The organism is Prosthecobacter sp. (genome assembly GCF_044232965.1).
Taxonomy (GTDB): domain Bacteria; phylum Verrucomicrobiota; class Verrucomicrobiia; order Verrucomicrobiales; family Verrucomicrobiaceae; genus Prosthecobacter.
On the sequence record NZ_JBIIKX010000049.1, the window covers coordinates 1 to 46789 of the forward strand.

Annotated in this window: 56 protein-coding genes and 3 tRNA genes; 37 read left to right on the top strand and 22 right to left on the bottom strand. The window is 56.6% G+C overall.

From position 1 onward, the window contains the following. A partial coding sequence (locus ACILSI_RS18175) for a pyridoxal-phosphate dependent enzyme (protein ID WP_395723327.1) occupies nucleotides 1-628 on the bottom strand: 628 nt, incomplete at its 3' end. Between the two features lie 161 nt (nucleotides 629-789). Here ACILSI_RS18175 and ACILSI_RS18180 point away from each other — a divergent pair. Continuing rightward, nucleotides 790-981, top strand: coding sequence for a hypothetical protein (locus ACILSI_RS18180; RefSeq protein WP_395723328.1), 192 nt, complete (start codon nucleotides 790-792; stop codon nucleotides 979-981). A gap of 508 nt (nucleotides 982-1489) precedes the next feature. Here the strand turns inward: ACILSI_RS18180 and ACILSI_RS18185 are convergent. The 3 genes from ACILSI_RS18185 to ACILSI_RS18195 form a co-directional block, all read right to left on the bottom strand. Beyond that, on the bottom strand, nucleotides 1490-2146 hold the full coding sequence (locus ACILSI_RS18185) for a hypothetical protein (protein WP_395723329.1): 657 nt from the start codon (nucleotides 2144-2146) through the stop codon (nucleotides 1490-1492). 62 nt (nucleotides 2147-2208) lie between these two features. After that, nucleotides 2209-3150: a hypothetical protein gene (locus ACILSI_RS18190; protein ID WP_395723382.1), complete on the bottom strand. Its 942-nt coding sequence runs from the start codon at nucleotides 3148-3150 to the stop codon at nucleotides 2209-2211. Then, nucleotides 3065-3406 carry a tyrosine-type recombinase/integrase gene (locus ACILSI_RS18195; protein ID WP_395723330.1) on the bottom strand — a complete coding sequence of 114 codons (342 nt, stop codon included), beginning with the start codon at nucleotides 3404-3406 and terminating at the stop codon, nucleotides 3065-3067. The genes ACILSI_RS18190 and ACILSI_RS18195 overlap by 86 nt, the downstream gene beginning before the upstream one ends. Nucleotides 3407-3507: 101 nt before the next feature. Between ACILSI_RS18195 and ACILSI_RS18200 the strand changes: the two genes are divergently transcribed. Further along, nucleotides 3508-4569: a transposase gene (locus ACILSI_RS18200; RefSeq protein ID WP_395723331.1), complete on the top strand. Its 1062-nt coding sequence runs from the start codon at nucleotides 3508-3510 to the stop codon at nucleotides 4567-4569. A 285-nt stretch (nucleotides 4570-4854) separates the two neighbouring features. Continuing rightward, on the top strand, nucleotides 4855-5076 hold the full coding sequence (locus ACILSI_RS18205; RefSeq protein ID WP_395723332.1) for a hypothetical protein: 222 nt from the start codon (nucleotides 4855-4857) through the stop codon (nucleotides 5074-5076). A gap of 52 nt (nucleotides 5077-5128) precedes the next feature. On the opposite strand, the gene ACILSI_RS18210 is transcribed toward ACILSI_RS18205, so the two are convergent. From ACILSI_RS18210 to ACILSI_RS18225, 4 genes are all read right to left on the bottom strand, one after another. Beyond that, complete coding sequence (locus ACILSI_RS18210; protein ID WP_395723333.1) at nucleotides 5129-5452, bottom strand: hypothetical protein; 324 nt, start codon at nucleotides 5450-5452, stop codon at nucleotides 5129-5131. Between the two features lie 291 nt (nucleotides 5453-5743). Next, nucleotides 5744-6247, bottom strand: a complete 504-nt coding sequence (locus ACILSI_RS18215) for a hypothetical protein (RefSeq protein WP_395723334.1) — start codon at nucleotides 6245-6247, stop codon at nucleotides 5744-5746. A gap of 97 nt (nucleotides 6248-6344) precedes the next feature. Continuing rightward, nucleotides 6345-7076 (bottom strand): zinc-ribbon domain-containing protein, encoded by a 732-nt coding sequence (locus tag ACILSI_RS18220; protein ID WP_395723335.1) that lies wholly within the window; start codon nucleotides 7074-7076, stop codon nucleotides 6345-6347. Between the two features lie 137 nt (nucleotides 7077-7213). Then, on the bottom strand, nucleotides 7214-8164 hold the full coding sequence (locus ACILSI_RS18225) for an efflux RND transporter periplasmic adaptor subunit (protein WP_395723336.1): 951 nt from the start codon (nucleotides 8162-8164) through the stop codon (nucleotides 7214-7216). A 115-nt stretch (nucleotides 8165-8279) separates the two neighbouring features. Here ACILSI_RS18225 and ACILSI_RS18230 point away from each other — a divergent pair, with 115 nt between their 5' ends. Genes ACILSI_RS18230 through ACILSI_RS18240 form a run of 3 tightly spaced genes read left to right on the top strand, consistent with a single transcriptional unit; the run spans nucleotide 8280 to nucleotide 11195 of the window. Further along, nucleotides 8280-8492, top strand: a complete 213-nt coding sequence (locus ACILSI_RS18230) for a hypothetical protein (RefSeq protein WP_395723337.1) — start codon at nucleotides 8280-8282, stop codon at nucleotides 8490-8492. Between the two features lie 45 nt (nucleotides 8493-8537). Beyond that, complete coding sequence (locus ACILSI_RS18235; protein WP_395723338.1) at nucleotides 8538-10160, top strand: sialate O-acetylesterase; 1623 nt, start codon at nucleotides 8538-8540, stop codon at nucleotides 10158-10160. 15 nt (nucleotides 10161-10175) lie between these two features. Beyond that, nucleotides 10176-11195, top strand: a complete 1020-nt coding sequence (locus ACILSI_RS18240; protein WP_395723339.1) for an SAM-dependent methyltransferase — start codon at nucleotides 10176-10178, stop codon at nucleotides 11193-11195. Between the two features lie 11 nt (nucleotides 11196-11206). On the opposite strand, the gene ACILSI_RS18245 is transcribed toward ACILSI_RS18240, so the two are convergent. Then, nucleotides 11207-12250: a zinc-binding dehydrogenase gene (locus ACILSI_RS18245; protein WP_395723340.1), complete on the bottom strand. Its 1044-nt coding sequence runs from the start codon at nucleotides 12248-12250 to the stop codon at nucleotides 11207-11209. Between the two features lie 106 nt (nucleotides 12251-12356). On the opposite strand from ACILSI_RS18245, the gene ACILSI_RS18250 reads away from it, so the two are divergent. From ACILSI_RS18250 to ACILSI_RS18260, 3 genes are all read left to right on the top strand, one after another. Beyond that, nucleotides 12357-13256, top strand: coding sequence for a sterol desaturase family protein (locus tag ACILSI_RS18250; protein WP_395723341.1), 900 nt, complete (start codon nucleotides 12357-12359; stop codon nucleotides 13254-13256). Nucleotides 13257-13359: 103 nt separating this feature from the next. Then, nucleotides 13360-14850 carry a TIGR04222 domain-containing membrane protein gene (locus ACILSI_RS18255; protein WP_395723342.1) on the top strand — a complete coding sequence of 497 codons (1491 nt, stop codon included), beginning with the start codon at nucleotides 13360-13362 and terminating at the stop codon, nucleotides 14848-14850. A gap of 75 nt (nucleotides 14851-14925) precedes the next feature. Continuing rightward, nucleotides 14926-15000 (top strand) — tRNA-Arg (locus tag ACILSI_RS18260). A 544-nt stretch (nucleotides 15001-15544) separates the two neighbouring features. Here the strand turns inward: ACILSI_RS18260 and ACILSI_RS18265 are convergent. From ACILSI_RS18265 to ACILSI_RS18300, 8 genes are all read right to left on the bottom strand, one after another. Further along, entirely contained in the window at nucleotides 15545-16132 is a 588-nt protein-coding gene (locus ACILSI_RS18265; RefSeq protein WP_395723343.1) for a hypothetical protein, read from the bottom strand. A 133-nt stretch (nucleotides 16133-16265) separates the two neighbouring features. Next, complete coding sequence (locus ACILSI_RS18270; RefSeq protein ID WP_395723344.1) at nucleotides 16266-16628, bottom strand: hypothetical protein; 363 nt, start codon at nucleotides 16626-16628, stop codon at nucleotides 16266-16268. Nucleotides 16629-16729: 101 nt separating this feature from the next. Next, nucleotides 16730-17026 carry a HigA family addiction module antitoxin gene (locus ACILSI_RS18275; protein WP_395723345.1) on the bottom strand — a complete coding sequence of 99 codons (297 nt, stop codon included), beginning with the start codon at nucleotides 17024-17026 and terminating at the stop codon, nucleotides 16730-16732. Between the two features lie 12 nt (nucleotides 17027-17038). After that, nucleotides 17039-17320, bottom strand: a complete 282-nt coding sequence (locus ACILSI_RS18280; protein WP_395723346.1) for a type II toxin-antitoxin system RelE/ParE family toxin — start codon at nucleotides 17318-17320, stop codon at nucleotides 17039-17041. A gap of 207 nt (nucleotides 17321-17527) precedes the next feature. Continuing rightward, nucleotides 17528-18481 carry an AAA family ATPase gene (locus tag ACILSI_RS18285; RefSeq protein ID WP_395723347.1) on the bottom strand — a complete coding sequence of 318 codons (954 nt, stop codon included), beginning with the start codon at nucleotides 18479-18481 and terminating at the stop codon, nucleotides 17528-17530. 176 nt (nucleotides 18482-18657) lie between these two features. After that, a complete protein-coding gene (locus ACILSI_RS18290; RefSeq protein ID WP_395723348.1) occupies nucleotides 18658-19647 on the bottom strand; it encodes a hypothetical protein in 990 nt (329 codons plus the stop codon). 92 nt (nucleotides 19648-19739) lie between these two features. Further along, complete coding sequence (locus tag ACILSI_RS18295; RefSeq protein ID WP_395723349.1) at nucleotides 19740-20000, bottom strand: helix-turn-helix domain-containing protein; 261 nt, start codon at nucleotides 19998-20000, stop codon at nucleotides 19740-19742. 115 nt (nucleotides 20001-20115) lie between these two features. After that, on the bottom strand, nucleotides 20116-21288 hold the full coding sequence (locus ACILSI_RS18300) for a tyrosine-type recombinase/integrase (protein ID WP_395723350.1): 1173 nt from the start codon (nucleotides 21286-21288) through the stop codon (nucleotides 20116-20118). 73 nt (nucleotides 21289-21361) lie between these two features. Between ACILSI_RS18300 and ACILSI_RS18305 the strand changes: the two genes are divergently transcribed. Together ACILSI_RS18305 and ACILSI_RS18310 are read left to right on the top strand one after the other, a co-directional pair. Next, nucleotides 21362-21435: transfer RNA gene (locus ACILSI_RS18305), tRNA-OTHER, on the top strand. A gap of 341 nt (nucleotides 21436-21776) precedes the next feature. Further along, a tRNA-Gly gene (locus ACILSI_RS18310) sits at nucleotides 21777-21847 on the top strand. Nucleotides 21848-22167: 320 nt separating this feature from the next. Here ACILSI_RS18310 and ACILSI_RS18315 read toward each other — a convergent pair. Further along, nucleotides 22168-22323, bottom strand: coding sequence for a hypothetical protein (locus tag ACILSI_RS18315; RefSeq protein ID WP_395723351.1), 156 nt, complete (start codon nucleotides 22321-22323; stop codon nucleotides 22168-22170). Nucleotides 22324-22842: 519 nt separating this feature from the next. Between ACILSI_RS18315 and ACILSI_RS18320 the strand changes: the two genes are divergently transcribed. The 12 genes from ACILSI_RS18320 to ACILSI_RS18375 all read left to right on the top strand — a co-directional run bounded on the left by ACILSI_RS18320 (nucleotide 22843) and on the right by ACILSI_RS18375 (nucleotide 32960). Next, nucleotides 22843-23220, top strand: a complete 378-nt coding sequence (locus tag ACILSI_RS18320) for a hypothetical protein (RefSeq protein WP_395723352.1) — start codon at nucleotides 22843-22845, stop codon at nucleotides 23218-23220. Nucleotides 23221-23268: 48 nt separating this feature from the next. Next, on the top strand, nucleotides 23269-24600 hold the full coding sequence (locus tag ACILSI_RS18325) for a hypothetical protein (RefSeq protein WP_395723353.1): 1332 nt from the start codon (nucleotides 23269-23271) through the stop codon (nucleotides 24598-24600). 21 nt (nucleotides 24601-24621) lie between these two features. Next, nucleotides 24622-25122 carry a hypothetical protein gene (locus tag ACILSI_RS18330; protein ID WP_395723354.1) on the top strand — a complete coding sequence of 167 codons (501 nt, stop codon included), beginning with the start codon at nucleotides 24622-24624 and terminating at the stop codon, nucleotides 25120-25122. A gap of 4 nt (nucleotides 25123-25126) precedes the next feature. Then, entirely contained in the window at nucleotides 25127-25558 is a 432-nt protein-coding gene (locus tag ACILSI_RS18335; protein ID WP_395723355.1) for a hypothetical protein, read from the top strand. Between the two features lie 128 nt (nucleotides 25559-25686). Next, nucleotides 25687-26286: a hypothetical protein gene (locus tag ACILSI_RS18340; protein WP_395723356.1), complete on the top strand. Its 600-nt coding sequence runs from the start codon at nucleotides 25687-25689 to the stop codon at nucleotides 26284-26286. A gap of 213 nt (nucleotides 26287-26499) precedes the next feature. Further along, nucleotides 26500-26826, top strand: coding sequence for a hypothetical protein (locus ACILSI_RS18345; protein ID WP_395723357.1), 327 nt, complete (start codon nucleotides 26500-26502; stop codon nucleotides 26824-26826). A gap of 256 nt (nucleotides 26827-27082) precedes the next feature. After that, nucleotides 27083-28072, top strand: a complete 990-nt coding sequence (locus ACILSI_RS18350; protein ID WP_395723358.1) for a type II secretion system protein GspD — start codon at nucleotides 27083-27085, stop codon at nucleotides 28070-28072. A gap of 36 nt (nucleotides 28073-28108) precedes the next feature. Then, a complete protein-coding gene (locus ACILSI_RS18355) occupies nucleotides 28109-28705 on the top strand; it encodes a hypothetical protein (RefSeq protein ID WP_395723359.1) in 597 nt (198 codons plus the stop codon). Continuing rightward, nucleotides 28702-30393 (top strand): GspE/PulE family protein, encoded by a 1692-nt coding sequence (locus ACILSI_RS18360; protein WP_395723360.1) that lies wholly within the window; start codon nucleotides 28702-28704, stop codon nucleotides 30391-30393. Before ACILSI_RS18355 ends, ACILSI_RS18360 begins: the two co-directional genes overlap by 4 nt. Nucleotides 30394-30396: 3 nt before the next feature. Then, the gene (locus tag ACILSI_RS18365) at nucleotides 30397-31614 is read left to right on the top strand and encodes a type II secretion system F family protein (protein ID WP_395723361.1); all 1218 of its coding nucleotides are present in this window, start codon (nucleotides 30397-30399) and stop codon (nucleotides 31612-31614) included. A 3-nt stretch (nucleotides 31615-31617) separates the two neighbouring features. Then, on the top strand, nucleotides 31618-32244 hold the full coding sequence (locus tag ACILSI_RS18370; protein WP_395723362.1) for a type II secretion system protein: 627 nt from the start codon (nucleotides 31618-31620) through the stop codon (nucleotides 32242-32244). Beyond that, entirely contained in the window at nucleotides 32193-32960 is a 768-nt protein-coding gene (locus ACILSI_RS18375) for a transposase (protein ID WP_395723363.1), read from the top strand. The genes ACILSI_RS18370 and ACILSI_RS18375 overlap by 52 nt, the downstream gene beginning before the upstream one ends. Here the strand turns inward: ACILSI_RS18375 and ispH are convergent. The 3 genes from ispH to ACILSI_RS18390 form a co-directional block, all read right to left on the bottom strand. Beyond that, nucleotides 32947-33843, bottom strand: coding sequence for a 4-hydroxy-3-methylbut-2-enyl diphosphate reductase (ispH, locus tag ACILSI_RS18380; protein ID WP_395723364.1), 897 nt, complete (start codon nucleotides 33841-33843; stop codon nucleotides 32947-32949). The genes ACILSI_RS18375 and ispH overlap by 14 nt on opposite strands. A 79-nt stretch (nucleotides 33844-33922) precedes the next feature. Further along, nucleotides 33923-34225, bottom strand: a complete 303-nt coding sequence (locus ACILSI_RS18385; RefSeq protein WP_395723365.1) for a transcriptional regulator — start codon at nucleotides 34223-34225, stop codon at nucleotides 33923-33925. Then, complete coding sequence (locus tag ACILSI_RS18390; protein WP_395723366.1) at nucleotides 34222-34878, bottom strand: hypothetical protein; 657 nt, start codon at nucleotides 34876-34878, stop codon at nucleotides 34222-34224. The genes ACILSI_RS18385 and ACILSI_RS18390 overlap by 4 nt, the downstream gene beginning before the upstream one ends. A 129-nt stretch (nucleotides 34879-35007) precedes the next feature. Here ACILSI_RS18390 and ACILSI_RS18395 point away from each other — a divergent pair, with 129 nt between their 5' ends. From ACILSI_RS18395 to ACILSI_RS18460, 14 genes are all read left to right on the top strand, one after another. Continuing rightward, nucleotides 35008-36165, top strand: coding sequence for a CAP domain-containing protein (locus ACILSI_RS18395; protein WP_395723367.1), 1158 nt, complete (start codon nucleotides 35008-35010; stop codon nucleotides 36163-36165). 6 nt (nucleotides 36166-36171) lie between these two features. Beyond that, nucleotides 36172-37224 carry a peroxiredoxin family protein gene (locus ACILSI_RS18400; protein WP_395723368.1) on the top strand — a complete coding sequence of 351 codons (1053 nt, stop codon included), beginning with the start codon at nucleotides 36172-36174 and terminating at the stop codon, nucleotides 37222-37224. A 155-nt stretch (nucleotides 37225-37379) separates the two neighbouring features. Continuing rightward, a complete protein-coding gene (locus ACILSI_RS18405; protein WP_395723369.1) occupies nucleotides 37380-39164 on the top strand; it encodes a GspE/PulE family protein in 1785 nt (594 codons plus the stop codon). A gap of 4 nt (nucleotides 39165-39168) precedes the next feature. Beyond that, nucleotides 39169-40410 (top strand): type II secretion system F family protein, encoded by a 1242-nt coding sequence (locus ACILSI_RS18410; protein ID WP_395723370.1) that lies wholly within the window; start codon nucleotides 39169-39171, stop codon nucleotides 40408-40410. Nucleotides 40411-40419: 9 nt separating this feature from the next. Beyond that, complete coding sequence (gspG, locus tag ACILSI_RS18415; protein WP_395723371.1) at nucleotides 40420-40857, top strand: type II secretion system major pseudopilin GspG; 438 nt, start codon at nucleotides 40420-40422, stop codon at nucleotides 40855-40857. 36 nt (nucleotides 40858-40893) lie between these two features. Further along, nucleotides 40894-41394, top strand: a complete 501-nt coding sequence (locus ACILSI_RS18420) for a Tfp pilus assembly protein FimT/FimU (protein WP_395723372.1) — start codon at nucleotides 40894-40896, stop codon at nucleotides 41392-41394. Further along, nucleotides 41391-41804, top strand: a complete 414-nt coding sequence (locus ACILSI_RS18425) for a hypothetical protein (RefSeq protein WP_395723373.1) — start codon at nucleotides 41391-41393, stop codon at nucleotides 41802-41804. Before ACILSI_RS18420 ends, ACILSI_RS18425 begins: the two co-directional genes overlap by 4 nt. Next, nucleotides 41776-42447, top strand: coding sequence for a type II secretion system protein (locus ACILSI_RS18430; protein ID WP_395723374.1), 672 nt, complete (start codon nucleotides 41776-41778; stop codon nucleotides 42445-42447). The genes ACILSI_RS18425 and ACILSI_RS18430 overlap by 29 nt, the downstream gene beginning before the upstream one ends. Continuing rightward, nucleotides 42444-43451, top strand: a complete 1008-nt coding sequence (locus tag ACILSI_RS18435; protein ID WP_395723375.1) for a general secretion pathway protein GspK — start codon at nucleotides 42444-42446, stop codon at nucleotides 43449-43451. The genes ACILSI_RS18430 and ACILSI_RS18435 overlap by 4 nt, the downstream gene beginning before the upstream one ends. Continuing rightward, the gene (locus tag ACILSI_RS18440; protein ID WP_395723376.1) at nucleotides 43435-44649 is read left to right on the top strand and encodes a hypothetical protein; all 1215 of its coding nucleotides are present in this window, start codon (nucleotides 43435-43437) and stop codon (nucleotides 44647-44649) included. Before ACILSI_RS18435 ends, ACILSI_RS18440 begins: the two co-directional genes overlap by 17 nt. After that, nucleotides 44636-45223, top strand: coding sequence for a hypothetical protein (locus ACILSI_RS18445; protein WP_395723377.1), 588 nt, complete (start codon nucleotides 44636-44638; stop codon nucleotides 45221-45223). The genes ACILSI_RS18440 and ACILSI_RS18445 overlap by 14 nt, the downstream gene beginning before the upstream one ends. Next, nucleotides 45220-45810, top strand: coding sequence for a hypothetical protein (locus ACILSI_RS18450; RefSeq protein ID WP_395723378.1), 591 nt, complete (start codon nucleotides 45220-45222; stop codon nucleotides 45808-45810). Before ACILSI_RS18445 ends, ACILSI_RS18450 begins: the two co-directional genes overlap by 4 nt. Before the next feature lie 350 nt (nucleotides 45811-46160). Beyond that, nucleotides 46161-46361 (top strand): hypothetical protein, encoded by a 201-nt coding sequence (locus ACILSI_RS18455; RefSeq protein ID WP_395723379.1) that lies wholly within the window; start codon nucleotides 46161-46163, stop codon nucleotides 46359-46361. A 48-nt stretch (nucleotides 46362-46409) separates the two neighbouring features. Then, the gene (locus ACILSI_RS18460) at nucleotides 46410-46550 is read left to right on the top strand and encodes a PEP-CTERM sorting domain-containing protein (RefSeq protein ID WP_395723380.1); all 141 of its coding nucleotides are present in this window, start codon (nucleotides 46410-46412) and stop codon (nucleotides 46548-46550) included. 28 nt (nucleotides 46551-46578) lie between these two features. Here the strand turns inward: ACILSI_RS18460 and ACILSI_RS18465 are convergent, their stop codons facing one another. Further along, nucleotides 46579-46662, bottom strand: a complete 84-nt coding sequence (locus tag ACILSI_RS18465; RefSeq protein WP_395723381.1) for a PEP-CTERM sorting domain-containing protein — start codon at nucleotides 46660-46662, stop codon at nucleotides 46579-46581. Nucleotides 46663-46789: the final 127 nt, after the last annotated feature.

Below are 46789 nucleotides of genomic sequence, written 5' to 3' on the forward strand. Positions count from 1 at the left end.
TGGCGAAGGCGGTGTCACCAAACGTGTCCTTCACCACGCGCTGCGCGTCGTCAAAGGTGCCGGGAACGGGAATGGCGAAGACGTTGTCCGCACCGGTGCAGGCCATCTGGCGCTCTTGCAGCGGTGCCACGCGGCCGTTTGGGTAGAGAATGAAAATCGTGATGCCATCGCGTCCCAGGCAGCCGTGAATCGCCGCCGAACCGGTGTCGCCCGAGGTCGCGCCGAGCACGGCAAGGCGTTTGCCGGACTTTTCGACCTGACGTTTGTAAAGCAGGCCCAGAAGTTGCAGCGCGAAGTCCTTGAAGGCCAGCGTCGGGCCGTGAAACAGCTCCAGCACATAGGTTTTCTCCGTGATCTTGCGCAGCGGGGCCACGTCCGGCGAATCAAAGCGGCGATACGCCTCCGCCGTGAGCTGATGCCACTCCGCGTGGCTGATCTCCGGCGCAAACAGCGTGAAAAACTCCGCCGCCAACTGCGGATACGTCAACTTCGACCAGGCAGGCAGCTTGTCGGCGATGCTCGGCAGCGTTTCCGGCAAAAACAGGCCGCCATCCGGTGCCAGCCCGGCTTCAACGGCTTCAGAAAACGTGTGCGGCTTCGTTTGTCCGCGGGTGGAGAGGTAATGCATGATCGAATCAGTCAGGGCCCACTCATGCGTGGGATTTGGCATTGCTCAAGTAGTCCAGTTGCGCCGCAACTGGATTGTGGCCTGGAACGCCCTGTTGCAGCATGCCAGGCATGCGTTAGTTTCAACTCAACATGAGCCGGACCGTTCAACTCACAGTGCCTATGCCCGCCGGGCTGGCCCGCTTGCGTTTTCCCAAGGCGCTGGACGCCCGTTTGCAGTTTTTGCTCGATGAACAAGGCCGCAGGGGCAAACTCTCCGCCGAGGAGAAGAAAGAGGCCGAGGGGCTGGTCCAGATGGCCGCCACTTTGTCGATCCTGAAGCTGGGTACCCAGGTCAAAATGTTGAAACCCTGATCGAATGGCCGTCCCAAAGGTCCACGATCGGAGCGTTGAACCTGAATAGCGCCGAGCATCTGATTATCCGTGTTTTCGAAAAGAGATTGGGACGGCACCCGCCTCCGGGGCAGTTGTGAGCTTGCCGTATGAGTATCGCTCACGATGGGGCTCCTCCTGCTGCGGCGGAACAGGACTACTTTCCTATCCGCGCGATAAACACATCCACCTGCTGCACTATACACCGCATTGTGTCGTGGTTACCGCATGGTTGGTGCGGAGCTGGTGAGCTTTGCGAACCACACTGGAAGGGCTGTTCATCGGCGGGTGCGAATCGGAGGCGAGGCACGAGCCGAGATAGACAACGAGGCACGAGTTGCCCGAAGGGCGAGATGAGCGCAGCGAACGAGTCAACCGGAGACGATCAGGAGCACACTCCTTTGCGGCAGGGGCGGGAGCGGGCGGAGCTTCTTCACGGCTGGCAACGGTGCGGAGCTGGCCCGCTGCGCGGGCCACTCGGGAAGCGTATTCACAGCCATTCGCCGTGCTGCAAACTACGAAACGCATCAAGCGCCAAGAAAGAAGAAACATTTTTATTCGCTCGTTGTGGATCTAACTTCTGCAGCGCCAATATTGCCGACTCTTCAAGGGTCGAAAGAGGGATGTCTTTTGCAGACTCGACGCGCAATTGCGTTCGTGCAAATTCAACAGTTTCTCGGAGGAGTGCCATATGATTTTTGATCGCTGCCGCATTCAGAACTGCCTCGGCTAATCCTGGTTGCTGAAGGAATCTGTCCTCTGCTACAGCCAATGCCTGGCAGAATCGAAGCGCATTGTCTTCCGAGTATGGGGTCCACCAAGCATCTACAATGTCAGGCTTGGCAAATTCGGGGGGCAGCCATTGGCATCTTTCTCCCGAATCAAGGAAGCTGCCAATACGTGCATATGCAACATGTGGGAAGCCAGGAGGCATGTAACCCCAGGTGAACGTTGGAGACAGATAAAAGGCACCTGTGAAAGACTGATCAAAATATTTTGATGATTGTATTCCAAGATTCAAAACCAGCCCACTCGTCGTGCGCTTGTACAGATGAAGAAAGGCTCCATAAGTTTTGCCTGCAACAGGCCGGTATCCCTGTTTGTCGGCACCAACTTCCAATAAATCAGACAGTTTTTTCTTGGTCATTGTAGAAGGATTCGGTCAGCCAATTGTGAGATCTCAGCGCGGCGTATTGCCTGCTTAAAAGCCTATTTCGTTTTCTCCTTCGGTTTGGGGCCGATAAAGGTCGACGAACCTGGCTGAAACTTGGGATCTTTGGGGTCGTAGAGAATGGTCCTTGGCTCTAAATTACTCTGCTCCTTCATTAATTTTTCCCGTTTATCGGCCGATGCTCTTCCACTCTCAGTGTCAGGCTTGATGATGACAGCTTCATTATCTTTAACGGCATCTTTCCGAACATTTTGACCATTGTTTAGCGTCATTGGGACTTCTGTTTGATAACCTTTGGCTTGTAGTTCTTTTTGAACTTGGCGGTGCGCCTCTTGGCCTGTCTTCGAGGCAGAGGCAGTTGTTGGGTTGTTGCTGCCCTTCTTCTTTCCACCCATTGCCTTGTCCAGTGCCTTATCGGCAACAATGTCCAGCAGTACAGTTGGATCGCCCGTGGCAACTGCGGTTCCAACATCGACAACCGTCTCAGCAGTATCAATGGCCTTCTCGACTTTGCCTTTAGCCGCAGCCAAGCGGGCTGCTTTCGTTGCGAGTCCGACACCGCCCGGAACGCCAGGAGTAGCAATGGCCGCTGCATCCAACACAATGCCAACTCCATCCCAAATCGCGGAACCCACATGCCCCTTTTTGACATTGCTCCAAAGGCTGGCTGCTCCAACACCAATGGAAGGCACACCCAAGACGAGATCTTCTGCCCACAGCCCGTGTGCATCGAAGCTCGTCCAAGGGTTCTGCTTCACATAGGCATAGACATTTGGGCCATCCTCAATGCCTTCCGAGACATGGCCGAGCCACTCGCCTGAGCTGACCCCCATGGGGGATGCGTCCGGGTCTGTCTCACTCACCCGAATGAAAGCCTGGCTCGTCGTGGCAGGCTCATGGCAGACCATCCTGCCCCAACAACTGGTCCGCGCACCCAGGAGCACAAGGATGCAGAGGCAAAGCTGGAGGATCAGGCGCATGGGACACCTGTCTCTTACCCGTTGCCGGTCCGTCAGGGAAGGATTTTTCACGGCAGGACGGATGCGTGCGCCGATGCACCTGCTGCAGCAGCTTGATGGAGACCTCGGTGTAAATCTGGGTTGTCTCCAGTTTGGCGTGGCCGAGCAGTTTCTGAATGACCCGCACATCGGCCCCATGCTCCAACATGTGGGTGGCACAGGCATGACGCAGGAGATGGCAGCCGCCCGCGCGGCGGGGATGTGCCTGATGAATCATCTGCTTGATCAGGCCGCCCAGCGAGCCGGTACTGAACCCGGGGGAAATGGGGTCAGTGTGCAAAACCTTGACAGAACGGCTTCGTGCGTTGAAATCGGCGCATGGCACGCAGCATCCGCATCCAGTCCGCCGGGGCGTATTATCACGTCATGGCCCGTGGCAACCGTCGCGAAGACATTTTCCATGATGACGATGACCGGCGCTTCTTTCTACACACGCTGAGCCAGGCATGTGAGATGACGGGTTGGCGCGTGCATGCCTGGGTGCTGATGAGCAATCATTACCATCTCTTCATCCAGACGCCGGAGCCAAATCTCGTGGCAGGGATGTCATGGCTGCAAAACACGCTGACGCGTCGTTACAACGTGCGGCACCGCAAGTGGGGGCGGCTGTTTGGCGACCGTTACAAGGCGGTGGTCGTGGAGGGCGAGGATCGTTACCACTACCAGACGCTGATGGACTACATCCACCTCAACCCGGTGAGGGCGCGGATCATCCGGCCCAAGGCTGGCCGGAGCGTGATGGACTACCCCTGGAGCAGTGTCGCGGGCGGTTACGCGCTGCCACCCAAGAAGCGTGCGAAGTGGCTGGACGCGGCGGCGGGCCTGAAAGCCTTCAACCTGGCAGACACGGCGGCAGGTCGGCGTGAAATGGTGGAGCGGCTGGACAAGCGGGCGGTGAGCGAGGAGATCAAGAGCTGCGGAGTGCCGCCACAGACGGAGGGGTTGGATGCACGGGCGAGTCACCTGAGGCGCGGATGGTACTGGGGCACGCAGGCATTTGGCGAGGCGCTGCGCAAGCTGGGGCAGAAGCTCTTGAAGAAGGCCGCGCCGGTATCGCGAGCCTATCAGAGGCATGAACTGGTGCGGGAGCACGGCGAGCGGCAGGCGGAGGCGTGGCTGGCGCGGGGGCTGAAGGCGGGAGGTCTGACGACGGCCGGGCTTGCCAAAGTGAAAGGATCGGACCTGCGGAAAGTGCTGCTGGCGGATCTGCTGTGGCGGCGGACGGTGGTGTCACAGGAATGGCTGGCCGAGAAGCTGGCGATGAAATCGGCCGCGAATGTGAGCCAGCAGCTCAGGCGTCTTGACCGCAAGCTGGCGATGAGGGAAGCTCCCGAGGAATTGAAACACTTTCTGGAGGAGGCCGATGCCGCGAATTCATGAATACGATCATTTTGTCAAGCAGTTGCACCCTGACCCCGTTTTCCCTGCGAGGGCGGACGGGTCAGGTACGATGTACCTCCCAGCGAATCCAACAGCTATGCAAGTAAAGCATGAGCTAAGCCATTTCCTGGACTTTAAGGCAAAGGGTTTTGACGCCTATAGGGCAATGGGTGAGGCAGGTCGTGAGGCATCCGTGCTACAGAGACTTCAAGGCAACCGCGTTTGGGGAAATCTCAACGCAACTGAAAAGGCTTGGTCAACTCAATATCCAACCACTTTTGTGAAATGAATAACAAAGAAACGAAGCAGATTGCTGCGCAGTATTTGATCTCAAGGCGCATTGATTTTGTACCTGATGGTGACGTGACAAATATTTCCTCCTCCCTCTCTGAAGTGAGGTTTCTAATTCCAGAGGCACTAGATCCCAACTTGGTTGTCGATCCACAGGATGTTCGTGTGATTGTCCATCATGAGTCGCGCACATGCGAACTTGTACTCCAAATGTGAATGAACAAATGAACCCACGGGAGCCGGGGTCAGGCAAAAATTGACAAAATGCTCACGCAGCTTGTGAGCGTGAGAACGTCAGAAAACTCCCCTCCGGTTGGTGCAGGCGAGCGAGGGCGGCGATGAACTTGGAGGCGTCGCAGAGCAGGCGGAGGCGGTCATTGTGGCGGAGCCGCCAGCGGCGCGGCAGCGGGTGGGCGGTCATGATTTGCTGGAAGTGCTCGCGGTCATACTTGACGCGCAGCTCGTGGGCGGGAGCGGTGAACGTCATGCCGTCCTCCTTGTGCCGCATGGCAGGCAGGGTGCTCCAGACGGGAATGGTGGCCGCGCCGCTGTGGAGCCTGCTTTGGGCCGTCTCCCATTGCAGGCGCGACACGTGCCAGCCGTCGCGGTACAGATGTTCGAGGTGGCGCTTCCAGCAGCTTGAGCGTAAGCGTCACGTCGAGCACCTCTGGTCTGAGGTTGCGTTTTGATTGGGACCGTTACGCGGCTTGGCGTTGATCTATTGACTGCTGAGCCTTGGCCCAGGCGGCCGGCGTCACGTCCTTGATCTGTCGGTTGGTCAGCGTGGGCAGGCGGGTGAGCACGTCGCGCAGGTAGGTCTGCGTGACGCTTACGACTCAATGGTTCTCTTTCCGTCTGAGCGACGAACAGCTTGAACAAGGCTTCACCTGGCTTTCTCTGCTTTGAGCGCTGCCTCGTAACCTGGGTTCTTCCACTTCATCGGCAGGGCGCCGTATTCTTTGAATTGAGGGTTCGTCTTTTCATAAATGATGTCCTTGAGCAGGTATTTGCCCGAGACGGCCTTTTCATTGGAACTCATGATCTGGAGTTCGATTTTGGCTCCAGGGGCGATGGGGGAGAGGTCGGTGTAACCGGCATCCTGGATGGTGTCGGCCAGCGCCTTGCCCTGTTCGTCGAAGAAAATGACCGTGCCGTTGATGAGTGAGACCGGCATGTCGGACACATTCGCCACTGACATGGTGAACGTGGGCATGACAGGGCTGATGCCGCGTGTCAGGGGGGCTGTTTCGACGGGTGGCTTGCCAGCCTGGATAAGCTGGTCGATCGGGGTGGTGGCGACGGCGGGCCGGGCCGCTTCTTTGTTGCAGGCGGCGATGAAGGTGACGGCTGTCCAAACCGCGATCAGGGCGTGAGTGGTGTGTTTCATGAGGCAAGCATGAGCCTTCGGGGCTCTCAAAGCCACTGGATCCGTGAGGCCGATTTTGTGGTTTCGGAGGCTGCTTTTGCCTTCGCTGGCAGGTCTTTTACCTCACCGTGGCATTCACGGTGGCTGGCATGCGGCTGCGTATCAGACGCTCCACGCTCGGATAGTTCTGAGGGGTGCAATAGACACGGATGCGGGAGAAAATGCCGCCCTTGAGGAAGATGACCTGCTGAACAGGATGGAAGCAGACCTTGCGCAGGTCCTGCCAGGCAATCGTGGTGTTCTCCTGCGAGGCGCCGATGGCCCCGGCTCCGACCATCCCCGGTTTGCCTGCCAGGACGCCGAGGACCATGGCGGTCCGGTTGATGTTGGTCACCCGTTTGGAGGCGGATTGCATGTTGACGCCGAGTGCATCGACCCTGAAGGCCAGGGGCAGCCGGTTGCCCATGATGATGACAAAGATGAAGGTGCTAAGGAAGATCAAGACCACCGGCAAGGCCAAAAACAGGAGCGCCGCAAACAGCCCGTCCTTGCCGCCGGAAATGCCCAACAAGGGGATGAAGATGGCCGCGCAGACCAGCGTGGTCACGAGGGTCCACTTCACCAGGTCACCGAGGAAGAAGCGGTTGTTGATGAGTTTCATCTCCGACTGCCATTCGAGCTCATCCGCAGGCTGCGGCGAGGCATCAGCCGCAGAGGGCATCGCCACAGCGTCTGACAACTGGCCTGGCACGTCAGTGGCGGATTGCGGCACGGCGGCGCCGCATTGCTCGCAGAATTTCGCATTTGCCGTGAGTGCGGCACCGCATTGGGAGCAATAGTGGCTTTTCATGGTGTCAGCGGCGGCAGGACGATGGTTCGAATGGAACCTCTCGAAAGCTACCGATACGCCTGCCGCCTGCCGGGCTGTGCTTGCGATTGTGCCACCACTTTTTGTGGCTGCCTCAGGTGATGGCGTGCCCGGTTCGTTTACTTCTTCCGCGCAATGAACACATCCACCTGCTGGCCGACGTAGAGGTTCTCGCCCTTGGGTTTTTCGAGTTCGTAGATGATCTGGAGTACGCGGGTGTCCACGCGCTCGGTGCTGGCGCCGGTGAGGGAGACCTTGGGGATGACGTAGGGTTCGATGCGGACGAATTTCACGGTGAACTTCCGCGTGGAGTCGCTTTTGAGCGACATCGTGGCGGGGCGGCCGGGGGCGACGCCCATGGCATTTTGCTCATCGACGTCAGCACGAACGTGGAGTGTGGAGATGTCGCCGAGGACGAGGGCGGGCAGGCGATTCTGCGGGGAGGCGTATTCACCGGCGCGGATGTTCACCTGGAGGATGGTGCCGTCGCGCGGAGCTTTGACGGTGAGGCGGTCGATGAGCAGCGCGGTCTGCTGCACGTCGGCCTTGGCGGCGGAAAGCTGGGCCTCGGCGGCCTGCTGCTGCGCTTTGGCGACAAGTACGTCGTTGCTGCGGTTGCGCAAATCGTCCTGGCTGATGGCACGCTGGTCGGTCACGGATTTGAGGCGGTCGAGCATGTCCTGCACCTTGGCGAGTTCGGCGCGGCTGACTTCCAAGTTCGCCTGTGCGACGGCGATGGCGGCCTCCTGCCTGAGCTGGGAGGCGCGCAGCTCGCGGTCGTCGAGAATGAGCAGCGGGTCGCCTGCTTTGACGACTTGATTGACCTCAACCTTGACCTCCTGGACCAGTCCGGCCATCGGCACGCCGATGGCGACGTTCTCTCCCTTCGCTTCCAGAATGCCGGTGGCGGCGATGTCATCGGGCGCGTTTTTTTGCGGCGGTGCCACGGGCGGCGGCGGAATGGCGGACTCCTGGCTGCGGAGCTGTTGCAGCACCGAACCCATGGCCAGCACTCCAGCGATGGCGAGGATGAAGGTGGAGTAGCGGATCGCGGTGGAGACGAGGTTCATGCGGGAGAGTAAATGACGAATGCGGAATGCGGAATGACGAATGTGCGGAGGTTTACGTCTGGCATGCGTGGGCGGAGCAACTTGCGCGATGAACAGGACGCTCTAGGCTGCGTCCATGGACCGACCCGCCGCCATCGCCCAGATCCGCGAATCCTGCAAAAACATCGCCCTTCAATTCATGAAGATTCATCCCGCCGTGCCCGGTCTGGCGGATGAGGAGACGCAGAAGGAGTGCTTCCGCTGCGTGCATGAGATGACCGTGCTGCTGGAGACGATCAAAAAGAAGATCGGCCGCCTGGAGCGTGCGGACGACAGCACACTTCTCTGACATTTGGCTTACTTGCCCCGACCGCGGCCCCCACGACATTTTTCCATGAGACGGATTCTTTTTCCCACCCTGCTGCTTCTCGCCTGCGGCCTGCAGGCCGAGGTCAAACTGCCCGCCATTTTCTCCGATGGCATGGTGCTGCAACAGCAGCAGCTCGTGCGCGTGTGGGGCACCGGCGAAGCCGGTGAAGATGTGAAGGTGACCTTCGGCGACCAGACGCACAGCATCGTGACCGATCCGACCGGCAAGTGGTCCATCACACTGAACCCGATGAACGCGAACGCCACGCCCGCTGATCTCGTGGTGGCTGGCAAGAACACGATCACGCTCAAAAACGTGCTCGTGGGCGAGGTGTGGATCTGCTCCGGCCAGACGAACATGCAGTGGACGGTCAAGCAGGCCGGCAACGCCGAGGCCGAGATCGCCGCCGCGAAGCATCCGCAGATTCGCATGTTCAATGTGGAGCGAGTGCCGAGCCTGACGCCGCAGTCTGACTGCAAGGGCGCGTGGAAAGAGGCCACGAGCGCGAATGTGGGCGATTTTTCCGCCGTCGGTTACTTCTTTGGCCGCCACCTGCATCAGGTGCTCAAAGTGCCCGTGGGCCTGATCAACACCTCCTGGGGCGGCACACGTGTCGAGGCCTGGACGAGCCGCGAGGCTCTCGAAGAACGTCCCTGCGCCAGCGAGATGCTCGCCGACTGGAAAGATCTTGCCAGCAAGTGGGATGCCGCGAAGGAGCAGGCCGCCTTTGAGAAGCGCAAAGCGGAGTGGCAGGCGCTGGTGAAGCAGATCGACGCAGAAAACGCCAAGCTGCCTGCAGACAAGAAGAAAACCAAGCCGCAGGCCCCACGCCCGCCTGATGACCCGAACACAACGCCTCATCGTCCGAGTGTGTTGTTCAATGGCATGGTCGCCCCGCTCGTGCCTTACGGCATCAAGGGGGCCATTTGGTATCAGGGCGAGTCGAACCAGAAGCGGGCCTTCCAGTATCAGGAACTGCTGCCAACCATGATCAATGACTGGCGCAAGCAATGGGTGGACGCCTTTTCCTTCTACATCGTGCAACTGGCGAACTACGGCAACCGCCTGCCGGTGGCGAAGGACGCTGGCGTGCCAGACACCTGGGCCGAGCTCCAGGAAGCGCAGACGCTCACCGCCCAGACGCTCGACAAATGCGGCATCGCCATCATCAACGACATCGGCGAGCAGAACGACATTCATCCCAAGAACAAGCAGGAGGTCGGCCGCCGCCTCGCGCTCTGGGCGCTGGCGAAGGACTACGGCAAGAACGGTGCCGAATACTGCGGCCCGCTGTATCTTTCCTCCGTCATTCAAGGCGACAAGGTGCGCGTCCAGTTCACGCACACGGGCACCGGATTGAAAACGCGGGATGGTGGCGAGCCGAAGCATTTCCAGATCGCGGGCGCGGACCAAAAGTGGGTGTGGGCCAAGGCGAAGATCGAGGGCAGTGAGGTCGTGGTGTGGAGCGAGTCCGTGCCGCAACCCGCCGGCGTGCGCTATGCCTGGGCCGCGTGGCCGGAAGGTGCGAACCTCATGAATGCCGGGGGCTTGCCCGCTTCCTGTTTCCGCACGGATGATTTCATTCCGTCCACGATTGGCGTCGTCTCGCCCTTCAAGGAGAACACACCCGCTCCGGTGAAACCTTGATCGTCTGACCTGCTCGTGTCTCTTTTCCTCGCCGACTCCGATTCTCTCACGTTCCTCGCGGATGAATTGCGCCGCAGCGCCCCGGAAGCGGCTCAAACGCAGATCTCGGGCCTCGGCATCGCCGCCGATGTGAAACTCGACGGCCTCTGGCTCGCCTTTGCCCGGCAGACGCTGCCAGACGCGGTCGAAGTCAGCGCTGCGTCGATCAATGCCTGGGCGGATCGTATCATCGACACCGTGGCCGGACATTTCCCGGATGACCAGCCCTGGCGTCTCCATCTCTGGCCGCACTACGGCGAGGGCCGGGCAGGGCTGAACCGCTGTGAGCTAATCCGCGCGAGCGTGATTGAGCGCCTGAAGAAAAAGCGCCGACATCTGCTGCGGTCCATGATCGACTCCGATGCCGTGTTTGATACGCAAACCTCCCTCGTTCAATGCATCCTCACATCGCCTGAGACAGGCTGGCTCTCCACCAGCCTCGCGCCTTTGCCACACACGCGCCGCCATCTGATTTCGAGCTTCCCACGCGGCGAGGTGCCGCTGGCAGATGACAAAAGCGCCCCCTCACGCGCCTTCACGAAGCTGGTCGAGTCTGAGCAGCGCCTAGGCCGTCGCATCGAGCGCGGCCAGACCTGCGTCGATCTCGGCGCGTCGCCAGGAAGCTGGAGCTACGTAGCGATTCAACGTGGCGCGCACGTCATCGCCGTGGATCGCTCCGAATTACGTGAGGATCTGATGCTTAGCCCGCGCCTGCGCTTTGAAGCCGCCGACGCCTTCAAATACCAGCCGCCGCAGACCGTGGACTGGCTCGTGTGTGATGTCATTGCCGCCCCGCAGCGCAGCATCGACCTCCTGCTCGAATGGCTGCGCGGCAAACGCATGCGGAACTTCGTCGTCACCCTCAAATTCAAAGGTCACGACGAGTACGCGCTGCTCGAAAGCCTCAAGCGCGCCGCCCCGCCGCTCTGCGCTGAATTCCATCTGACCCGCCTCTGCGCGAACAAAAACGAAGTCTGCGCCTTTGGGGTGGTGTGAGCGTGTGAGGCTCAAGAATACTCCAGCAATGCCTTGATCACCTTCCGCTCGCTCACGGCTTTGAACGCGTCGGTGATGCGTTCCAGCGGGAAACGGTGGGTGATGAATTCGGCGGAGGTGAGTTTGCCCTCGCGAATCCACTGGCAGAGCGCGGTTTGGGATTCCTTCTCGTAGCGGCGCGTCGGCCACTGGTGGACGAAGAGGTTGAAGTTGAAGTCGGCTTTGGATTTGTCGATGTGCAGGACGCCGTGGGTCAGCACGCCGTAGATGCAGTGCGATCCGCCGCGACGCAGCATCGGCAGGCCCTGCTGCACGATGTCGGGATGACCAACGGCGTCGATGACGGCATCGAGCTTCTTGCCGCGAATCTTCGCCAGTTCTCCGATCTCCAGATCACCGGGCTTGAAAGCCGCATCGGCTCCGAAAGCGAGCGCCTTGGCCTGTTTGTCGGCATGGCGGTCCACGATGCCGATCCAGCCGAGTCCAAACAGCCTGCCGAGCTTCACGAAGCTCAAACCGACCGGCCCGGCACCGTAGATGAGCACGTCATCGCCGGGTTGAAGATGGAAATCGCGAAACGCTCCCAAGACCTCGCGCCAGGTGCAGAGCAGCACGGCCTGCTCGGGTGGAATGTCGGCATCGACGCGGGTTTGAATCTCAAACACCTCGACCCAGCCATGCGCTTCATCGGCTACGCCGTCGGCGACCATCGCCTCGTGGTCATTCGCCAGCGTGAACTCGCCAAAGCCACCCCAGCCGGAATCCACGCCCTCTTTTTGCAGATCAAACACGAGTCCGCCCACGGCGCGATCCCCGACACCGAAGTTCTTCACCTTCTCACCGACCTCGACCACGATGCCGACGCTTTCATGACCGAGGGCGAAGGGAAACTTGTCCTCCATGCCGGGAAACTTGCCGCCGAGCAGCTCGGAGTCGGTGCGGTTGCACAGGCAGGCGCATTCTGTGCGCACCAGTGCCTGATACGGCCCCGGTTTAGGCTGCGGCGTGTCGAGGATGGCGAGTTCTCCGGGTGAGATGGCGATGACAGACTTCATGGGCGGTGCATCGAACACTTGGGCTGTGGGAGTGCAAGCAATGAGATATGTTTCGCCATATCTGCGCTGGAATCCCGCACGTTTCTTGCTTTGAAAAAGCCTGCCCATGCTCCGCACTCTGCTCGACTACCTGCTCTGGCCCTTGATTCTCATGGCCGCATTGATTCCGACCGGAATTGGCATCGCCAACGGCCAGGGGCCACTGGCCTTCAACATCACTTACTTCAGCCTCGCGGCGTTGCTCTTTGTGCTGGAAAAGGTTTACCCGCATGAGAAGCAGTGGCTGCATTCGGATGGTCAGGAGATTCCCGATCTGGCGCACACGGCCTTCACCAAATCGTTCGTGCAGTTGCTCATCATCTCGATGACCTGGCTCGGGCTGGCCAGCGTGGTCGGTGGTGATCAAGGCACCGGCTTCTGGCCGAATCACTGGCCGATGTTCTTCCAGGTCGTGCTCGGCCTCGTCATCGCCGAGTTCGGCCTCTACTGGGCGCACCGCATCGCGCATGAGTGGATGCCGCTGTGGTGGTTCCACGCGGTGCATCACAGCTCGAAGAAGCTGTGGTTCTTCAACACTGGGCGCTTCCACATCATTGACACGCTCAAAAGCGCGGCCTTCTCCGCCCCGCTGCTGGCGCTGGCCGGCGCGCCAAAGGATGTGGTGCTCTGGTTCGGTGCCATCACGGCCTACATCGGCTTCCTGACGCACGCGAACATCCAGATGCGCTTCGGCTGGCTGAATTACCTCTTCAACACGCCCGCGCTGCATCGCTGGCACCACTCCATGGACCTGCGCGAGGGAAACAAAAACTACGGCGAGAACCTCATGATCTGGGATTTGATCTTCGGCACCTTCTACGACGACGTGAACCGCCGCCCGCCTGTTGAGATCGGCATCAACGCCGCGATGCCGAAGTCCTTCTGGGGCCAGATCGTGGAGCCCTTCCGCTGGAACAAATTCCAAGCCGCCGCGAAGGCCGGCGAGGTGAAGCGTGAGCTGCTTTGAGGCTGACGCATTGGCATCTTGCGTCATTGTGACGAATTCGTCACAATAGGTTTCGTGCGCCTCCCCTGGGGCATGAGCGAGCAGTTCATGCGTTAAACAAACTATGAGCCATACACAATGGACGTCTGAGGTTCAGGCGCAGTGGGCGAAGCTGGAAAGTCTCCGGCTCGAAAACAACAACGCGGTGTTCGATTTCTCGGCACGGCTAAGCAAAGAAAACGGCTGGACCCGGGCCTTCACCGCCCGTGCGATCCAGGAATACAAACGCTTCCTCCTGCTGGCGATGCAGGCCGGTCATCCGGTGACGCCCTCCGAGGCCGTCGATCAGGTCTGGCATCTGCATCTCGTTTATACGCGCTCTTACTGGCAGGATATCTGTGCCAACGTGCTTGGACGCCCTCTGCACCATGAGCCAACCGCCGGCGGCCTTGATGAAAGCGCGAAGTTTCATCTGCAATACGAGCGCACGCTCGCCAGCTACCGCGGCTTCTTTGGTGAAGAGCCATCCGCCGACATCTGGCCTTCCGCCGAGGAGTGCTTCAAGCCCAAGCTCAACCGGTGGGTGGATGTCTCGCGGCATTGGACGCTGCCGAAGCCGGGATGGCTGAAACATCTGCGACCGCGCTATGTCATTTCCGTTGCCGCGGCTGCCGTTCTTGCTTTTGCGCTGGCGGGCTGTGGCGAGCTGAACGTCTTCGACTATCGCGGTGAGGATTTTTTGCAGTTCTACATCACTGGTTTCGGACTCGCCTATCTTGCCTCGCTGCTGCTCATGCACAACGCGCGTGCCGACCGGCAGGAGCGCCTGAGTGATGCGACGCTGAGCGATCCGTATGAGATCGCCTTTCTCGGCGGCGGTGGACGACGCATGGTCGATGCCGCGCTGGCGGCTCTTTTCACCCGAGGATTGCTCAAACTGGACACGCCGAAAAACGGCCGTGCCACCCTGGGTGCCTCGCATCTGGGTGATGACACCGGGATGAATCCTGTGGAGCATCAGGTGTGGCGGGCACTGCCGACGGGCTCAATGACTGAGGTGCGCCATGTGCGGAAAGCGCTCATCCCGGTGGCGCAGGCCATGCAGGAGTCTCTGGCGGAGCGTGGCTATGTTTTCCATCCATCAAAGCTCACGCGCCTGAGCTGGTTTGCGGCGCTGCCGATGCTGTTCATGCTCCTGGTCGGCGCTTACAAGGTCTGGGTCGGCATCAGCCGTGAGAAGCCGGTGATTCTGCTGATCGTCTGCCTCTTCATTAGTGTGATCGTGCTGTGCCTGCGCATGTCCTTGATGCGCAAACGCACTGCCGCAGGCCAGGCGCTTTGGAACAGGCTCAGCCGTCGCAAGCATATCAACCCGCTGGTCGAGCGGGAGGGCACTCACGTTCTTGATCCGACGCTCGCGGCGATGGCGGTGGCCCTTGGCGGCTCTGCCGCGCTTGCCACACCCAGCTTTCAGCCCTTGCACAGCGCCATTCATCACCAGACTCCCGGCTCAGGCGGCGGTTGTGGATCCGGTGGCTGTGGCAGCAGCAGCGGGGGTGGCGGCTGCGGAGGAGGATGCGGCGGTGGCGGGTGCGGGGGCTGTGGAGGAGACTGACCTCCACGCATCGACATCGCCCTGAAAACGACTTGCCGCCCTCCAGTGCCCATGCGAAGCATCGGCCCGAATCAAGCGCCCGTAGTTCAACGGATAGAATGGTGGTCTCCGAAGCCGCATATCCAGGTTCGATTCCTGGCGGGCGCACCAGTCAGAAAATGGCTGAAATCCTTGTGGATCAATGAGCTAATGGCTAAATCAGCTTTCCGCATTGAATTGTTCAAATGAGCATGTAAATGCGCGGAAATGCACCGAAATGCGGTCAAAAACCATTACAAAACCATTACAAAACCATTACAGATTTTGGGCGGTTGGCGACGGTTGGCATCTTGGGGCACGGAAACGTGAGAGAAATGCTGGGCATAGCTGCCCGCAGGGTGCCAAAAGAGGATAGTGTTGAAGCTCTGCCCCGTGTAATGGTTTGTAATGGTTCGCGCCCCCTTGGTTAACTGATTCACAGGTTGTTCCCTCTCTTCAATCAGCTATGTGCCAAGCCGTATGGACACCACAGAAAAACTCAAAGCAGACATTGAAGCACTCCGAGCAAGGGTTGAGCGAGGCGGGCTCACTGACGACGAGTGCGAGGAAATCAGAGACGCCATCCACGCAAAGGCATTTAGCATCGCTAATGCTGACTGGCTCCTCGAAGAATAGCCAATGCCGCTGTTCAGGCTAGAGTGCGCAGTTCAGCCGGTCATTCCTTGATAACCGTAATGCGCTGCGCTCGCCAGCTTCCAGCCTCTCGGAGGCGTTGCCAGATGCCGCTCTCGGTCTCGGGCATGGGGTCGCTTGGCGGTATCTCTTGATTGATCTTGGCGTAAATCCAAGCACGGGCGGCTCTGACTTGGGGGTGTCGTAGAAGGCGGCTCATGCTTGCCGTGGCGGCCCGGCGCTTCCTGGCGTCTGGAAACACTCGCAAATAGGCATCGGTGTAAGGCGGCATCGAAAACAGGGAGCTGCGGCCTCCTTTGGTAGCAGTGCCGACAGAAAGAAGCGCAAACATCCTGTGGCTGTGGCCGATGGGCTTCTCGATCTGGCAGCGGTAAGGCGGGAGTTTCGCGGCTGGGGTGCTGCTAACTTGCCATACAATGCGCGAGGGGCGGCCTGTGCGTGGCTTGCACATCTCGATTTTGATGAAACCAAGCGCGGCGGCTTCTTCGATCTCCCATTCCCAGACGCTAAACGAACGGGCGAACTCGCGAACGGGCAAAGAACCGGCTTTCATACTGAGAATGCGCTGGATGCGGTCGAGACGTTCGCGGCAGAGAGTGAGAGGGCGCATGGCGGACGCTGGGAGTCAGCAGCACGTTCTGCAAGTGAGGGGTAAGCTCGAAGCGAAACTCCTGGCCTGTTCAATGACAACCTCGCCGGGCTGGCGGCGGCTTCTCACATCGGGCTTGATCTGGCGAAGCTGCTCAAGAATGCGTTTGACTAGCCTCAAGTGCTTCGATCTTCCTTCTCTGCTCCAGCTTCTTGCGCTCAACCCACAGGGCCAGGAGGGAATCCCCACGGCTCCAAGTTGAGAGGGTGAAGATGACGGATAAAGCGATGATGATGAGGCCAATAGTCTCAACCTCATTTCTGTCTGTCCATTGCCACTGCGAAAATAGATAAATACCGAGGGCGGCTTGGACGGCGCAAAGGAATGTTAGGAGCCATTTCGCAGCCCCTCCTTGAGTGCCGCCCGGCTTGGGTGGCGGCAAGATGTCGCCCGCCCTCGTGGGGCTGTCATAGATGGCCTGCACTCGGGCGGCTTCTTCGGCAGAAATGAGTTTCATAATCCTCAGTAATCGTCCGTCGCTGGATGCCTGTCCATTGCTCATCGAGTTTCTATCCGTCGCGTGCCGACTCTTCATCAGAGACTCGCTAGTCTATCATTTCACGCTGCAAGTGCGCAAGGTTTAATGCGTGCAAGCACAGGGCGCATTTCGGCCTCTGTCACTTGGCGGTCATAATGGGCTTGCAGGTTGAGCCAGATTTCGGCAGGCCATTGGAAGTAGCGAGCGAGACGCAGGGCGGTGTCTGCCGTGATGGAGCGTTTGCCCTTCACGATTTCATTGATGCGGCGCGGTGGAACGCCGATGTCGTTGGCGAGGCGGTATTCGGACAAGCCAAGCGGCAGCAAGAAATCCTCGCGGAGAACTTCACCGGGATGGATGGGGGCGTGTGTTTTCATGGCGTGAGAGGGTTAATGGTAATCGACGATTTCGACCTCATGCGGCCCGTCTGACTCCCAGCGAAAGCAGATGCGCCATTGGTCGTTGATGCGGATGGAGTGCTGGCCTTTGCGGTCCCCTTTGAGCGCTTCCAGCCGGTTGCCGGGCGGAACGCGAAGCTGGAGCAATTCTGTGACGGCATGGAGTTGGGCGAGCTTCCGCAGGGCCGTGCGATGGATGTCCGGCGGGAAGGCGCGGACTTTCTCCAGTCGAAACAGGCGGGCAGTGTCTTTGCAGGCAAAGGAACGAATCATGCATTGAAGTGAGTTCATAATAACGGGTGGCGTTATGAGTGGCAAGAGGGAAGTTTTGCGGCTGAATGGTGGAAACTGCCGGTTGCCATCTGGTTTCCGTGCGGTTGCCCTTGTTGGCTGGGGAGTTTCCAAAAAGTTTCCAACGAGTTGCCGGGGCAGGAATGGGTTTCCAAGTTTCCGAGTATAGGCATGGCAACTTGGAAACCGTCATTCATCCGGCCCGCGTTGACGGATGCGGTACTCTGTTGTGGTGAGTGGCAGGAGCTTGTTTTTACTGCCGCTGATGCGGCCCTCTTTGAGAGCTTTCCCCGCCCACTTGCAGATGGTGCCTTTATGCTTGCCCATCATCTCGGCGATGTCCTTCTGATGCTCCACCCCATCAAGGACGTGTTGAATGAACTGCTCGTACTCGGTCGTCTGCGCGGGTTCGCACAAGATGGAGGCGTGGCCGGTGTCATCGGTGGTGAAGTGCCAGAGAAGATCAGGCATGGACTCACCAGCGTTGCGGCTTGGTTTGGCAAAGTGGCTGATGAACTTCGCGCCGGGTTCGCCTTCACTTTTGGCGTCCCGAAGTTCAAGAATCCACGAGCAGGCATCTTCCCGCTTGGAGTGACCGCGCATGAGTCCATTTCTGCCCGCGTGGTGGATGACAATCACGGCGATTTTCCGGCGGCGAAGTTCCAGCAACCACTGCCCGATGGGTTCGTATTCGTTACCTTTGTTCTCATCCACGCCGGAAGCCAGGGCGCTGAGGTTGTCGAGAATGAGGCACTGAAAGCCTTTCTCCACGATCAAAACGGTGAGGGCTTCGCGATGGTCAGCGCGGGCGATATTCAAACTGGTTTCAAGGGTATCAAATACAGTTTCGTGATGGAGGTAGGTCACATCTCCGGCCCCCAAGGCAAGGGCACGAGAACGATACTGTGTGAGTTCCAGCGGCATCTCGCCATCCACATAAAGCACGCTGCATGTCTGCTCTCCGGCCTGCCATGCGCCTATGGGGTTACATTGAGAAATCGCGGCGGGCAATGCCATAGCCAGCCATGTCTTGCCGACGCCACGCGGCGCGAAGATGTACCCCAGATCGGCGGCGCATAGCCAGCAGTCGAGAAGTCGGGTTCTTTTCGGCACCTGCATCTTTTCGAGGTCTGTTGCGGACACAAGGCAAGCGCCAAGATTGATCCCGTTTGGGTCGCCTGCGGGCGGCGGATTGGATTCTTTTTTCTCTGCCCCTTGGATTAGGGCTTGGAGCGCTTCGCCTTTGATCTCTTTTGCCAATCCAACGGGCGCTGTGGGAACTGGTGGCTTGCTTGGTTGGCTGGCTTTGAATGAAATGCTCATAGTGGGAGAAGTGATGGATCGAAATAGATGGGGAGTTGAGTCTTGCCGTTGTCGCGCTGGCCGTAGGGCAGGCGGATGAATTGAGATGGCGTCCAAGTGGCGCGGTCGGCACCGATCAGGCAGGCGTAGCCAAACAGTGAGCGTATTGCTTCTTCTGATGCGCCGATGACCGGGCACCACCCTTGAAGCGATTTGCCGCCGCTCCAGACAACCAGCGCCAGCGGTGCGAGAGTGGCAAGGTGATGCAGGAGGCAGGCGCATAGATCACGAGAATGGAGCAAGCCGTGCCGTGCTCCTGTCGCTGCAAGGTGTGCATCGGCTGCGCAGGCTTCTGGCTTGAAGTCGAACTCGATGACCAGAAAGCGGCGCGGGCCGGTGTTGGCATTGGTCTTGGGGCTTTGCTTGCCGTCCTTGGTCACTCCCTCGGGCGCACTCATCGGAGAGGGCACAATGTATTGCAGCGGGGCTTTGAGGCGGTGCCATGCGTCCCGTTCGCGTGTGGCGAAAGCATCCTTTTGCCAGCCCATGCACAAGAGCGGGTTTCCGGGGAAAAGCATGGCGAGCATTTCCTGGGCATTGGACTCGCTTTCATCTTCAAAGCGGCGTGGTGAAGCCTCCCAAAGATCACTCTCGCCGTAGCCTTCGGAGAGAATGGCTTCGATCATTTCATCATTGCGCTTCGGCCATGAAGCGGGCGGGTTGAACTGCTGTGCGTGTTGCGGTGCTCCTGGTTGCCAGTCGCTTTTGGCGTTGCGGATGGCCTCTCGAATCTCGCGTTGAAGATTGCGGCGTGTGCCGTGCGTGGTTGCAGAGAGAAGCGCTTCGATGCTTTCATCGTCACGCCAAGGTTTGAGTGCGCAGGCTACGCGGTAGAGCCATGGATGAACGCCGGTTCCTTCTGCCGGTGGCGAGGCAAGTAGATCTTGAATCCAGCGCGGGAGTTCGCGGGAGTGGAGCGCAAGAGCGCAGTGGGATAATGAGTGCATGGGGCGCAAGGTATGGTTGCGCCGGGTATGTTTTCGCCTACTCTACATGTAACGACACGCGAGGCCGGGCGGGCGAAAGCTCCCCGGCTTTGCTATGCCTGGGAGCGGGTTCCGGTGCTTGCGAGCTTTCGTGCCTTGGGCCGGACATGGAAACGCTCGTGCAAGGTGGCTTCGATTTCGGCGAGGTCGTAGCGAATGGACTTTCCGATTTTGAAGTGACCTAACACGCCATTGCGGGTGAGTTCGTCAATGTATCGCAAGGACAAGCCGCAATGAGCGGCGAGTTGCTTGCGGTTGATTTTACCAGCAGGAAGGCTGGAAGTGATGGGGTCTGTCGGGGATGGAGTATTCATAGCCGACAAGGCAGTGGGAATCACTCCATCAAATGTCAAAGGGATATTGCACGCAATTGTACCTCACTGCACAGCGAAGTGCTAAACCTCACACTAGTTTATTCGTCTTCAACGATCATGCCGCTTGGTTTATGGAGATGATGTTAGACGGCGTCACCTTTTTTGGCATGATAGCGAAATAAGCCTCGGCATCTTCGGGCCGTGCGAGTTCGCGGTAGTGCTGGAACAAAACGGCGGTGTTCGTGTGGCCGAGTTGCAGCGCGGTTTTGGCGGCGTCCTGATGCAGGGCCAGATGGTAGCTGGCGAAGGAATGGCGGGCGGCATTGGAAGGCCACTGGATGCCCGCCTCTTTGCGGGCGAGGTCGAAGCGGTCTTTGTGCCGCATTTCCGTCAAGCGCACGGGGCCGGAGCGTTGCGCGTTTGGCTCCAGCCATGCTTTCAGATTCGGCGTGATGGCAACAAGGCGGCGCTGGCTGCTCTTGGCATTCTCGGCAGTGACTTCGATGAAGTCGCGCTTCAGATTGACCTCGCTCCAGTCCAGCCGCGCAATCTCCGCCGTGCGCAGTCCTGCAAAGAAGCCGATGGCGAGAGCGGGAACGATCTCCGCCGGGGCGGCAGCGAGCACAGCGGCGGCATCTGCGGGCGTGAGGATGCCGGGAGCCTTCCGTATCACCTTCACTTTCGCAGCGCGTGAAACCGGGTTTTCCTCGGCATAGCCACGGCCTGCGCAGTAGCCAAAGAAGTTGTGAAGCAGGCGGCGGTGCTTGTCCTTGGACTGCGGGGCGTTCTTGAGGCCGAAAATCCAGGCGTCCACGTCCTTCGTGGTGATCTCTGCCACGAGCCGTTTGGCGTGCTTCTTGGCGAAGCGTTCCAGCCGATAGGTGAAGTCCCGCAGATGAACGGCGCTCACGCCCTCCTTTTCCCGCGTCGCCACAAACTCATCATACGCGGCCAGCATGTTCACCGAACGGCGGCGCAAATGCAGGTGGTCGGCGTAGAACGTCAAGGCGGCATCCAGGGTGAAGCCCTTCACGCCTGCGGAGGTGAAGGACTCCGCCAGATCACGGGAGCGAATGACGGCCTTGCGCTCCGCATCCGTGAAATCGCCATGTTTCCGCCCCTCGTTCAAAAGCTCCACCTGCTTTTCAGCCATGAAGGCATCCGCCCCCTCCGGGCCAGAGCGGGCGGTGAAGTACTTCTGTTCTCGTTTATCTCCCTGGCGGAAGGTGACGCGGAACTTGTAGCGCGGGTGTTTGACCTTCTTGAGGGTAACGAGCTGGCGGGCCATGATCGCGCCAAACTGCATGGAATTGCACCAAAAGCCACCGAAAAACCATTACAAAACCATTACAGGTTCATTTGTGCCTTGTATTTGCTTGATGGTTTGCGGTCTCCGAAGCCGCATATCCAGGTTCGATTCCTGGCGGGCGCACCAGTCGAAAACGGCTGAATTATTCATGAAGTCCCCCCAGCTTTGCTGAGCGACTCCCAGAGTTTGACAGTTCCGGGAGTCCCCAGATGGCTGGTGATGTGTGACCGTTCAACGTGACACAAGCCAATTAAATGAACGGAATGACCAAACTCTGAATCATACGAAATGAGGTTGTGGATGTCATGGGGTCGTCGTCCCAAAGCGTCGGTATAAAGTTCTCCGCAAGGAACTGAGACCGTATTTGAAAGTGGTGCTCATACCTGAAGCAGGGATATGATGCACAGGTCACATACAACGGCCTTGATTGACAACACCATGACACTCTGTACCTGTCGTTTCGCTTCGCGGGTGTAGTTCAATGGTAGAACACGAGCTTCCCAAGCTTGATACGTGGGTTCGATTCCCATCACCCGCTCTCCTTTGTGCATCAACACTTTGAGTCTCGCGAGAAGCAAAAGTAAAAATGCGTCCGGCCATGTCCAGCAGTGACTTTGGCGGAATCGAAACCGGCTTTTTAAGCGGTTCGTCGGATGGTTCGAGGCCGCACGGCCATCAACACAAGTCCCGTTCCCCATGCGTTTCAGACAGGCTGCTGGTTGTCAGGCCACAAGGAAGCAGGGCTGGAGATTGGACGGCGGGCACCGGGCCTTGATCACTGCGAATGCTGTGGCGACGGTGACAAATTGTCGAAAGCCTCCGAACCGGGGGGGATCAGTGACAGATTCATATTCAATCTCAAAAGTGGTGTCGCAAGGCTTGGGGCGTGACAGCAGGTGATGTCATGGCCGTCATCCTTCCGGCAAGAAAACCTAAGGCCGCTGCCATGATGACACCACGGCTGCTTTGCAGATGAGGGAAGCGCGAAGGGAGCAGCATGGCGATAATAGCCATGAACTGTATCAGCGTAATCAACCGCACCAGGTCGGTTTATGGCTCCTGACATCCGTAGCCTCTGCACTTCGGATTTGAACTCTGAAACAGGTGGCCGCTTCATGGCGGTCACTCGACCTCAATCGGCTGGCTTCACAGCTTTCACTGGCGGCGTGGTGTGCCAACTGCGTATGCCTGCGCGCGACGAGCGCCTCACCGCCAAGTGGTGAAGCTTTGACACAAGCACTTCGTTGCATAGGGAACATAGCTCCTAGCTACGGCCTCTATGATGGCAGCATCTTCCTACAACGCTTGGCAGGAGCTTAAAAGTCCGGCCCTCACGCTTAATACAAGTGACAAGATAGGTGAAGGTAAATAGTTATTTAGGCAGGGGTAAATAGCAATTTCAATATTGACAATCGGCTGCCAGTTTCGTTAACTGCCATGCAATCTAAAATAATCCAAAAAATCCCAGCCACTCATTCCTCATGAAAATAAGCACCACTACAAACCGTCACTTGAAATCAGGCTTCACCTTGATTGAAATCAGGCTTCACCTTGATTGAAATCAGCTTGATTATTGCTCTTTTGCTAGGGCTTATCGCAGTTGCGTTTGTTGGCATTGGCAGTTATCGCAAAGGAGCTGACAAAGCAAAATGCAAAATGCAACTTGCCGCCGTTCAGAAAGCAATACGTGGAAAGGCCAACATGGAAAATCTGGCAATTGCTGCCACGCTTGCCTCCACAGATGTTTTTGGAACTGGGAAAATGATCAACACTGAGCCAGTTTGCCCATCTGGTGGCACTTATACATGGACTGGAGACGTGCCGGCGATAGGTACTCCATACGGCAACTGCAACCATGTTGATGGTGACACTACGCATGTGCTCTCCACGACTGAGACAACCGATTGGTAAACATCGGCCGTTCACGCTGGAGAAAAAAATCATTCACACCATGAGATTGTGATCTCTCTCACAGATCCCACTCTGTTGAGCCAGGCTGACGCGTATCGTCAGGCAAAGATAATTTACTCCAGAAACGACCGATCCTCAGGCGATTCCAATTGGTTTCAATCGCCTGAAAAGCTGGAATGTCAGTGGCATATTTGGATTGATGGTGGCAGAGACATTCACTCTGCCACCCTTTCGTTTAAAGACGGCCAGTGGAGAAGTGGGCCTTCACTATCATTAGCCACTCTGACAACGGGCGAAAACGTTGAACAACTTTTTACCGCACTCCTTTCGCCAAGTAACTTTGGATCTAAGCCCAAAGCAATAGGCGTAATATTACATATAGCAGACGAACTGGCTTTGGCAAAATTAGATGAGGCCTCTTCAGCGCTCTGCTCTGGCGAAGATGTTCAGTTATTGCGCTACAACTTGATTGAACAGCCAGTTGAAGCCCTTGAAGACAAAAAAGTATCTGAAGAATTAACCAGTTGGCGGTTGTTACCATTTCCAGGAGCAAAAGTTGGGCACACTCGGTGTACAGTAGTCAGTCTCACGAGAACTCGTGAGGCATTTTTAAAAAAGTTAATCACAGCAGGTGAAACAGCCCGCATTCCAGTGCGGGTTGCCATCACCTCAGCACCTTTGGAGTCTCTGGCGGCTGTTCCACTTTTAACCCCACGATTATCAACCGGCTGCTTGCTAGTACTTCCGTATTTAAAGTTTACGGCGGTTTTTTTGATCTCAGACAAAGGGGAGTTAGTCAGCATGCGAAGCCTTGTTCACAGAAGTGATTCACCTCTTCCTGCAGGCTTAAGAGACATTCTTTGGAACATGGCCGTGCGTGCAGAAGTTGGAGGCTCAGCCAACGTCCCTAAAGTTTTAGTAGCCTCTCCTGATGAGGCGCTCCAGCAACTCATCAAGCGAGAGCTAGCTCAAACATCAAATCGTGATCACGAACTTGATTTTTCCGCGTTAATTTTTTCCGAACACCCGGCCCTTTCAAAAGTGCCAGGACGGCACCTGGAATTATTGTTGTACGAGCCAAACTTGGCTGCCCGCCTTAAAGATAGCAGCCCCACACTGGCAGAAACTGAAACTTTTTCGAGTCTTTGCAACTGGGTCGCCAAGCAAAGTTTTTTTAACACCACAAAGCTCGATGAGCAATACCCATCATTAAGCGACTTCCGCTTGATGCGTCTGTCCAAGTGGGCTTTCAGAGTAATGGCCCTGATACTATTCATGATGGTTGTCTATGGTTCACGCACCTTGTTTGAAGCAATAAATCACCCTTCATGGAAGCTTACGGCCGAGCAAATAAAGAAAGCAGAGGAGACGCATGCCTGACTGCTCCGTGAAACTCAACAGATGGCTCAAACCAAGTTCTTAATGCAACCAAGGTCGCGAGGTTGGATTAACTTAGAGTTTTTGTATCATTTGTTTCCAGAAGACTCAGGCGTCCGATTGGAAAAATATTCATATCTCCTCGAAAGTGATAAGAGTGCCAAGCCCGCTGCAAAGACGTCAGTGCCATCCAGCATCGCACTTGTAAGGACTTGGAACTTAAAAGGCTTGGTCAAGGCAAAAGGCATGGAAGTGCTGAGTAATTTAAACAGTCAACGAGGGCTTACTGCTTTTTTCGAAAAAGTTTCAAAATTAACCAGTGACAAAAGCTATGAACCTGACCCGACAAGATTGCTGACGGTAACTCTAACCCAATCAAGAAACCCCAGATATGATGCACAAGCCACAGCTTCAGATACTGTTCGCGAGCCTGTATTAACTTTTCCGTTCACCTTTGAAGCGACCATAACACAAAAATTTTCGGAAAAGGATACATTTGCACTCCCCGTAGAGAAGCCTTTTTAACAAAGTGAGCGCTTATACGAAATCAATTATTCGCGTCGGCATCATACCGCCCGCTTTATTTAATATCGCGCTGATAGTGGCGGCTTTTTATGGTATTTCGAAAGTCAGTGCCATCCGCGACTCGAATCTTGAAGTCTATCAGTCTCAGTTGCTGAGACAGCAAGCCATAAACACACTAGAGTCAAAAAATGCTCCAGAACGAAAACTATTTGAAGATCAGAAGTTAATTTTACGTTCAGACCCAGGTCTCTTGTTTACAAAAATTCTTGATCGTATGCTAACAAAATACAAAGCCTACGAACTAGACCGAAATAGCCTTGTCTTTCCTCTTGATCGTGGAAATTTGGGAAGAGGTGTGAAATGCAGCTTGTTACGAGTTAAAAGCACCCTTTCGGGAGGTCTGGGCCCAATGCAGGAGGTTCTCCTGCAAGTTTAGTCATTAATCCCGCAAGCCGTGTTAGAGGAGTTAAAAATAACACGCAAGTCTGACATTTTAGTAAATCACCAAGAAAGCCTTCTACTTGAAACCACACACACATGCTGGAAAGCGGAGGAAGCAGGTAGATGAAAAAATTCTTTATTTTATACGTTATAGCCTGTGGTGAACTGGTTTTTACGCATGCGGATGATAAAAAGAGCCCAAACTCTCCACAAAAAACACTATTCATCGGTGGAGAGACAGCGGGCTTCCTTCCACCCAACAAAATAGTCCCCAGTTCAACTGAATTGGAAAAGACTGCCGAAAAACTTACTTCCCGGCTTCGCAATCAGGATCCATTTGGACTTGCCACATATCCCACGGAAAAATCTCCTTTAAAAGTGGAGGATTTAGAGCAACGCGCAACAACGAAGGTGACCTTAAATCAGGCGCTTCAAAGTTTGAATTTAAATGGCGTAAATATTACCGGACAAGAGATATTGATAGGCGGCCGTAATGCATTTATTGGAGATGTTGTGGAAATTGCATTCAAAGGCCAAATATTCCAAGCTCAGGTCTTGGAGATCAGCGCCTCGCAAGTTCTTTTTTTTGACCTTGATAGAAATGAAAAAGGTATTTTTTCACATAAAGCAGTGCCCAACTTCTTATTAGAACCAATCAAAGGCACGTCCAATTCAATGTTGGATAAACTCACTCCAGTTGAACCAATCCCGGCAAGGAGATAATCATGAGACTATTTATCAATCAGCTCTGCCTCCTGACTATAAGTTCGATATGTCTTGCTCAGGAAGCGTCTTCTTTGCGTAGCACGCCAGGTCAACAAATATCTGCACAAGAAACTGCTACTAAGCTGCTGCCCTCTACCAAAATTGGAATCGAGAACTTACCTCCGATGTCAGAAGATGGATATTGGATAGAAGGCGCCCCCTCTTAACGAGGTGTTTCAATATCTTGCGCGACGCTCGAACTTGCAGTTTTTTCATAATAATGAAATAAATACTCCGGAGTATGTTGTCACGGGTCATCTCAAAATAGATGATCCCAAAAAACAAATGGAAGAGTTGGCTATCATTTATGGATTAAGCATTTATGAACAAGAAAAAACTGTTTCTTTAGTTACAGAGCAACAGCAAATAAAATTGCCTGTGGAAGTGATGAGTTATCCACTGAAATACTTGCGCGGGGCTTCACCTAGCAAGCAGGCAGGGGCGGCAGCGAGCAACTCCGCCTCAAATGGAGCCACCGGCACAGTTGCAGACTTTTGAGAAGCTTAAATCAATCATCAAACCGCTGTTGACACGCGAAGTAGGGCTGATCGAATTTGAGGAGAAGACCAACACGCTGTTAGTCACAGATAACAAAGTTAAACTGCAGCGCGTTAGCAAATTGCTGTTGGAAATTGACAAGCCGAAATAACAGATTGTGGTCAATGTTAGAGTTCTCCGTATTAAAAGAGGTCAAGGGCGCCAGACTGGTGTCGATTGGAGCAGGGCATTAGGAGACTCGGGGCTTAGTATTGGGATGACCCAAAGGCTTAATGCGCTGTTTAATCTTCCAAATACGAACAGTTTGATTATGAGTGGGCCATCAACTGCTGTTGTCTCAACGATTAATAAAGATTACACCGAAGGGGCAGGCTTGGTTTTTGACTCACTGAGGGCGCAGGCGATTATCAGGGCGCTTGAACAGTCTGATTTAGTCACACAGGAAGCCTGCCCGACAATAATCACAGAAGACAATGAGCAAGGAGTCGTATCAATTGTTGACCGGTTCCCAATCATTACCTCAAATGTCTCTGCAACCACAGCAGGTCAGACAATCAATGAGCAAGTCCGTTATAAAATTGATCAGGATGATCCCAACTCGACTGAAGAACCGGATAAAAGTCGAGAAATAGGGGTCACCCTATCGGTCACACCAACTTTATTACCCGATGGAACAGTTCGCATGAAGTTACGCCCACGGGTTGCCAAAATTGTGGAGCTTGTCTCAGGCCGCGGCAGTAGCGGAGCCGCCAGTAACGCATATCCACGTGTCAGTGAGTCAACCGTTGAAGCAATAAGTCGAATTCCAAGCGGTCAGTCTCTCTTTCTTGGTGGGTTTTATGATTACAGCAATACGACTGGAAATAAAAAGGTGCCGATATTGGGGAGCATTCCTTTTATCAAAAACTTATTCTTAAGTAACTCGAGGCAAATGGAACAAGTAAGCCTTGTGTTTATCATTACCCCGAGTGTTTATGATGCCAGCGATATAAGAAGCCTGCAAGATGTTAATAAAAATCAGCAGGCATTTTCTGATTTTCTGCCGATTGAAATTGGAGATTCATCGCCATCATTGCTGCCAGCGGCAAACTGGTCTGAACGGACGAAACAAAATAGCAACACAAGCACCACTAATAACGTTTACTCAGAACGAGCCAAGCCTCAGAGTAACTGGTTAAAGCGCATTTTTACTCGCACACCAGTGCCGAAACCACCTTCTGCCACACCGGCTAATTCCCTGCGCTAAACTCAATAGCTTTTTTATATCTTTTGGAGGTTTCTCATGCCTGTCGAACAAATTACTGGTATCGAATTTCCTAGTGCCGTTGAATCAGCAGAATTTTCTTCGAAGGTCCAAGTGCTACAAGCAATAGCTTCATGTAACATAACACATCTGTTAAATGGTGGCTATCTAGCCAAGTCCGGAAAGGATTCTTACCAGCAAGATTATTTGCAGAGCCTTAAGCCCGGAACTACATCGACAGATTTTGTTGCTTTTCTTGCTGCGCGCAAAGCTCACGAAACTTCTCAATCTATTGAGACCGAGATTAGTGATATCCAAAACATCCTCCATGAACATATAGGAAGCTCGGTTTTTTATTGGGATTTCGGGCACATGCGGGCAGGAGTGTCGCCATTATTTGCTGCGCACCCCCCACTAAAGCTTATCTGCGAGTTGCTGGAATGCTTTATCACACTTACCAGCGATTTAAGTATTCTACATGTTGCATCGATCAACCCTATCTCCGCGCTTGTTGCGAGCTCTTGGATTAAGCATCAATTGCTTTCTGATGCGACAACCGAGATCCCATTTATATTCCCCTTCATGGTTGATTATCCAACATGGAATATATTTCCAATCCACACGTTTAAGTCATGAACCTGACTCTTGGTATTGATTTTAATGAGACAATTCAGAAATTAATCATCGCTCAATTACGCTCTCTCTGCCCTGATGAAAAAGAGCTGTCTGATGATGAAGTAATTAAAAAATCGTCGAAAAAGAGAATTTTAGGCGGACTCGGATATGCAGCCAGACTTCCATCCTTCGCAAGCATCCGAGAGATTGCAGATATTGAACTTCTAAGGTTGTGTGACCCGGTGATCCTTTCAAAAGAGATGTTCGCGCCCCTCAGACGCTCAAAAAACCGGATTTTGTTGGCAGTGGCTGACCCGTGGGATTTTCGAGCCGATGACTACTGTTCCACACACTTTCCGCACGATGAGCAGCTTAAGATCGTCACTCTTGTTTCGGAAATTTCAGCGCTCATCGAAAGCGTTTCAAGTTCATCAGGTCCCAGCAGGGCTACATTAGAGGCTGTCCAAGTGGATGAGTTTTCTGAAGATAATCTCGATTACGATGTCACTCAGAGCTACGACGAACCTATCGCTCAATTAGTTGCAGGCATGGTTGCAGATGCAATTAAGCAACGCGCTTCAGACATACACATAAAAACAGAGAAAAATAATTTTCAATATTGTTTTCGTATAGATGGAGACTTACGACAAAGAATAGAGATGCCGTTGAAACTGCGCGATCGTGTCGATGCATTTCTTCTTAATATGATGCGTCTTTCGCCGGAGGAGCGCAGTAAAAGGCCAGGAATTTCGGGGCGATTTTCTGCAATTTATTATGGCCGCCAGGTTGGGGTGCGATATGAAAGGCACCGCACATATCGTGGCTATCATATAACAATGCGGTTGCTCGACAAAACGCATTTGGAAGCCAGGCTGGGCATGGGAACATTGGCTTTTGACAAGGAAACACTTTTCCAGTTAGAAAAGGCCATGGCCGTCCCTTCGGGTATTATTGTCATGTCCGGGCCGACTGGATGTGGGAAATCTACGACTCTCAATGCCATGTTGCGTGAACTTAATCATGCAGAAGACAACATTCTCACCCTCGAAAATCCGGTTGAAGACGAGATCCCAGGTGTCACGCACTGCGATCTGCGTGATTCGACAGAGTTCAAACCGATGATAAGCAGTTTCATGAGGTCTGACCCGGATATTATTATGATGGGAGAGGTCAGGGATCGTGAATCTGCGGAACTAGCCATTGAGGCCGCTATTACCGGCCATAAAGTCTTAACAACTATTCACACACCAAGAGCCTCACTTGTCATAGAAAGATTTCAGCAGCTAGGCACTGAGAGATGGAAAATTGCCCAAACCTTAAAAGCTGCGTGCGCGCAGCGACTCGTCAAAGTTTTGTGTAACTCTTGCCGGGAGAAAACTACAGGTATTGCTGAACATGATCTGCGCATGTTTCACTTGGATTCGTCTTGGACAAACCGTGCTGTGTATGTCCATCGAGTTGGCGGTTGTGATAATTGCAAGGGGACTGGGTATTCTGGCCGGACTGCAATTTTGGAAATTTTGCCAATTAGCCCAAAAGTTGGTGATGCTCTAGCCAAGGGGGAAATAACACCGTTTGAGCTTGAGCAACAAATACGTCGTGATAGCAAAGTGCCATCCATGCGAGACAACGGTTTGAAATTGCTAGCTGAGGGTAAGACTGATTTGGATGCACTGCGTAAGCAACTTGATATGACATACGATTCTTAATTCATGAGTCTCTATCAGGTCACATTACGAAAAAATGATTCACCTGAGAATTCGAGGGTGGTTGAAATTGATGCGCCCAGTCGTGAGCAAGCGGCAGCGAATGCTCTTCAAACAGGATACCGCGTGGCTTTGATCAAAGCTCTCCCTGGGGATACTAGGGGCCATATTTCAAAAAAAGAGTTATCTAGAAAAGAGCTTATAAAGCTTTTTCGAGGTCTTGCCTCAATGCATAAGGCTAACATAAGCACATCCGACGCACTTTTGTTTTATTCCCAAGGGTTACCAGATCCCGACCTTAGAGGTTGTTTAATTAACATACGCAATAGAATTGAGACGGGAGTGCCTGTTCATGTGGCATTTGCAAAAGAACAAAAATTTGGCAGCACTATTATTACGATTATCGAGGCTGGCTCAAACGCCGGCCAGCTTGCCCAAGCCTTTAGTTCGTTGGCCCGGCGAATTAAAATTGAATTATTGTTCGCGAGTAAATTACGCACTGCCATCATGGTTCCATCGGTTGTTATTTTATTTCAAATAGGCTTGTTTATATACTCGCAGGTATATGTTGTTGCACAAGTTGAGGATACTCTTGCCAGTGTTCACATGGCTCCAGATCCACTATCTAAGGCGATTTTCTCATTCAGCCATTTTGTGCAAGTTGTTTGGCCGTTTTTTGTTTGTTTTCTGGTGGCTTTCATTATTAGTTTGTTCAAATCGTCCGCCGTGCGATCCAAGCTTCTGCTGTTTGGAATGTCCCGCTGGAATCTTCTATCAAAACTAGTCAAAGGATTGCGCCAGAGTGCTTATGTCGGGACCATGCAAATGCTGTATGCCAATGGTGTTGACCTCGCTAATGCATCCATGCTGGCTGCAAAAGTAGTTCAAGGCACTCCGATGTATGAAGGCTTTGTAAAGGCGTCACAAGTTTATGAAACAACTGGAATTCCATTCGCTGAGTCTTTAAAGCGCCATGCTAGCCTTGACCCGCAAGTGACTCACATGATTGGCATTGGTGAGAAATCCGCCTCGTTAGCTCAACAACTAGAACTTTTAAGAGATATTTACGAAGAAGACACTGAAGCGTTTATGAATGATTTTACTCAGATTATCAACTTTATTACTCTTGCGATCGCTGTTTTTATCATCGGCTTTGTTTTTGCTGGTTCTATGCTGCCAATCTTCCTAATGGGGCCTAGGATGATGCAATCTGGCAACATGTAACACATGATCTTATTTCGTATGATAAAGAACATACAGATCAGACGCTTTCAGGCTGCTTTTACTCTTGTTGAAGTATGCTTGGTGATTGGTCTGGTGATCGCTCTAACTTCATTTATTGGCCTGAGTGTTATTGCTGTTAGAGACTGGCAAATAGGAAAAACGGCCTCGCTTTCATTGCAGGCGGTGTATTCCGCCCAACGTTCATTTATGGCTGATCATCCTACAACTCAGATAGAATCAGTTTCTACATCTCAACTTGAAAGCTACTTGCCTCAAGGATGGTCTTCAATGCCCGTGTTTATCGGCTTGGATGACGAGACATTGACTCTGGATCATTCCGTGATGCCGCCACGCATCTTAAATAATGGAAACATTTATGACCCTTCTGGGAAAAATGATGATGGGATCTGGGATCTGGGATATGGGAAAGTAAGTTGCAAGAATGTGCGCCTAGCAAAGCTGGGCCAAGGACCAGTAGGCCTTTTCAGCCTGTTGAAAAACGCACCTGTTGAACTAGAAATGCTCCCCGTATGTTTGAACAACGCGAAGCGGGCGGGGCGCAAAAAGAGTTTTGGATCATGGCCGGGGAACTGCCTGCGGCGACGCCCGATGGTTGCTACCCGCGGGTGAACCGGACACTGGAGAAGATGAGCTTTGTTGCCGATGTCTGGAAGATCTGCGCACCCGCCTACGCCGAGCGCAGCAAGGGCGGACGCTCTGGCATTGATCCTGTGGTGTATTTAAAGATGCTCATGGTGGGCTTCTTCGAGAACCTGCCCAGCGAGCGGGCCATCGCCTCGCGGTGCGGCTACTTCGCGGTGAAACAGATCGGGCAGTTGCAACGCTGCGGAGTGCGCGCCGTGATAGCCGATCCGCATGAAGGGAGACGCCGTCGGGACGCGCCCCTGGAACACCGCCAGACGCTGCGCCGGGCCGCGTGTGCCACCCGCAGCGAGAGCGGCAAAGCGCTGCTGCGCAAACGCGGCGAGCATCTCGAACGAGGATTTGCCCATGTGCTCGATCACGGCGGGTTGCGCCGCGCCACGGTGCGGGGCTGTGAGAATCTGACCAAGCGTCACCTGATCGCCGCGTTGAGCTTCAACCTCAGCCTGCTGCTGCGTACGATGTTCGCCAGCGGAACTACCAAACAGTGGCTGGCAGGCCCGCTCGAGATCATTTTTCGCTCAATGGGTGTCATTGACCGACTCCTCGAAGCCTTGTTGGGTAAACTCGGAATGTATTTGCGCGCATTGGTCCTTATCACCGACTCAGACGCTGAAGGTAAAAGCGGGCAGCTCCAACCCGCACGTTCAGGGGTAAATCAACAGGCTGTTAGGCGGCTTTGAGCATGGAGCGGAGGAATTCGTGGACCGGCGTGGTGCGCAGTTCGGCGGCGATCTGGCGGAGGCGTTGCATGACGGCATCGACGGTTTCGTCGAGCGTGGAGGTTCCGGCGGTGACGCCGACATTGCGGGCATCACGGAACCACGCGGGATCGAGTTCTTCGGGGCGTTCGATTTGCAGCGTGCGCAGGCCGTGGGAGAGGGCTTTTTGGGCAAGCTGACGCGTGTTGTTGCTGTTGCGGCCGCCGATGACGACGATGTGATCGCATTCGCGAATCAGGTCGTCCATCGCGGTCTGGCGCTGCTTCGTCGGGTGGCAGATGGTATCGATGAAGCGCACCTCGGAGCTGCGGTGGAGGCGCTTGATGGCCTCGACGAGTCGAAGCGTGTTTTCGACGGGCTGCGTGGTCTGGGAGACGATGCCGAGCCGTGGATGCACGGGAATTTGCGCGAGGTCGGCTTCTTCAAGCACGACGACAGCTTGCGGAAAGTCGCCGATGAGGCCGCGAACTTCGACATGCTGGCTTTGGCCGATGACGATGGGCTGGTAGCCATCGCTGACGAGGATGGCGAGGGCGTGATGCGCTTTTTTGACGAGAGGGCAGGTGGTGTCGATGACGCTGTGACCAGCGTTTTGCCAAGCCTGACGATGTTTGTCGGAGGCCCCGTGGGCGGTGATGGCCACTTGGTGTGTCGTGGAGGACTTGAGGTCATCGAGATCGCCGCGCTTAGCACCAACAGCGGCGAGATGGCGATCGACGAGCGGATTGTGGACAAGCTGGCCGAGGATGGTTAGCGGAGCGCGTTGCGCCGCGGTGTGGGTCGTGCGCAGGGCGTCGCGGACGCCGAAGCACATGCCGTGATGTTGAGCGAGGATGATGTTCATATCTCTGGTTCTGGGTTCGAGGTTCTTAGTTCTTGGTTTAGCTTTGCGAGGCAAAGTGAATGGGCAAAAAGAAGCGGGGTTAAGTTTGCTGGGCGGCTTTGACGATCTCTCCGAGGACTTCGACGTAGTCTTTGAATGCCTTGCGACCGGCGGTGGTGAGTTCGTAGCTGGTGCGGGGGCGGGTGCCGGAGTCGTTGCGAGTTTCCTTGATGTAACCGGCGGTGCCGAGCGTGCGCAGGTGGGAGATGAGGTTGCCGTCGCTCATGCCGAGTTCGGTTTTGAGATCCTGGAAGGCCCATTCGCCCCGTGTGGAGAGCAGCGTCATGATGAAGAGGCGGCCCTTTTCGTGGATGAGCTTATCTATTTGATCGAAGTCGATCATTTCGGCTGAACCTCCGCAGGTTTCTTGGTGAAGAAGACAGCGAGGGCGTAAATGACATGCAGCAGGCCGAAGGTGAGGCCCATGACGAGCGAGGCGGGCGCTTCATCGCTGAATAGGAGTCGCACATCGCTGTTCGCGGCCCAGGCGAAGAAAAGGGCCAGTCCGGCAATGACAAAGGCCCAGCCCAAGCGCACCAGCGAGCGCGGGGAGAACCCCGAGGTCGAGAGCAACGCCAGACCGTAACACAGCACCCATATCAGCGCGGCGAGCGTCAGATTGTGCAGGAAGACGATCAAACCGATCCCGACGCAGCCGCCCACGAGCATCGGCGGCGCAAAGGCCCGCAGCGCCATGCGCATGCCTTCGGAGACGAAGGGCTGCCCGCGCCGTTTCGCCTCAGTGGCGAGCAGCAGGACGTTAAGGGACGAGGCGACGAGCAGAATGGCGATCCAGAGATCAAGGAATGTTCCGGGGGACATCAGACTGACACCGTGAGTCGCCAGTGCATGCTGAACGGGCCAGGTGGAGGCAGCGAGGGCCAGCAGGCCGCCAGTGAGCGCGGCGGGGGCGGAAACGGCCCGGTAGATGTGCGCCTTTTCCATCAAGGAGCGGATGATGCGGAGATTTTCCAACGCGGCTTCGGTCGTGCTCATGGTGATCACTTTGGCGGACAAAGTGACGTGCGCAAGCGAAACTTTGTGAGACAAAGTTTCCAGGAAGATAAGGGTTTGTTCAGCAATGAGGGATTGCAGTGATTTACGATTTCTCATAAACTTGCGTCCATGCATCCCGCAGCCCACCTATCCCATGCTGGCCGCTCGTCTGCTTTTCAGACCGGGCTGCGCTCGTTCGGGGCATGCCTGCTGCTGTGTGTCGCAGGGCAGGGAACCGGCTCTGCGGCTGACCCGACTGCGGACCAGCAGTATTGGCTGGAGCTCACGAACCGCTTCCGCAGCGCACCGCAGGCTGAGCTTGAGAAGCTGGCCAATTTTTCGTCCCCTGGTGTATGGGGCGCGCCGCAGTCAAACGATGCCAGCATAGCCTTTGCGCTGAATTACTTTGGCACCAGCGCTGTGGACTTGTTGTCGCAGTTTTCCACGCTCACCCCCGCTCCTCCGGTGGCCTGGAGCAGCGCCTTGAATGTCTCGGCCTCGGCTTATTCCAATCTCATGGTCACCACGGACCAGCAGGCGCACACGCTGGACGGTCTCACCCTCGATCAGCGCATTCAAAATGGTGGCTACAGCTCGACTTGGCTGGAAGCCGGCGAGAACTTGTTTGCCTCGACTCAGTCCATCATCCACGGCCACGGTGCTTTTGTCATCGACTGGGGCGATGGCAATGGCGCGTCACCAGGATTTGGCAATGGCATTCAAAGCCCGGCAGGCCATCGTGATGTGCTGATCGATCCGGTGTTCAAGGAAATCGGCATCGGCTTCCAAAGCATCGCGATCCCCGGCACCAATGCCGTCGCCATCGGCCCGTATGTGGCCACGCAGCATCTGGCCACGCAGTACCGGTTTGATGGCGCGAATTTCGTGGCGGACGCGATTTTGACCGGCTCGGTGTATCAGGACACCATTGCCGCCGATCTGTTTTACACGCCGGGAGAGGGCCTCGCCGGCATGGCGATCAATGTTTACAACGACGTCAGCGGCATCCTCGTGGCCAGCGGGTTCAGCAACAGCGCCGGTGGCTTCAACATCACGCTCGACGGCCTCACCGATGGCGTCGTGTATCGCGTGGAGGCTCCGGACACGGGGCTGGCCGCGCAGACCTTCACGCTCGACACGCACACGGAGAATTACGGCGTGCCGGTGATCTTCTACGACAATGTGTACTCGTCCTTCATGGTCGTGCCCGAGCCGGGTGGAATGTTGCTGTGCTTGGTGGCCGCGCTGCACGCGCTGGCGCGGCGTTCACGTCATCGCCACTCCTGAGTCGCCGTGAAGTATCTGACCTTGTTCTTGTTTTTGCTGGCTTCTGCCGTCGCACAGGAGCCGGTTTCCCCGCTGGCCGCCCAGATCCGTGGTCTCATCGACGAGTATGAAAACTCGGTGCGTGCGAACACGCAGAAAATCATCGCCGCCACCACGGAGGAGGAGAAAAACAAGTATCGCTCCAGCATTCCGAGCGCCGGGCCTTGCGCCACGAAGATGATGCAGCTCGTGCAGGCCAATCTCGATAAACCAGACGTGGTGAAGGCCGTGTCGTGGCTCGTGACGGGCGCGGCGAATTTTCCCGAGGGCCAGGAGGCGCTGAAGATGCTCGGCACGACCTTCGCGGACCGCCAAGGCATCGCTGAGGCGGTGAAGCAGCTCGAATACCACGGCCTGCCCGCCGAGCCGGTGCTCAAGGCCGTGATCGAGAAAAACACCCACCGCGAGGAGAAGGCCGCCGCGCTCTATGCCCTGGGCGCGATCCATTTCAAAAACTTCGACGCCTCCGCCGACCGCGTTTCTGGCGAGGCTTCGAAAAACAAGGCACTCGAATGCTTCCAGCAGCTCAACACCGATTACGCCGATGTGACGATCCAAGGCTTCAAGCTCGCCGACTTCGCCGCGAAGATGCTGTTTGAGATGACGAACCTGCAAGTCGGCTGCGAAGCGCCGGAGATCGAGGGCAAGGACGCCGAGGGCGTCAGTTTCAAGCTCAGCGATTATCGCGGCAAGCATGTCATCGTCATCTTTTGGGGCGGCTGGTGCCACGCCTGCCACGGCATCCTGCCGCTAATGAACCAGGCGGCGGCGCAGTTGAAGGACAAGAACGCCGTCGTGCTTGGCGTGAACACCGACATTGAGTCCGAGGCCAAAAAAGCGCTGGCTGATTATCAGGTCGCCTTCCGCAACGTGCTCGACAACACCACCAGCGGCCCGAACACGTCCCTTTATAACCTGCGCAATTTTCCCACGCTGTACCTCATCGACCCCAAGGGCCTGATCGCGATCAAGAACGGCTCACTGGACGCGATGATAAATCAGGTGAACTCCGCCAAATAGGCCATTGCCTGTTTGCGGGCCGAATCGAAGTTTGAAAAGCTGTGACCTCAACTTTTCAGCTCTCCAAATGGTTTGGAAGTATTAAAAACTTGCCTTTTTTATAAAAACCGTAAAAATACGAGGTTATCAGGTCCAATTTGGGCCGCCTTGCCATCATGCTTCCACTCATCGACCAAATCCTCACAACCGCTGGTTGTGGCGACTTGCCCGCCGTCCGGCAGGCGATTGAGGATGCGTGCTTCAATCAGACGTCCTTCGTCGATGCCGTGCTTGACTGCGAGGGCGTGAGGGAGCGGGATTTCCTGATGGCGCTGGCGAAGACGCTCAGTCTGCCCTGGTGGGAGCCGAAAGAGGAGGATTTGCCGACAGAGCAGGGGATGCGCCGCATGCTGCCGGCGGAAATCGCCCTGCGGCATCGTTTGCTGCCGATCTACACGGAGGAAAACAAGGACGATGGCGCTGATGCAACTTCCGGCGAACCCGTGCGCACGCTGCACATCGCGACGTTTGACCCGCTGAGCCTTGTGGCGCATCAGCGTGTGGCCGCCAGTCTCACGATGCCGGTGGTGTGGCATGTCGGACCGCGGACTCGCATCGTCGAAGGGCTGCAAAAGCTCTACGGTCTCGGCGCGGACACCTTTGAGAAGATCCTGCGCGGTCGGGCCGACTGGGGCGCGGAAGATTTGCGTGATGAAGTCACCGTGCTCGATGAACCCGAGGACGAGGAGGCCTCGGTCGTGCGATTTGTGAATCAAATCATCCGTCGTGGCCTCGAACAACGCGCCACAGACATTCACGTCGAGCCACAGCAGGATCGCTTGCGCATTCGCTACCGCATCGACGGGCGTCTCGAAGAACTGCCCGTGCCGGAGAACATCAAATCGCTGCAAGCCTCCGTGATCGCCCGTTTGAAGATCATGGCGCGGCTCGACATTGCCGAAAAACGTCTGCCGCAGGACGGCCGCATCAATCTCGAACTCGACGGACTCGCCATCGACGTGCGTGTCGCCACGATTCCGAGTGTCGAAGGCGAAAGCATCAGCCTGCGTCTTCTTGCACAGCAGCAGGTCACGGTGAACCGCCTCGGCCTCACCGACAACATCCGCCCCGTCGTCGATGAGTTGCTGAAACTGCCCAACGGCATCATCCTCATCACCGGACCCACCGGCAGCGGCAAATCGACCACGCTCTACGCCTTCCTCACCGAGCTCAATCAAACGCACCGCCGCATCGTCACCATCGAAGATCCGGTGGAATACAAGATGCCGGGCATCGTGCAGATCGCCGTGAAGCCCGAGATCGGCCTCACCTTCGGCGCTGGCTTGCGCAGCATTCTGCGCGGCGATCCGAATGTCGTCATGATCGGGGAAATGCGCGACCTCGAAACCACCGAGATCGCCGTGCGTGCCGCACTCACCGGTCACTTGGTTTTCAGCACGCTGCACACCAATGACGCCATCGGCGGCATCACGCGCCTCATCGACATGGGCGTTGAACCTTTCCTCGTCTCCAGCGCGGTGCGTGCCTTCTTCGCTCAACGTCTCGTGCGCAAGCTCTGCCCGTTGTGCAAGACGCCGACCCAGGTGGAGGAGCCTTATCTCAAATCCATTGGCTTCCCCTCGCATGTGCGCGGCCAGATCATGCGGGCTGTCGGCTGCGACGCCTGCCGTGGCAGCGGCTTCCAGGGCCGTCTCTCCATTTACGAGGTCGTGCTCGTCACCCACGCCTTGCAGCATCTCATCAACAGCCGCGCTCATCCCGCTGAGTTCCACAAACAGGCGCTCAAGGACGGCTACATCCCCATGCGCGGCTACGGCTTTCAAAAAGTGCTCAGCGGCGAGACGACCATTGAGGAAGTGCTCTCCGTCACCGCCGCGTCCGACCGCCAGCACAATCCGCAAACCACCACCATCGCCGCTCCAGCCCGCTTAGCCGCGTAGTTCCATGCCCACCTTCGTTTACAGCGCCCATGGCCCCTCCGGTGTCGTCACCGGGGAGCTGAACGCGTCGGATCGCGGCGAGGCCTTTGCGCTGCTGGGCAAAAAAAAGATCCAGCCCATCAAGCTTGAGATCGCAGGAGATGCCAAATCGGCGGTCAAAGCCGCCGCTAAGGGAAAAGTGACCGCCGAGACGATCACCGGCCCCATCAAGCTCAAGCTCGCGCAGGTCGTCCTCTTCATCGAAGAACTCGCCGATCTCGTTGGCGCGGGCATCCAGCTCGAACCCGCGCTCGCCACGATGGAGCGCCGAAGGGAGCTCTCCGGCATCAAAACGCTCGCCAGTGTCCTGCGCGGCAAAGTGCGCGATGGCATGTCGTTCTCGAAGGCCGTCGCCGCCACCAGTCCCAGCTTTGGCAATTTGTTCTGCGCGCTTGTTTCCGCCGGCGAGGCCAGCGGCTCGTTGAGCACCATCTTGAAGCGTCAGGCGCAGTACATGCGCTCCTTGCAGGCGCTGCGGTCGAAAGTGCTCTCCGCGCTGCTTTATCCCGCGTTTCTCATCGTCGCCGCCATCGGCGTCACGCTGCTGTTTGTCGTCTATCTCATTCCGAAGCTCACCGAGATGCTTGACTCGACGGGTGGTTCGCTGCCGCTGGCCGCGCAGATCATTTTGAAGGTCAGCGACACCTTCAAGGCGACGTGGTGGATGATGCTCATCGCCGGCGTCGCCGCGTTCATCCTCGGCAAGGCATGGATCGCGCGTCCTGAGTCTGCCATCCCTTGGTCGCGCTTCAAACTGCGGCTTCCGCTCTTTGGCGGCATCTTCAAGGCGCGGTTTTACGTCCAGTTCCTCGAAACGATGGCCAATCTGCTCGGCAACGGCCTCACCATGGTGCATGCGATGCAGCTCACGCATCAGGCCATCGAGAATCCGCACCTCCAGCGTGAGTTTGAAAGCGTCATGCGCCATGTGGGCGAAGGCGTCGCTCTCTCCCGCTCCCTCGACCGCAGTGGCCAGTTCCCGCCGCTGCTCATCGACATGGTGAACGTCGGCGAGCAGACCGGCGATATGTCTGCTGCGCTTGAGCGTGCCGCCGAGCGCTTCGACCGTGAATTGAGCAAGAAGATCGACACACTGGCTGCGCTTATCCAGCCCCTCATCGTCTGCCTGATGGCCAGCATGGTCGGCCTCATGGCCTACCTCATGATGACCACGATTTTCCAAACCATCTCCAGCATCAACAAATAGCCAAGCACCATGAAACACACCCGAACCCAACCACGCCCTTCGACCTCCGGCTTCACCCTTGTCGAAATGATTCTCGTGCTCGCCATCGTCGCGCTGCTGGTCGGAGCAGCGGTGGTCAACTTCGGCGGCGTGCTCGAAGGTGGCAAAAAAACCACTTCCAAAGGCCACATCAGCGGCATCGTGGCTGCGCTGCGCGCTTACGAGGTGGACAACATGTTCCTGCCCACCACGCAGCAAGGTTTGTCCGCCCTCGTGGAAAAGCCGAGTGGACGCCCTGCGCCGACCAGTTGGAGCGCCAAGCTCAAAAAGCTGCCCATCGACCCCTGGGGCAACCCCTACCACTACCGTCGTCCCGGCACGAAGGACAAAGGCGGCTTCGATGTCTATTCCGCAGGACCGGACGGTGTGCCGGATAATGCGGATGATATTGGTAGCTGGGATCTTTGAGCGGCTGCGCCGTGAATGACGAATGACGAAACCCGAATGACGAATTTCAGAGCCATCACGAATCACACGCCCGCCACGCTGTTTGCTCAGCGCGGCATTCGTCATTCTTGCTCTGCGGGCTTCACGCTGCTGGAAATCATCGTCGCCATGTCTCTCCTGATCCTCATCATCGGCATCGCGGTCATGAGCATCTCCGGTGTGAGGGATGAGGACAAGCTGCGCCGTGCGGTCGCGGTCATCGAGACTTCAGCGCGTCAAAATCTGCTCCAAGCACTCAGCACGCAGCAAACCGTCCGCATCGAGCTTTCGGCGGGCGCGTTCCATGTGGGAGAAGAGTTTGGCGGCATGCTACAGGTGCGCCGTGTTGGCGAAAATACCTTCCGCGCTCCGAAACGCGGCGAAACCTGGGAATTCAGCCCCACCGGCATTTGCGAGCCAATCGAGGTCCGCATGTCCGGGCCCGCCGGAGTCATCGAACTCGCGTTTGATCCGCTGACCGCCTGCGCCAAACACAAATCCATTCAGATCCGAGGATGAAACACACACGCACAGCCTCCTACGCGCCTGGTTTCGCCCTTCTCGAAATCATCCTCGCCCTTGCGCTTTTCTCGCTTGTGGCCGTTGGCATGACGCAGGCCATCGACGCCATCGCCCGGACCTCCAATGACTCCCGCATGGAGGCGCAGGTGCTGCGCGTGCTGGAGTCGGTGCTCGCCGAAGTCGCGCACCAGCCTGAATTCAAAGCCACCAGCATCACCTTCAATCCCACGGCCGACGGCATTGATGCCAGCGCCACGATTGAGAAGGTCAAACTCATCACCAAAGACAAGGTCGAGCTCGACCACATGTTTCGCATCCGCGCCGAAGCATGGATCTCCGACGGGCGCTCGCGGCGCATGAAACGCAGCATGGAAACCTATGTGTATTCGCCCCACAGCCCGATCTAAGGCCGCGTTTACGCTGCTCGAAGTCATCCTGGCCATGGCCCTCATCGGCCTGATCCTCGGTGGCGTGTATGGCGTGGCGAATGCCACGCTGCAGCTCGGCAAGTCGATGAACGAGGCGCGGGTGGCGGAGACGCGGATCACCAACTTCGTCAATCAGTGGCGTGATTATCTCGAAACGATGCCGCCGGGCATTCAGCTCACCGCCGGGGCTGAAAAAGTCTCGCGTGGCTCCTCCGGCAACCTGTTCATTCTCGGCGGGCACATGCCCTTCGTGTGGGATCGCCGCCTGAAGCTCGCGGACGCCGTCGAATTCGGCCTCGTACGCAACAAAGGAGCGAAAGATCTGTCCCTCGTGGTGCGCCATCTCAAACAGCCGAAAACCACCCGTGCGCCAGGAGAGTTCACCACCCTGGCCGAACTTCCCATTCTCGAAGGTCTCAAACAGATGCAGTGGCAGTTCTATGAGCCGGTCGAAAAGAAATGGTTCACGAGCTGGGACCCCACCAAGCGCCCGCAGCCGCCGCTGTTCATGAAGCTACGCTTCTCCTTCACCGCCGATCCGCGTGAGCATGAGTACACGTTCTGGATCGCGAATGATCTTTCCCAAGTAACAGCTCCGCCGCCGGCAGTTCCAAACCCATGACCCTCGAATGCCATAACACGAAGCCATGGAGTGCCGACGATTCGTCGGCCTTCCGGCTTCGTGTTGATCTGGCGACGATTCATCGCCACTCCAAACAACGCGGCTCCGCGCTCATCGCGGTGTTCTGGATGATCGCGGTGCTGGGCATGGTCATGTTCGCGGGCGCGAAAGCCTTGCAGGCGGACACGCAATACACCCGCACCATGCGTGGGCGCATCTTCGCCAAGCGGTATGCGGAAATGGGCCTCGAAGTGGCTCGGCATCCCGCGATCCAGCACGACGATCCGCTGCTGCACTTCAGCTCCAACGACGGCGGCGGCTACAACGTCACGCTGGTGGCCGAGGAGGCGCGGCTGAACATCAACCATCTGCTGCAAACGGGAGACAAGGTGCTGCTGCGCCGTTTGTTCACGCGCTGGGGCTTCAAACCGGAGTTCACGGCCGCCTTGTGCGACGCGCTGAAGGACTGGATCGACGGCGATGAGAACGTCAGCCTCAATGGCGCGGAAAAGCGCGAGTATGAAAACATGGGACTCGAAGGGCTGCCGTTTAACCGCCCGTTCAAAGAGGTGGATGAAATGCTGCTCGTGCGCGGCATGGAGATCGTGAACACCGCGCGGCCCGACTGGCGCGAGTGGTTCACCGTTTTTGGCGACGGACGCGTGGACATCAATGACGCGAGCGCCGAGCTCGTCTCCCTGCTGGGCGATGTGCCGATGGAACGCGTGCAGCCGCTGTTGGTCTTCCGTGCTGGCCGCGATGGCGCACCGCGCACGCAGGACGACCAGCGCCTGGGCAGCGTGCCACAGGTGGCGCAGTTGCTCGGTGTGTTCAACCGCCAGACTGTCGAGCAACTGACGCAATGGATTCAATTCGCAGGCCCGATCCGCCGCATCGAGAGCGTCGGCTCGCTCGGCCCGCTGCAACGCAAACTCATCCTCATCACCCAGGGCGGCCAGGCCGTCTGGCGGGGTGAAATTCCCGTCCATGGCAAAGACACGTAAACCCACCCACGAGCTGCTGCTCCCCGGCGCGAAGGTCTGGCAAAGCTGGACCGGCGTGGAGGAGGCGTTGTGCCAGGCCAATGGCGAGGCCACTGCCTTTGGCAAAGACGCGCCGCGTCGTGTGCTGGCGCTGCCCGCAACGCATTTCTGGGTGCTGCCAGCGTGGCTGAAAGGCCAGAGCGAGCATCTGCGCGGCATGGCGCTGCTGCATCTGGAGCGCCTGGGGGTCAAAACGAATGACGACGAGGCCAGCGTGCAGGTGCGCAGCATCGCTGAGAAGGAAGGCGCGCACCTCGCCCGCATCCTCGCGCTCAAAGACCAGCCTGTGCCGCTCACGGACACCACCCGTCTGCCGGACGAGGTCACACTGCACGCGTTGTGCTACCCGCTGGTGCAGAGCAGCATCACCATCTTCCGCGAGCTGGGCCGTCTCGTCATCGCCATCACCAGCGGCGCTCAGTTGATTTACTGCACGCCGCTGTCTTCCGCGCATCTCGATGATCATGCGCTGGCCGAGCTCAACAACATCTGTCTTCAACTTGGCTTCCAGGGCGTGTTAGGCCGCCTCGAAAGCCTCGTGCTGTGGGTCGAGGACGGCGACCTCGAAAAGATCCAGCGCGCCACCGGTCTCACGCCCTATCGTTGTGACATGCCCGCGCCGACGATGCCGATGCGTGGTTCCAGCCTGTTGATGCCAGAGGATCTGGTCATCGAGCGCCAGCGTCAGAACACCCGTGCCCGCACGCGCCTCATCGCGCTCACCATCGGCGCTGCCTTGGCGGCGGCCATCGCCCTGATCGCCTCGCTGACCTCTTTCGCCCTGCAAGAACGCAATATGCTGCGTGAAAAAGTGGCCGAGATGGCGCCACGCGCCGGCAAGGTGATGGATCACAAAAGGGCGTGGCAGGAGGCCGCTCCGGCGGTTGATCCCGCGACCTGGCCGCAGCAGATGCTGCTGCATTGCATGGAGCCGAAGTCCTCGAATGAGGCCAGCATCACGCATTGGGAGTGGACGCCGAAGCGCATGAGCATCATCGGCCGCATGCCGAGCGCCTCGCTGGCGCTGGAATACACGCAGGAGCTCAAAACCAGCGAATCGCTCGCCCATTTCACCTGGGAGACGCCCGCGCCCGTGATCGCCAGCGACAACAGCGCCACCTTTGAGATGAAAGGAGGACAGCCGGATGAAGAAGAGTGAGAAAGTTCTCCTCGGCGTCTTTGCCGTGCTGTTCCTTGCCCTCGTCGGTGGTGGTGGCGGCATGATGGCGTTCAAGAACTACCTCGAAGTGCGCGACGAGGTGGAATCCCTGCGCGACCGTCTCGCCGACATGAACCTGGCCATCTCCCAGGGCGCGAACTGGGCGGAAAGGCATGACTGGCTGGATGAATCCGTTCCCGGTTTCAGCAGCAGCCAGGAGGCCTCCGCCAAGCTGCTCGAAACCATCAGCCGCGAGGCCGAAAAGCTCAGCCTCACCATCGGCGGCAAAGAATTCATCGAGCAGGCCAAAGTTCTCGGACCGGACGGTCTGCCGCTGGATGAAGAACAGGGCTACTTTGACCAGGCCTCCGTCAAAGCCACGCTGACGGGTGTATCGGAGCAGACGTTCTTCGCGTGGTTGCACGCGTTGCAACAGCCGAAGTCCTTCATCGGCATCACACGTCTTCAGATCAATCCCAGCGGCACGAACAAGACCATCAATGTCGAGGTCGAGTTCACGCAGTTCTACCACGAGCGGCCGGCTCCCAAAGTCTCCAAAACCAGCCAGTCATGAACGCGCGTCTTTTCCATGGTGCCATTCTCAGCGGGGTGATCTTGATCACCACGGGCCTTGGTGCGCAGGAGGCCAAGCCATCAGAGCCGCCAGTGGAATTTCCGAAGCTGGAGAAATTTGATACGCTTTGGAAGCGGTCCATCTTCACGACGAAGGATCTGCCCTCGCCGGATGCCCCCACGGGGCCGAACTTCGCGGACAACCTCAGTCTCTCCGGCATCTACGAGATCGATGGCGCGGTGGTGGCCGTGCTGGTGGACCGTGTGACTTCGCAGGTCATGGAAGCACGCATCGGCTCTGAGAACGAGATGGGCATCAAGATCCGCCAGGTGACGCCGGGAGCCAGCGTGGACAAGACGCGCATCCAATTGCAGAGGGGGGATCAGGCCGGCTGGGTCAGCTTTGCCGATCCGGCCGCGACGCACCCTTCGGAAGTCGTCCAGCGCGCGGTCATTCCCACCCAGGCGCCTGCCGCCGGAGCCCCCAAGCCACCGCCCATGAACCGCCGGTCGCCGATCATTCCCAATCCCATCCTTCCCCCTCCGGCGGCTTCTTCCAAAAGCGACGTGCCGCTGCCGCCGCCTTGAGTGGCTGCTGATATGTGGCCGCTCAAACACGCGGTGTCGTAGGTGGTGGGCGACGCCTCGATTTTTGTGAGGCTGTGCTTCTGGGCGCGTGGTCGCTTCATTGCAAGCGGTGGGCAATCAGCTTTGAGCGGTCAACCTATGACAAGCACTCCTGCTTTGCATGCCTCTCTTTGCATCGCCTCGCGTTTTTATCGGCGCGACTGAAACACCAGTTCGGTCTCAACGAGAGGTATGGGAAGATGAAACACTTCGCTTCCTGAGGGCAGGTTTACACGATGGAGGCGGACCTCACTGCTTCGGTTAACGCATTTCCTGCCGACTGGGGAGCCATTGGCTTTTACAATTCTCCTGTGGGGCAGCTCTGTATGTATCTGGCGAAGGATGGCAACTACGACGTGGTCGTCGGTGCCGGCACGTTTCTCACCGCCGAGCTTGCGGGCGCCGCGCCTTTGTTCAATGCCACCGGTTTCAATCACCTCGCTCTGAATTACGACACGAGCATCCACATCGCTTCCTCTTCCATCAACGGCACCAGTATTCTTGTCGGCTAAGACCTGGATGGCCTTTCATTCACGCCGACCATCAACCATTCCGGCTTTATGTTTCACCGCTTGGATGGCGCAAAGATCGACAATTTCTCACTTTCTTCCACCGCCGTGTCAGAGCCAGCGCGGATGCTGCTACTGGCGCTTGGGAGCCAGGGTGTGATCTTGCGGCGGCGCAGAAGGTCTTGGTCTTGAAACTTTGATGAAGCCAAATTCAGCCGGATCAAGCGCGCCTGCGCCGTACCAGCAGGCATGTCAGGCCCAGACCGGAGAGCAGCGTGCGAGATGGCTCCGGGATTTGAGTCAGACTAGGCGGTGTCTTTGCAAATCAAGCGAGGTGAGTTCTATCCAGGAGGGCGGCGAAAGTGATGAACCCCGCAAAGGATGAGGCGGTTTTGTCGGCACGCAAAGCGAGGCGTTTGTGTGCCTTCATG

Bases quoted from the DNA above. Each gene is read 5' to 3' on its own strand.
- ACILSI_RS18180 (WP_395723328.1), top strand. From the start codon at position 790: ATGCCCGCCGGGCTGGCCCGCTTGCGTTTTCCCAAGGCGCTGGACGCC.
- ACILSI_RS18185 (WP_395723329.1), bottom strand. From the start codon at position 2,146: ATGACCAAGAAAAAACTGTCTGATTTATTGGAAGTTGGTGCCGACAAA.
- ACILSI_RS18190 (WP_395723382.1), bottom strand. From the start codon at position 3,150: ATGCGCCTGATCCTCCAGCTTTGCCTCTGCATCCTTGTGCTCCTGGGT.
- ACILSI_RS18195 (WP_395723330.1), bottom strand. From the start codon at position 3,406: ATGATTCATCAGGCACATCCCCGCCGCGCGGGCGGCTGCCATCTCCTG.
- ACILSI_RS18200 (WP_395723331.1), top strand. From the start codon at position 3,508: ATGGCACGCAGCATCCGCATCCAGTCCGCCGGGGCGTATTATCACGTC.
- ACILSI_RS18205 (WP_395723332.1), top strand. From the start codon at position 4,855: ATGAATAACAAAGAAACGAAGCAGATTGCTGCGCAGTATTTGATCTCA.
- ACILSI_RS18215 (WP_395723334.1), bottom strand. From the start codon at position 6,247: ATGAAACACACCACTCACGCCCTGATCGCGGTTTGGACAGCCGTCACC.
- ACILSI_RS18220 (WP_395723335.1), bottom strand. From the start codon at position 7,076: ATGAAAAGCCACTATTGCTCCCAATGCGGTGCCGCACTCACGGCAAAT.
- ACILSI_RS18225 (WP_395723336.1), bottom strand. From the start codon at position 8,164: ATGAACCTCGTCTCCACCGCGATCCGCTACTCCACCTTCATCCTCGCC.
- ACILSI_RS18230 (WP_395723337.1), top strand. From the start codon at position 8,280: ATGGACCGACCCGCCGCCATCGCCCAGATCCGCGAATCCTGCAAAAAC.
- ACILSI_RS18235 (WP_395723338.1), top strand. From the start codon at position 8,538: ATGAGACGGATTCTTTTTCCCACCCTGCTGCTTCTCGCCTGCGGCCTG.
- ACILSI_RS18245 (WP_395723340.1), bottom strand. From the start codon at position 12,250: ATGAAGTCTGTCATCGCCATCTCACCCGGAGAACTCGCCATCCTCGAC.
- ACILSI_RS18250 (WP_395723341.1), top strand. From the start codon at position 12,357: ATGCTCCGCACTCTGCTCGACTACCTGCTCTGGCCCTTGATTCTCATG.
- ACILSI_RS18255 (WP_395723342.1), top strand. From the start codon at position 13,360: ATGAGCCATACACAATGGACGTCTGAGGTTCAGGCGCAGTGGGCGAAG.
- ACILSI_RS18265 (WP_395723343.1), bottom strand. From the start codon at position 16,132: ATGCGCCCTCTCACTCTCTGCCGCGAACGTCTCGACCGCATCCAGCGC.
- ACILSI_RS18270 (WP_395723344.1), bottom strand. From the start codon at position 16,628: ATGAAACTCATTTCTGCCGAAGAAGCCGCCCGAGTGCAGGCCATCTAT.
- ACILSI_RS18275 (WP_395723345.1), bottom strand. From the start codon at position 17,026: ATGAAAACACACGCCCCCATCCATCCCGGTGAAGTTCTCCGCGAGGAT.
- ACILSI_RS18280 (WP_395723346.1), bottom strand. From the start codon at position 17,320: ATGATTCGTTCCTTTGCCTGCAAAGACACTGCCCGCCTGTTTCGACTG.
- ACILSI_RS18290 (WP_395723348.1), bottom strand. From the start codon at position 19,647: ATGCACTCATTATCCCACTGCGCTCTTGCGCTCCACTCCCGCGAACTC.
- ACILSI_RS18295 (WP_395723349.1), bottom strand. From the start codon at position 20,000: ATGAATACTCCATCCCCGACAGACCCCATCACTTCCAGCCTTCCTGCT.
- ACILSI_RS18300 (WP_395723350.1), bottom strand. From the start codon at position 21,288: ATGGCCCGCCAGCTCGTTACCCTCAAGAAGGTCAAACACCCGCGCTAC.
- ACILSI_RS18315 (WP_395723351.1), bottom strand. From the start codon at position 22,323: ATGGCTATTATCGCCATGCTGCTCCCTTCGCGCTTCCCTCATCTGCAA.
- ACILSI_RS18330 (WP_395723354.1), top strand. From the start codon at position 24,622: ATGGCTCAAACCAAGTTCTTAATGCAACCAAGGTCGCGAGGTTGGATT.
- ACILSI_RS18340 (WP_395723356.1), top strand. From the start codon at position 25,687: ATGAAAAAATTCTTTATTTTATACGTTATAGCCTGTGGTGAACTGGTT.
- ACILSI_RS18350 (WP_395723358.1), top strand. From the start codon at position 27,083: ATGACCCAAAGGCTTAATGCGCTGTTTAATCTTCCAAATACGAACAGT.
- ACILSI_RS18355 (WP_395723359.1), top strand. From the start codon at position 28,109: ATGCCTGTCGAACAAATTACTGGTATCGAATTTCCTAGTGCCGTTGAA.
- ACILSI_RS18360 (WP_395723360.1), top strand. From the start codon at position 28,702: ATGAACCTGACTCTTGGTATTGATTTTAATGAGACAATTCAGAAATTA.
- ACILSI_RS18365 (WP_395723361.1), top strand. From the start codon at position 30,397: ATGAGTCTCTATCAGGTCACATTACGAAAAAATGATTCACCTGAGAAT.
- ACILSI_RS18370 (WP_395723362.1), top strand. From the start codon at position 31,618: ATGATCTTATTTCGTATGATAAAGAACATACAGATCAGACGCTTTCAG.
- ACILSI_RS18375 (WP_395723363.1), top strand. From the start codon at position 32,193: ATGGCCGGGGAACTGCCTGCGGCGACGCCCGATGGTTGCTACCCGCGG.
- ispH (WP_395723364.1), bottom strand. From the start codon at position 33,843: ATGAACATCATCCTCGCTCAACATCACGGCATGTGCTTCGGCGTCCGC.
- ACILSI_RS18385 (WP_395723365.1), bottom strand. From the start codon at position 34,225: ATGATCGACTTCGATCAAATAGATAAGCTCATCCACGAAAAGGGCCGC.
- ACILSI_RS18390 (WP_395723366.1), bottom strand. From the start codon at position 34,878: ATGAGCACGACCGAAGCCGCGTTGGAAAATCTCCGCATCATCCGCTCC.
- ACILSI_RS18395 (WP_395723367.1), top strand. From the start codon at position 35,008: ATGCATCCCGCAGCCCACCTATCCCATGCTGGCCGCTCGTCTGCTTTT.
- ACILSI_RS18405 (WP_395723369.1), top strand. From the start codon at position 37,380: ATGCTTCCACTCATCGACCAAATCCTCACAACCGCTGGTTGTGGCGAC.
- ACILSI_RS18410 (WP_395723370.1), top strand. From the start codon at position 39,169: ATGCCCACCTTCGTTTACAGCGCCCATGGCCCCTCCGGTGTCGTCACC.
- gspG (WP_395723371.1), top strand. From the start codon at position 40,420: ATGAAACACACCCGAACCCAACCACGCCCTTCGACCTCCGGCTTCACC.
- ACILSI_RS18420 (WP_395723372.1), top strand. From the start codon at position 40,894: ATGACGAATTTCAGAGCCATCACGAATCACACGCCCGCCACGCTGTTT.
- ACILSI_RS18425 (WP_395723373.1), top strand. From the start codon at position 41,391: ATGAAACACACACGCACAGCCTCCTACGCGCCTGGTTTCGCCCTTCTC.
- ACILSI_RS18430 (WP_395723374.1), top strand. From the start codon at position 41,776: ATGTGTATTCGCCCCACAGCCCGATCTAAGGCCGCGTTTACGCTGCTC.
- ACILSI_RS18435 (WP_395723375.1), top strand. From the start codon at position 42,444: ATGACCCTCGAATGCCATAACACGAAGCCATGGAGTGCCGACGATTCG.
- ACILSI_RS18440 (WP_395723376.1), top strand. From the start codon at position 43,435: ATGGCAAAGACACGTAAACCCACCCACGAGCTGCTGCTCCCCGGCGCG.
- ACILSI_RS18445 (WP_395723377.1), top strand. From the start codon at position 44,636: ATGAAGAAGAGTGAGAAAGTTCTCCTCGGCGTCTTTGCCGTGCTGTTC.
- ACILSI_RS18450 (WP_395723378.1), top strand. From the start codon at position 45,220: ATGAACGCGCGTCTTTTCCATGGTGCCATTCTCAGCGGGGTGATCTTG.
- ACILSI_RS18460 (WP_395723380.1), top strand. From the start codon at position 46,410: ATGTTTCACCGCTTGGATGGCGCAAAGATCGACAATTTCTCACTTTCT.